The organism is Acidovorax sp. BLS4 (genome assembly GCF_032929295.1).
Classification (GTDB): domain Bacteria; phylum Pseudomonadota; class Gammaproteobacteria; order Burkholderiales; family Burkholderiaceae_C; genus Paracidovorax.
In genome coordinates, this window is sequence record NZ_CP136797.1 from 5,218,561 (window position 1) to 5,272,500 (window position 53,940).

41 protein-coding genes, 2 rRNA genes and 4 pseudogenes (2 of these 47 cut by a window edge) are annotated in these 53,940 nt (G+C 68.2%); 32 read left to right on the forward strand and 15 right to left on the reverse strand.

The window, feature by feature from the left end:
* The 6 genes from R1Z03_RS23905 to R1Z03_RS23930 form a co-directional block, all read right to left on the reverse strand.
* On the reverse strand, positions 1 to 110 hold the 5' portion of the coding sequence (locus R1Z03_RS23905) for a hypothetical protein (protein WP_317355935.1). It extends 844 nt beyond the left edge of the window; 110 of the gene's 954 nt are visible here — the first part of the coding sequence; it begins with the start codon at positions 108 to 110; the stop codon falls past the left edge of the window.
* Positions 111 to 441: 331 nt separating this feature from the next.
* The gene (gene urtD, locus R1Z03_RS23910; protein ID WP_284395290.1) at positions 442 to 1,317 is read right to left on the reverse strand and encodes an urea ABC transporter ATP-binding protein UrtD; all 876 of its coding nucleotides are present in this window, start codon (positions 1,315 to 1,317) and stop codon (positions 442 to 444) included.
* Entirely contained in the window at positions 1,314 to 2,474 is a 1,161-nt protein-coding gene (gene urtC / locus R1Z03_RS23915) for an urea ABC transporter permease subunit UrtC (RefSeq protein ID WP_317355936.1), read from the reverse strand. Before urtC ends, urtD begins: the two co-directional genes overlap by 4 nt.
* A 68-nt stretch (positions 2,475 to 2,542) precedes the next feature.
* Positions 2,543 to 4,120 carry an urea ABC transporter permease subunit UrtB gene (gene urtB, locus R1Z03_RS23920; RefSeq protein WP_317355937.1) on the reverse strand — a complete coding sequence of 526 codons (1,578 nt, stop codon included), beginning with the start codon at positions 4,118 to 4,120 and terminating at the stop codon, positions 2,543 to 2,545.
* 195 nt (positions 4,121 to 4,315) lie between these two features.
* A complete protein-coding gene (urtA, locus tag R1Z03_RS23925) occupies positions 4,316 to 5,584 on the reverse strand; it encodes an urea ABC transporter substrate-binding protein (protein ID WP_284395293.1) in 1,269 nt (422 codons plus the stop codon).
* A 162-nt stretch (positions 5,585 to 5,746) separates the two neighbouring features.
* Positions 5,747 to 6,205: an Lrp/AsnC family transcriptional regulator gene (locus R1Z03_RS23930; RefSeq protein WP_284395294.1), complete on the reverse strand. Its 459-nt coding sequence runs from the start codon at positions 6,203 to 6,205 to the stop codon at positions 5,747 to 5,749.
* A gap of 189 nt (positions 6,206 to 6,394) precedes the next feature.
* Between R1Z03_RS23930 and R1Z03_RS23935 the strand changes: the two genes are divergently transcribed.
* Positions 6,395 to 7,003 (forward strand): glutathione S-transferase, encoded by a 609-nt coding sequence (locus R1Z03_RS23935; RefSeq protein WP_317355938.1) that lies wholly within the window; start codon positions 6,395 to 6,397, stop codon positions 7,001 to 7,003.
* A gap of 286 nt (positions 7,004 to 7,289) precedes the next feature.
* Positions 7,290 to 8,642, forward strand: coding sequence for a dicarboxylate/amino acid:cation symporter (locus tag R1Z03_RS23940; RefSeq protein ID WP_272564701.1), 1,353 nt, complete (start codon positions 7,290 to 7,292; stop codon positions 8,640 to 8,642).
* Between the two features lie 113 nt (positions 8,643 to 8,755).
* Here the strand turns inward: R1Z03_RS23940 and R1Z03_RS23945 are convergent, their stop codons facing one another.
* A complete protein-coding gene (locus R1Z03_RS23945) occupies positions 8,756 to 9,574 on the reverse strand; it encodes an HDOD domain-containing protein (protein WP_284395298.1) in 819 nt (272 codons plus the stop codon).
* Between the two features lie 178 nt (positions 9,575 to 9,752).
* A complete protein-coding gene (locus tag R1Z03_RS23950; protein WP_284408345.1) occupies positions 9,753 to 10,409 on the reverse strand; it encodes an SGNH/GDSL hydrolase family protein in 657 nt (218 codons plus the stop codon).
* A 223-nt stretch (positions 10,410 to 10,632) separates the two neighbouring features.
* Between R1Z03_RS23950 and R1Z03_RS23955 the strand changes: the two genes are divergently transcribed.
* The 13 genes and pseudogenes from R1Z03_RS23955 to R1Z03_RS24015 all read left to right on the forward strand — a co-directional run bounded on the left by R1Z03_RS23955 (position 10,633) and on the right by R1Z03_RS24015 (position 26,899).
* Entirely contained in the window at positions 10,633 to 12,960 is a 2,328-nt protein-coding gene (locus R1Z03_RS23955) for a type VI secretion system tip protein TssI/VgrG (protein WP_317355939.1), read from the forward strand.
* Positions 12,950 to 13,462, forward strand: a complete 513-nt coding sequence (locus R1Z03_RS23960; RefSeq protein ID WP_284408343.1) for a hypothetical protein — start codon at positions 12,950 to 12,952, stop codon at positions 13,460 to 13,462. The genes R1Z03_RS23955 and R1Z03_RS23960 overlap by 11 nt, the downstream gene beginning before the upstream one ends.
* A gap of 118 nt (positions 13,463 to 13,580) precedes the next feature.
* The gene (locus R1Z03_RS23965) at positions 13,581 to 14,936 is read left to right on the forward strand and encodes a hypothetical protein (RefSeq protein WP_317355940.1); all 1,356 of its coding nucleotides are present in this window, start codon (positions 13,581 to 13,583) and stop codon (positions 14,934 to 14,936) included.
* Positions 14,933 to 16,075: a DUF2169 domain-containing protein gene (locus R1Z03_RS23970; RefSeq protein ID WP_317355941.1), complete on the forward strand. Its 1,143-nt coding sequence runs from the start codon at positions 14,933 to 14,935 to the stop codon at positions 16,073 to 16,075. The genes R1Z03_RS23965 and R1Z03_RS23970 overlap by 4 nt, the downstream gene beginning before the upstream one ends.
* Before the next feature lie 11 nt (positions 16,076 to 16,086).
* Positions 16,087 to 17,313: a hypothetical protein gene (locus R1Z03_RS23975; RefSeq protein WP_317355942.1), complete on the forward strand. Its 1,227-nt coding sequence runs from the start codon at positions 16,087 to 16,089 to the stop codon at positions 17,311 to 17,313.
* Between the two features lie 675 nt (positions 17,314 to 17,988).
* The gene (locus tag R1Z03_RS23980; RefSeq protein ID WP_317360474.1) at positions 17,989 to 19,803 is read left to right on the forward strand and encodes a DUF6531 domain-containing protein; all 1,815 of its coding nucleotides are present in this window, start codon (positions 17,989 to 17,991) and stop codon (positions 19,801 to 19,803) included.
* Positions 19,740 to 19,991, forward strand: a pseudogene (locus R1Z03_RS23985) (isocitrate/isopropylmalate family dehydrogenase); the annotation flags it as partial. The gene R1Z03_RS23980 and the pseudogene R1Z03_RS23985, both read left to right, overlap by 64 nt.
* A 696-nt stretch (positions 19,992 to 20,687) precedes the next feature.
* Positions 20,688 to 21,806: a non-hydrolyzing UDP-N-acetylglucosamine 2-epimerase gene (gene wecB / locus R1Z03_RS23990; RefSeq protein WP_317355943.1), complete on the forward strand. Its 1,119-nt coding sequence runs from the start codon at positions 20,688 to 20,690 to the stop codon at positions 21,804 to 21,806.
* A gap of 4 nt (positions 21,807 to 21,810) precedes the next feature.
* Entirely contained in the window at positions 21,811 to 23,115 is a 1,305-nt protein-coding gene (locus R1Z03_RS23995) for a glycosyltransferase (RefSeq protein WP_284431536.1), read from the forward strand.
* On the forward strand, positions 23,108 to 24,163 hold the full coding sequence (locus R1Z03_RS24000) for a polymer-forming cytoskeletal protein (protein ID WP_317355944.1): 1,056 nt from the start codon (positions 23,108 to 23,110) through the stop codon (positions 24,161 to 24,163). Before R1Z03_RS23995 ends, R1Z03_RS24000 begins: the two co-directional genes overlap by 8 nt.
* Positions 24,160 to 25,185, forward strand: coding sequence for a hypothetical protein (locus R1Z03_RS24005; protein ID WP_317355945.1), 1,026 nt, complete (start codon positions 24,160 to 24,162; stop codon positions 25,183 to 25,185). Before R1Z03_RS24000 ends, R1Z03_RS24005 begins: the two co-directional genes overlap by 4 nt.
* 32 nt (positions 25,186 to 25,217) lie before the next feature.
* A complete protein-coding gene (locus R1Z03_RS24010) occupies positions 25,218 to 26,051 on the forward strand; it encodes a YaiO family outer membrane beta-barrel protein (RefSeq protein ID WP_317355946.1) in 834 nt (277 codons plus the stop codon).
* An 11-nt stretch (positions 26,052 to 26,062) separates the two neighbouring features.
* A complete protein-coding gene (locus tag R1Z03_RS24015; protein ID WP_317355947.1) occupies positions 26,063 to 26,899 on the forward strand; it encodes a hypothetical protein in 837 nt (278 codons plus the stop codon).
* Between the two features lie 79 nt (positions 26,900 to 26,978).
* Here the strand turns inward: R1Z03_RS24015 and R1Z03_RS24020 are convergent, their stop codons facing one another.
* Positions 26,979 to 27,716 (reverse strand): Crp/Fnr family transcriptional regulator, encoded by a 738-nt coding sequence (locus R1Z03_RS24020; protein ID WP_372588201.1) that lies wholly within the window; start codon positions 27,714 to 27,716, stop codon positions 26,979 to 26,981.
* Positions 27,717 to 28,137: 421 nt separating this feature from the next.
* Between R1Z03_RS24020 and R1Z03_RS24025 the strand changes: the two genes are divergently transcribed.
* On the forward strand, positions 28,138 to 28,746 hold the full coding sequence (locus R1Z03_RS24025; protein ID WP_317355948.1) for a hypothetical protein: 609 nt from the start codon (positions 28,138 to 28,140) through the stop codon (positions 28,744 to 28,746).
* A gap of 108 nt (positions 28,747 to 28,854) precedes the next feature.
* Here the strand turns inward: R1Z03_RS24025 and R1Z03_RS24030 are convergent, their stop codons facing one another.
* Together R1Z03_RS24030 and R1Z03_RS24035 are read right to left on the reverse strand one after the other, a co-directional pair.
* The gene (locus R1Z03_RS24030) at positions 28,855 to 29,787 is read right to left on the reverse strand and encodes a LysR substrate-binding domain-containing protein (protein ID WP_317355949.1); all 933 of its coding nucleotides are present in this window, start codon (positions 29,785 to 29,787) and stop codon (positions 28,855 to 28,857) included.
* Positions 29,788 to 29,903: 116 nt separating this feature from the next.
* On the reverse strand, positions 29,904 to 30,362 hold the full coding sequence (locus R1Z03_RS24035; protein ID WP_317355950.1) for a thioesterase domain-containing protein: 459 nt from the start codon (positions 30,360 to 30,362) through the stop codon (positions 29,904 to 29,906).
* A gap of 150 nt (positions 30,363 to 30,512) precedes the next feature.
* On the opposite strand from R1Z03_RS24035, the gene R1Z03_RS24040 reads away from it, so the two are divergent.
* The 4 genes and pseudogenes from R1Z03_RS24040 to R1Z03_RS24055 all read left to right on the forward strand — a co-directional run.
* Positions 30,513 to 31,517 carry a tripartite tricarboxylate transporter substrate binding protein gene (locus tag R1Z03_RS24040; protein WP_284431531.1) on the forward strand — a complete coding sequence of 335 codons (1,005 nt, stop codon included), beginning with the start codon at positions 30,513 to 30,515 and terminating at the stop codon, positions 31,515 to 31,517.
* A gap of 107 nt (positions 31,518 to 31,624) precedes the next feature.
* A complete protein-coding gene (locus R1Z03_RS24045) occupies positions 31,625 to 33,175 on the forward strand; it encodes a UxaA family hydrolase (protein WP_284411691.1) in 1,551 nt (516 codons plus the stop codon).
* Between the two features lie 126 nt (positions 33,176 to 33,301).
* Positions 33,302 to 33,952, forward strand: a pseudogene (locus R1Z03_RS24050) (aldehyde dehydrogenase family protein); the annotation flags it as partial.
* 52 nt (positions 33,953 to 34,004) lie between these two features.
* A pseudogene (locus R1Z03_RS24055) lies at positions 34,005 to 34,511 on the forward strand (YcjF family protein); the annotation flags it as partial.
* Positions 34,512 to 34,645: 134 nt separating this feature from the next.
* Here R1Z03_RS24055 and nth read toward each other — a convergent pair.
* Positions 34,646 to 35,284, reverse strand: a complete 639-nt coding sequence (nth, locus tag R1Z03_RS24060; RefSeq protein ID WP_272564115.1) for an endonuclease III — start codon at positions 35,282 to 35,284, stop codon at positions 34,646 to 34,648.
* 169 nt (positions 35,285 to 35,453) lie between these two features.
* On the opposite strand from nth, the gene R1Z03_RS24065 reads away from it, so the two are divergent.
* From R1Z03_RS24065 to R1Z03_RS24090, 6 genes are all read left to right on the forward strand, one after another.
* The gene (locus R1Z03_RS24065) at positions 35,454 to 35,834 is read left to right on the forward strand and encodes a hypothetical protein (protein ID WP_317355951.1); all 381 of its coding nucleotides are present in this window, start codon (positions 35,454 to 35,456) and stop codon (positions 35,832 to 35,834) included.
* 11 nt (positions 35,835 to 35,845) lie between these two features.
* On the forward strand, positions 35,846 to 35,977 hold the full coding sequence (locus R1Z03_RS24070) for a hypothetical protein (RefSeq protein ID WP_284428843.1): 132 nt from the start codon (positions 35,846 to 35,848) through the stop codon (positions 35,975 to 35,977).
* Positions 35,970 to 37,115: a GNAT family N-acetyltransferase/peptidase C39 family protein gene (locus R1Z03_RS24075; protein WP_284428842.1), complete on the forward strand. Its 1,146-nt coding sequence runs from the start codon at positions 35,970 to 35,972 to the stop codon at positions 37,113 to 37,115. The genes R1Z03_RS24070 and R1Z03_RS24075 overlap by 8 nt, the downstream gene beginning before the upstream one ends.
* Position 37,116: 1 nt before the next feature.
* Positions 37,117 to 38,703, forward strand: a complete 1,587-nt coding sequence (locus R1Z03_RS24080) for a RimK family protein (protein ID WP_317355952.1) — start codon at positions 37,117 to 37,119, stop codon at positions 38,701 to 38,703.
* Between the two features lie 127 nt (positions 38,704 to 38,830).
* Positions 38,831 to 40,969, forward strand: a complete 2,139-nt coding sequence (locus R1Z03_RS24085; protein ID WP_317355953.1) for a prolyl oligopeptidase family serine peptidase — start codon at positions 38,831 to 38,833, stop codon at positions 40,967 to 40,969.
* A gap of 160 nt (positions 40,970 to 41,129) precedes the next feature.
* The gene (locus tag R1Z03_RS24090; protein ID WP_284429566.1) at positions 41,130 to 42,326 is read left to right on the forward strand and encodes a PLP-dependent aminotransferase family protein; all 1,197 of its coding nucleotides are present in this window, start codon (positions 41,130 to 41,132) and stop codon (positions 42,324 to 42,326) included.
* A 91-nt stretch (positions 42,327 to 42,417) separates the two neighbouring features.
* On the opposite strand, the gene R1Z03_RS24095 is transcribed toward R1Z03_RS24090, so the two are convergent.
* Entirely contained in the window at positions 42,418 to 43,182 is a 765-nt protein-coding gene (locus R1Z03_RS24095; protein WP_317355954.1) for a sulfite exporter TauE/SafE family protein, read from the reverse strand.
* A 98-nt stretch (positions 43,183 to 43,280) separates the two neighbouring features.
* On the opposite strand from R1Z03_RS24095, the gene R1Z03_RS24100 reads away from it, so the two are divergent.
* The 6 genes and pseudogenes from R1Z03_RS24100 to R1Z03_RS24125 all read left to right on the forward strand — a co-directional run.
* Positions 43,281 to 44,186: a LysR substrate-binding domain-containing protein gene (locus R1Z03_RS24100; RefSeq protein ID WP_317355955.1), complete on the forward strand. Its 906-nt coding sequence runs from the start codon at positions 43,281 to 43,283 to the stop codon at positions 44,184 to 44,186.
* Between the two features lie 26 nt (positions 44,187 to 44,212).
* Positions 44,213 to 44,431, forward strand: coding sequence for a SlyX family protein (locus R1Z03_RS24105; RefSeq protein ID WP_272564107.1), 219 nt, complete (start codon positions 44,213 to 44,215; stop codon positions 44,429 to 44,431).
* A gap of 67 nt (positions 44,432 to 44,498) precedes the next feature.
* On the forward strand, positions 44,499 to 45,503 hold the full coding sequence (locus R1Z03_RS24110) for an aldo/keto reductase (protein WP_317355956.1): 1,005 nt from the start codon (positions 44,499 to 44,501) through the stop codon (positions 45,501 to 45,503).
* 144 nt (positions 45,504 to 45,647) lie between these two features.
* On the forward strand, positions 45,648 to 45,914 hold the full coding sequence (locus tag R1Z03_RS24115) for a phosphopantetheine-binding protein (RefSeq protein WP_317360476.1): 267 nt from the start codon (positions 45,648 to 45,650) through the stop codon (positions 45,912 to 45,914).
* On the forward strand, positions 45,914 to 50,497 hold the full coding sequence (locus tag R1Z03_RS24120) for an SDR family NAD(P)-dependent oxidoreductase (protein ID WP_317355957.1): 4,584 nt from the start codon (positions 45,914 to 45,916) through the stop codon (positions 50,495 to 50,497). The genes R1Z03_RS24115 and R1Z03_RS24120 overlap by 1 nt, the downstream gene beginning before the upstream one ends.
* Positions 50,498 to 50,611: 114 nt before the next feature.
* Positions 50,612 to 51,940: pseudogene (locus R1Z03_RS24125) on the forward strand (condensation domain-containing protein); the annotation flags it as partial.
* Between the two features lie 73 nt (positions 51,941 to 52,013).
* On the opposite strand, the gene rrf reads toward R1Z03_RS24125, so the two are convergent.
* Together rrf and R1Z03_RS24135 are read right to left on the reverse strand one after the other, a co-directional pair.
* A 5S ribosomal RNA gene (gene rrf / locus R1Z03_RS24130) occupies positions 52,014 to 52,126 on the reverse strand.
* A gap of 118 nt (positions 52,127 to 52,244) precedes the next feature.
* Positions 52,245 to 53,940: ribosomal RNA gene (locus R1Z03_RS24135) — 23S ribosomal RNA — on the reverse strand; it runs 1,182 nt beyond the window's last position.

Consider the following 53,940-nt stretch of genomic DNA (forward strand, 5'->3'; position numbering starts at 1 on the left):
GACGCTGATCGCCAGCGCTCCTGGACCGCCGCCTCTTCTCTGAAGTGGTCAAACTCATAGGCGGACATAGCCGGGTAGGTCATTAGAAATCGAGTTTCGATGCTGCTCATGCTGGGTACATTCTGTCGAGGCCGACTATGGCCCACGTCGGCTGCCAGTGGTCAGGGATAGATGATGCAGCTTTGCTGCAGGTGGACCGCTTCGAGCTCTGCGGCTTCCGCGAACGTTAGAAAGGGGTGATATCGGTTTTTGTGCAGAAACAGAAATCTCTGGAAAAAACACTCTTTAAATCAACTACTTAGGCTTGCTTGCAGCCAGCAGGGTCGCCTTTTCTTTGCTTACTTTCTTTTGGCGAAGCAAAAGAAAGTGAGTGCGCCGCCGGGCGCAACTCCCGGCCCCGGAACGTAACTGAACAGCAAACGCAAAAAACAACCCAACCCATCACCGCCCCAGATAAACCTCAATCACCCTCTCATCCCCCTGCACCTGATCCAGCGTCCCCTCCGCCAGCACCGCCCCCTCGCACAACACCGTCACCTTCTCCGAAATCGTCCGGATGAACGACATGTCATGCTCCACCACCATCAGCGAGTGCCGCCCCTTCAAGGTCAGGAACAGCTCCGCCGTGCGAGCCGTCTCCTCGTCCGTCATCCCCGCCACCGGCTCGTCCAGCAGAAGCAGCTTCGGGTCCTGCATCAGCAGCATCCCGATCTCCAGCCACTGCTTTTGCCCATGGCTCAGATTGCCCGCCATGCGCGCCACGCTGCCGGCCAGGTGGATGGTGTGCAGCACCTCGGCCAGCCGGTCCGCCTGCGCGGAATCCAGGCGGAAGAACAGGCTCGAGGCCACGCCCTTGTGCGTCTTCAAGGCCAGCTCCAGATTCTCGAACACGGTGAGCTGCTCGAACACCGTGGGCTTCTGGAACTTGCGGCCGATTCCCAAGCCAGCGATCTCCGGCTCGTTGTGCCGCAGCAGGTCGATGGTGCTGCCGAAGAACACGGTGCCGCGGTCCGGGCGGGTCTTGCCGGTGATGATGTCCATCATCGTGGTCTTGCCTGCGCCGTTGGGGCCGATCACGCAGCGCAGCTCGCCCGGCGCGATGTCCAGGTTCAGGCCGTTGATGGCCTTGAAGCCGTCGAAGCTCACGTGCACGTCTTCCAGGTACAGGATGCGGCCGTGGGCCACGTCCACCTCGCCGGGCACGGCCACGCGCGAGAAGCCGGCCGCGCGGCCCCCGGACTCGGTCTGCCCCGTGCGTGCCGCCGGGGCATCGCCCGCGATGCGGCGCGCGCCTTCTTCCATCAGATCGGGGGTCATTGCGCGCCCTCCTTTGGCTTCGCGCTGCCGCGCAGGGGCTGGCGCGCATCCTCCACCGCCTTGCGCGGGCGCCGCAGCAGGCCCACGATGCCGTGGGGCAGGAACAGGGTGACGGCGATGAACAGCGCCCCCAGGAAGTACAGCCAGAACTCCGGTGCGGTCACGGTGAGCCAGCTCTTGGCGCCGTTCACCAGGAAGGCGCCCACGATGGGGCCGATGAGCGTGGCGCGCCCGCCCACGGCCGCCCACACGGCGATCTCGATGGAGTTGGCAGCGCTCATCTCGCCCGGGTTGATGATGCCGACCTGCGGCACGTACAGCGCGCCGGCCACGCCGCACATCATGGCGCTGATGGTCCAGATGGTGAGCTTGTAGGGCAGCGGCGAGTAGCCCGAGAACATGACGCGTGTCTCCGCATCGCGCACCGCCTGGAGCACGCGGCCGAATTTGCTGCGCACCAGCCAGCGCCCGAGCAGGAACGAGCCCAGCAGCGCCAGCCCCGTGAGCACGAAGAGCAGCATGCGCATGTTCTGCGTGGCGATCGGCTGCCCCAGGATGCGCTTGAAATCGGTGAAGCCGTTGTTGCCGCCAAAGCCCGTCTCGTTGCGAAAGAACAGCAGCATGGCGGCATACGTCATGGCCTGCGTGATGATCGAGAAATACACGCCCTTGATGCGCGAGCGGAAGGCGAAGTACCCGAACACGAAGGCGACCAGCCCCGGCACGGCCACGACGAGGACCAAGGTGGCGGCGAAGCTGTCCGACAGCGCCCAGTGCCAGGGCAGCTCCTTCCAGTCCAGGAACACCATGAAGTCCGGCAGGTCGCTCTGGTAGTTGCCGTCGCGGCCGATCTGGCGCATGAGGTACATGCCCATCACGTAGCCGCCCAGGGCGAAGAACAGGCCGTGGCCCAGGCTCAGGATGCCGGTGTAGCCCCAGATGAGGTCCATGGCCAGCGCGCAGATGGCGTAGCACATGATCTTGCCCAGCAGCGCCACCGCGTAGTCGGACAGGTGCAGCGGGCTGCCGGCGGGCAGCCACAGGTTGAGCACGGGCGCCACCGCGCACACGGCGATGAGCGCGACGATGAACGCCGACCAGCCGGACCGCGTGAGCAGCGGCGCTGGCGCAGGAAGGGAAATGTCTCGATGGGGCATGGGCTTCTTCTTCTAGGCAGGCAGAGGCAGGTGGCGCGGCGGGCGGCGATGAAGACGACGACGGGCGCTCATGCCTCCCTCCCCTTCATCGCGAAGATGCCCTGCGGCCGCTTCTGGATGAACACGATGATGAAGACCAGCACGGCGATCTTGGCCAGCACGGCGCCCGTCCAGCCTTCGAGGAACTTGTTGAGCACGCCCAGGCCCAGCGCCGCGTACACGGTGCCCGCCAGCTGGCCCACGCCGCCCAGCACCACGACCATGAACGAATCGACGATGTAGCCCTGCCCCAGGTCGGGCCCCACGTTGCCGACCTGGCTTAAAGCGCAGCCGGCCAGGCCGGCGATGCCGGAGCCGAGGGCGAAGGCATAGGTGTCCACGCGGGCGGTGTTGACGCCCATGCACGAGGCGATGGGCCGGTTCTGCGTGACGCCGCGCACGAACAGGCCCAGCCGCGTGCGGCCGATGAGGTAGGCCACGCCGGCCAGCACCGCGAACGCGAAGGCCACGATGATCACGCGGTTCCAGGGCAGTTGCAGGTTGTCCATGAGCTGCACGCCGCCGCTCATCCAGGCGGGGTTTTCCACGCCCACGTTCTGCGCGCCGAACACGGTGCGCACGAGCTGCTGCAGCATCAGGCTGATGCCCCAGGTGGCCAGCAGCGTCTCCAGCGGTCGGCCGTAGAGAAAGCGGATCACGCTGCGCTCCAGCGCCGCGCCCATGAGGGCGGAGGCGCAGAACGCGGCCGGCACGGCGGCCACCAGGTACCAGTCGAAGGCGCCGGGCAGGTATTTCTGGAACAGGCCCTGCACCACGTAGGTGGCGTAGGCGCCGATCATCATCAGCTCGCCGTGCGCCATGTTGATGACGCCCATCAGCCCGTAGGTGATGGCCAGCCCCAGCGCCACCAGCAGCAGGATGGACCCCAGGCTCACGCCCGAGAACAGCGCGGCGAGCTTCTCGCCCCACTGCAGCCGGCCTTCCACCGAGGCCAGCGCGGACTGGATGGCCGCCTTCACCCGGGGGTCGCTCTCCTGGCGCAGTTGCTCCAGCAGCACGGTGCGCGTGGCGGGGGTGCCGCTGGCGGCCAGGTACTGCGCGGCCTCCAGGCGGTGGGCCGCGTCGCTGTCGGCCAGCAGCATGCGCGCGCGGATGGCTTCGAGCCGCCCGCGCAGGCCGGCGTCCTGCTCGGCGGCGAGGGCCTTTTCGATCAGGGGCAGGCGCGCGGCGTCGGTCTCTTCCTTGAGCGACTCGATGGCGGCGCGGCGTTGGGCCGCGTCGGGCGACAGCAGTTGCAGCGAGGCCAGCGCAGCGTCGAACTCGCCGCGCATGCGGTTGTTGTTGACGATGTCCTCCGCATCGTCGGGCACCGGCACCTCGGCACCGGTGGCGGGGTCCAGCCCCTTGCCGTCCTTGATGGTGATGGCGCGGTCGCCCGCGATCTTGACCGCATCGTCGGCCATCGCGCGGATGAAGGCCAGCGTCGCATCGTCGGGCGTGGCGATGGCCTGCTGCAGCGCGGCGATGCGCTCGTCGGTCTCGCCCGCCGCCATGGCACGCGCGGCCTGCGGCGTGAGCGCGTGCGCCTGCACGGCCGCACACAGCAGCAGGCAGGCGATCAGGCGATGAAAGAAGGTGGGAAGCATGGTGAGGGGAAGGTCGTCACGAACAAGAAAGGATTGCGATCACGGACTGCTTCGTCATGCCACGTGCACCAGCGCGGCCCAAGCCAGCAGACGCCGCGGAACCGGCTCTGCCGGGCCGCTGGCGTCATCCCCCCTCCCGCGCAGCGAGAGAGGGGGTGAAGGCGCGCAGCGCCTCAGGGGGGTGTCACTTCGATTTCACTTCGACTTTCCGTCGGGTTCGTCCTTCTTCTTGTCGTTGCCTTCGATGTACGGGCTCCAGGGCTTGGCCTTGACCGGGCCGGGCGTCTTCCACACCACGTTGAACTGGCCGTCGGCCTTGATCTCGCCGATGAACACGCTCTTGTGCAGGTGGTGGTTCTTCTCGTCCATCTTGCTCACGATGCCGCTGGGCGCCTGGAAGGTCTGGCCGGCCATGGCGGCGATGACCTTGTCCACATCGGTGCTCTTGGCCTTCTCGACGGCCTGCTTCCACATGTGGATGCCGATGTAGGTCGCCTCCATCGGGTCGTTGGTGAGCGGCTTGTCCATGTGGCCGGGGATCTTCTTGGCGCGGGCGTAGTCGCTCCACTGCTTGATGAAGGCGGTGTTGGTGGGGTTCTTGATGGACATGAAGTAGTTCCATGCCGCCAGGTGGCCCACGAGCGGCTTGGTGTCCACGCCGCGCAGTTCTTCCTCACCCACCGAGAAGGCCACCACCGGCACGTCCTTGGCCTTGAGGCCCGCGTTGCCCAGTTCCTTGTAGAAGGGCACGTTGGAGTCGCCGTTGATGGTGGAGACCACTGCCGTCTTGCCGCCCTGGCTGAACTTCTTGATGTCGGCCACGATGGTCTGGTAGTCGGCATGGCCGAAGGGCGTGTACTTTTCGTCGATGTCGCTGTCCTTCACGCCCTTGGACTTCAGGTAGGCGCGCAGGATCTTGTTGGTGGTGCGGGGGTACACGTAGTCGGTGCCCAGCAGCACCCAGCGCTTGGCGCCGCCGCCGTCCTTGCTCATCAGGTAGTCCACCGCGGGAATGGCCTGCTGGTTGGGCGCGGCGCCGGTATAGAACACGTTTTTGGACAGCTCTTCGCCTTCGTACTGCACGGGGTAGAACAGCAGGCCGTTCATTTCCTCGACCACGGGAAGCACGGACTTGCGGCTCACCGAGGTCCAGCAGCCGAAGATGACCGAGACCTTGTCCTGCCCCAGCAGCTGCTTGGTCTTCTCGGCGAACAGGGGCCAGTTGGAGGCCGGGTCCACCACCACGGGCTCAAGCTTCTTGCCGAGCACGCCGCCCTTGGCGTTGATCTCGTCGATGGCCATGAGCACGGTGTCCTTCAGCACCGTCTCCGAGATGGCCATGGTGCCCGACAGGCTGTGCAGCACGCCCACCTTGATGGTGTCGGCGGCATGGGCCGGCAGCGCCGACAGGCCGGCCAGCGTGGCGATGGCCGCGAGGGCCTTGAGAGAGTAACGACGTTGCATGGTGCAGCTCCGATGAATGGGGTTCAAACCGCTCGCCCGGGGCCCCCGCAGGGCGCCTTTGTCCGGTCGATGGAATGGATTCTGGAGACTGCCCCCCGGGCCGCCAATACGCCAAGTGGCGTACACGGCCCCGATGCCGCGGGGCCGGCCCGGCTGGCCCGCTCAGCGCCGCGGGGACCGCAGGGCGTGCACCGTGGTGGTCTTGCGCACGGGGCTCGACAGCACCAGCGACGTGGTCACCGCGCCGTGCTGGGCCAGTGCATCGACCACGGACTGCAGGTCTTCGGGCTCTGCGATGGCGCAGCGCACGATGAAGCAATCCTCGCCCGTCACGCGATCGGCCTCGAGGACCTCGGGCATGGACTCGAAGAGCTTCACGTAGGGCGCGATGCCGGCATGGTCGGTCTGCACGCGGATGATGGCCTGCAGCCGCACGCCGATGGCGCGCAGGTTGACCCGCGCCCCATAGCCCTCGATCACGCCCGCGTCCTCGAGCTTGCGCACCCGCTCGCTCATGGCGGGCTGGGACAGGCCGATGCGCTTGCCCAGCGCGGCCAGGCTCTGGCGGGCATCGGTCTGCAGGGCTTCCAGGATCAGCCAGTCTTTCTTGTCGAGGGTCATGCCAGCGCTCCGGGGGTTGCGGGTTCGGGAAGGGAGGTTCCGATCATCCATCGGTTTGGAGCCGGCATTTCCGATGCCCCGCCCTTCATCGGCGGGGGCCGCGCGCCTATCGTGCAAGGCCGTGCCACCGGCGTCCTCGCGGACCGCGCCCTGGCTTTCTTCGGCCCCTTTTCTCAAGGAACCCTTCCCATGCAGCTGGTTGGAATGCTGGACTCTCCCTATGTGCGCCGTGTCGCCGTGTCGCTGCGGCTGCTGGAACTGCCCTTCGAGCACCTGCCCCTCTCGGTGTTCAGCACCTTCGAGGCCTTCGGCCGCATCAATCCGGTGGTGAAGGCCCCGACGCTGGTGGCCGACGACGGCACGGTGCTGATGGATTCGGGGCTGATCCTGCAGTGGGCCGGCACCCTGTCGCGCCACCGCCTGCAGCCGCTCGGCGGGCCCGCGCTGCTGCGCGATCTGCGCCTCACCGGCCTGGCGCTGGCCGCCTGCGAGAAGGCCGTGCAGCGGGTGTACGAACAGAACCTGCGTCCTGCGGAAAAGCAGCATGCGCCCTGGATCGACCGCGTGAGCGGCCAGTTGCTGGCGGCCTGCGGGCAGCTCGAGGCCGAACTGGCCCAGGCCCCCCTGCCGGTTCCCGAGCAGGCCATCACCGATGCCGGCGTCACCATCGCCGTGGCGTGGGACTTCATGCAGAGCATGGTCGCCGATACCGTCCTGGCCGCCGACCATCCTGTCCTGGCCGCCTATGCCGGACAGGCGGAGCGGCTGCCGGCGTTTCTCGCCTGTCCGGCCCGTTGAGGGCTGCGGCCGGCGCACGCTCCACCGGCCGCAAAGTCTGTCACCTGGCTGACATCTCGGCGATCCGGCGACCCCGCCCGCGCGGCCGGCATGAACCGGATCGCCCCCCGAAAACCGGCGCATTCCGCCACGGTGGCAGGGTGCGCGCAGCCTCCCACCACCCCGGCGCGCGCGGCGTGTACGTATTTCCCACCATGTGGATTTCCACAATCGCGCAGGCCATGGCACGGGCATACATTCACGCACCTCCAAAATGAGCGCTGCTGGCGACGGTACGCGCAGACCTATGCAAGAGACACGCACGCTCCCCCCCAAGAGACCCCTTTACCGCTCGCTGTACATCCAGGTGCTCTTCGCCGTCGTCGTCGGCGTGCTGCTGGGGCACTTCTACCCCGCACTGGGCGAGCAGATGAAGCCGCTGGGCGATGGCTTCATCAAGCTGATCAAGATGATCATCGCGCCCATCATCTTCTGCACGGTGGTGATCGGCATCGCGGGCATGGAAGACATGAAGAAGGTCGGCCGCACCGGCGGCCTGGCCCTGCTGTATTTCGAGATCGTGAGCACGGTCGCGCTGATCATCGGCCTGATCGTGGTCAACGTGCTGCAGCCCGGCGCCGGCATGAACGTGGATGCCTCCACCATCGACACCAAGTCGATCGCCGCCTACACCGCGCCCGGCAAGATGGGCACCACCACCGACTTCCTGATGAACATCATCCCCACCACGGTGGTCGATGCGTTCGCCAAGGGCGAGATCCTGCAGGTGCTGCTGATCGCCGTGATGTTCGGCTTCGCCCTGCACCGCTTCGGCGGCCGCGGCACGCTGGTGTTCGACTTCATCGAGAAGACCTCGCACGTGCTGTTCACCATCGTCGGCTACATCATGAAGGTGGCCCCCATCGGTGCCTTCGGTGCGATGTCGTTCACCATCGGCAAGTACGGCGTGGGCTCGCTGCTGTCGCTGGGCAAGCTGATGGGCTCGTTCTACCTGACCTGCCTGCTGTTCATCTTCATCGTGCTGGGCGCCATCGCGCGCTTCCACGGCTTCTCGATCTGGAAGTTCATCAAGTACATCAAGGAAGAGCTGCTGATCGTGCTGGGCACGTCCTCCAGCGAATCCGTGCTGCCGCGCATGATGGAAAAGATGGAGAACCTGGGCGCCAAGAAGACCACCGTGGGCCTGGTGATTCCCACCGGCTACTCGTTCAACCTGGACGGCACCTCCATCTACCTGACCATGGCCGCCGTGTTCATTGCGCAGGCCACCAACACGCCGCTGGACATCACGCACCAGATCACGCTGCTGCTGGTGCTGCTGCTCACCTCCAAGGGCGCGGCCGGGATCACGGGCAGCGGCTTCATCGTGCTGGCGGCCTCGCTGTCAGCGGTGGGCCACGTGCCGGTGGCGGGCCTGGCGCTCATCCTGGGCATCGACCGCTTCATGTCCGAGGCGCGCGCGCTCACCAACCTGGTGGGCAACGGCGTGGCCACCATCGTGGTCGCCAAGTGGACCGGTGACCTCGACGAGAACAAGCTCAAGCAGCGCCTGAACGACCCGAACTGGGTGGACGCGCAGGAGCCCGAGGTGCTGCTGGACGCGAAGACCGAACGCATGGACACGAGCGGCCACCGCTGAGGCGGCAGGCTCCATGGGGCCTTGCGCCCCACCCTGTCAGGCCGGCTTTCGCCGGCCTTTTCATTGGCGTCTCCGTGGGCGCCGCTGGTGGGCGGATGGATGGATGGATCGGTTTACAGCGCCGACGTGTCGGTGAACACGGCCGGATCCGGAAGGTGGTCGGCGAGCCAGCCGGGATCGAGCTGCAGCGCCTGCAGCAGTTCGTCCGGCAACGCGCCGATCGTCTCCGCCACGCTCGCCTTGGGGCCGACGGCGATCTCCGCCAGCAGCGTGGCCACGTGCACGATGGCGCCCAGGCGGCAGAACGAGGGGCTGGCCAGCGGGTCGGAGGCCGTCTCCAGCGCACGCACCACCTCGTCGGGGAATTTCCACTGCCGCGCCAGTTCGGCCGTGATCTGCCCTTCGGTGAAGCCCAGCAGGCTTTGCTCGCGCTGCCAGCGGCCGCCGGGCAGGTGCGGCAGGCGTTCGATCTCCACGATCTCGCTCGGCGCCTTCTGGGCGATGATCAGCTCACCCAGCCGCACCATGAAGCCCGTGAGCCACGATTGCTGCACATCGGTGCCCAGCGCCCTTGCCAGCCACTGCGCGTAGCCGGCGCAGGCCATGCTTTCCTTCCAGAACTCCTGCCGGTCCACGCCCGGCGCGTCGGCGAACGAGCCCGTCATGCACGCCGCCAGGGCCAGCGTGCGCACCTGGTTGAGTCCCACCATGTTGATGGCGTCGTCGAGCGAGGAGACCTGGCGCGGCAGCCCGAACCGCGCGCTGTTGGCCATGCGGACCAGCTTGGCGGTGAGCGAAGGGTCCTTGGAGATGGCGGTGCGCACCTTCTCGAAGGGGATGTCGTCGTCGTGCAGGGTCTGGATCAGGCTGTGGGCCACCTCGGGCATGGTGGGCAGCTTGACCTCCTGGAGGAAAGCGGCGAGTGCGGGCATGCGGACGACCTTTTCTTGAAGGGGGTGTGCAGGCCGGCCTTCCAGCCCGCTGGTGTTTTTGTATCACCGTCTCGGCGCCCGCCGGGCAGGGAATTCACCAGCCCGCGGGTTTGTGCTGCCCTGGCAACGGCGGACCCCGCAGCCCTGCCCACGCCCTTGCAGGCCATGGCCGCTTGCGCTATGCGCCCAGCCGGAAGGTGCGCTCCAGCGCCACCGTCAGGCGGTCGGCCAGGCGGTTCGAGGCGGCCTGCGTGGGGTGGATGCCGTCGGTCGTGTCCCTGTCCACCGAAAACGGCATCGAATCCCAGTGCGCATGCACCGTGCGGGTGTCGGCCGCCACCCGGCGGATGGCCGCATTGATCGCCTGCATGGTGGCGAGCGCCGCGGGGCCGAATATCTTGTCGGAGACCGGGGTGATCCCGGTGACCACGGCGGCATGCCCCAGCGAATGCACGAAGCCGATGAGGCCGCGGTAATCGTCCTCGAACGCCTCGATGTCGAAGCCGGGGCGTGCGTGGTCGTTCACCCCCACCTGCAGGACCACGATGCGTGACGGGTGCGGCTCGGTATCGAACGGGCCCTGCGGCCCGCGGGGGAAAAGCTCGGGCGGCGCACTGTCGAAAGGCGCCTCGTAGCCCCGCACCAGGTCGTACGCCTGGAGGCCGGCCGCCGTGCGGTCGTCGATCACCCAGTGCGGGCGCCTGGCCAAAATGCGCTGCGCCGGCGTTTGCGCGTGCCGCCAGGTCGTGGACGCGGGATCGAAGCCGAACAAAATGCTGTCGCCGTCAAGCTCCACCGAGCATGGCCGCTGCGGGCCGAAAACTGCATCTCCCATGGATTCCCTTTTTTATCTGGTTGCATAGCGTCCGGCCACGGTTGCCGGATCACTTCGCAGTCCACCACAACCCCGCTGAAACCACAACGGACGCAGTGGCAGATAACCCCACGAACATCTGGATGCAATTTAGGCTGTTGCGCCGCACAAACGCGCGGTGCCGATGGGCCGGCCTCGCCAGCATAATGCGGACCCGATTCAAAGCTAAGAAACAATTTCTCGCATGACTAATCGCCGCGTAACAATTCAAACGCCTTTGGGAGAGGCGTTGCAATTCAGGCAATTGAAAGGAAGCGAGGCGCTGTCCGGGTTGTTTGAATTCGAGATCGACCTGATCTCCAAGAACAAGGGCATCGACCCCAAAGCCTTGCTGGGCCTCGCTGCCACGGTCGTGGTGGAAACAGAAGGCCTGGGCCGGCGTTACCTGGACGGTATTGCCACGGGCTTTGGCATGCAGGGCCAGGACACCTCGGCCAATTACGCCTACCGCATGGTGCTGCGCCCCTGGCTGTGGCTGGCCACGCGGCGCAGCGATTTCAGGATCTTCCAGGAAATGACCGTCCCGGATATCGTGGAGAGCGTGCTGCAGAAATACGGCCAGCCGATGCAGAAAAAGCTCTCCCGGGCTTATCGCGTGCGGCCCTATACCGTGCAATACCACGAGACCGATTTCGCCTTCATCGCGCGGCTGTGCGAATCCGAAGGCATTTACTGGTATTTCGAACACCAGCCCGGCAGCCACACGCTGGTGTTCGCCGACGACGTGATGGGCTCGCACAGCCCGCTGCCGGGCGGCCACGTGATTCCCTTCCACCCACCGGGCAAGACCGCCCTGGCCGACCGGGAACACATCTTTTCCTGGCACATGGGCCAGCAGGTGCAGCCCGGCCGGGCCTACCTGGACGACTACGACTTCAAGAAGCCGCGCGCCGATCTGTCCGACATGCGCCAGTCCCCGCCAGGGCATGCCCACGACAGCTACGAGAGGTACGAGTGGCCCGGGGGCTACACCGAGTTTTCCGATGGAGAAACCTACACCCGGCTGCAGATGGAAACCGGCCTGGCCGGCCACCACCGCGCCCACGCGAAGTTGAACAAGCGCAGCATCGCCCCCGGCTACACCATCGTGCTGGACAACTACCCGCGCGAAGACCAGAACCAGCAGTACCTGGTAGTGTCGGTGGAGTACTACCTGGAGGAAAACGCCCAGGCCAGCCAGGGCCTGAACGGCGTGGGCCAGACCCAGGGCGGCTCGATCCAGCGCTTTTCGATGGAGGTGCACCCCACCGCCATGCCCTACCGCCCCGTCGTCGCCACGCCCCGCCCTCGCACCACGGGCCCGCAGACGGCCGTGGTGGTAGGCCCGCCGGGCGAGGAGATCTGGACCGACCAGTACGGCCGGGTGAAGGTGCAGTTCCACTGGGACCGCATCGGGGCGATGGATGAGAACTCCAGCTGCTGGGTGCGCGTGTCCTCCACCTGGGCGGGGCCGCAGTTCGGCAACGTGTTCATTCCGCGCATCGGCATGGAGGTGATCGTCGACTTCCTGAACGGCGACCCGGACTACCCCATCATCCTGGGCTGCGTCTACAACGCCGACAACATGCCCCCCTGGGGCCTGCCCGGCAACGCGACGCAGTCGGGCATCAAGACCAAATCGAGCAAGGGCGGCGCCTTCGGCCCGGGCCTGAAGAACGGCGCCGGCGACGCGAATGCGCTGCGCTTCGAAGACAAGGCCGGCGCCGAGCAGCTGTGGCTGCATGCGCAGAAGGACCAGCTCACCGAAGTGGAGAACGACGAGGACAAGTGGGTCGGAAACGACCGACGCAAGACCATCGACCGGGACGAGACCAACGTCATCCACCGCGACCGCACCGAGACCGTGGACCGCGATGAAAAGATCACCGTGCACAACAACCGCACGGAGCGCGTGGATCACGACGAGAAGATCAGCATCGGCGACAACCGTCGCGAGGACGTGGGCATCGACGAGACGGTGAGCATCGGCAAGAACCGCACCAAGACCATCGGCAGGAACGAGAAGGACAAGATCGGCAGCAACTGGTCGATCAAGGTCGGCAAGTTCAAGACCGAGACCATCGGCATCGCCTCGATGCAGAACGTGGGCGTCGGCCGCATGGAAAACGTGGGCGTGGTCTACAACCTCAACGTGGGCGCCATCATGGCCACCATCGTGGGCAAGAACCAGAGCACCACCGTGGGCAGCGACCAGGACGTCAAGGTCGGCACCAACCAGAGCACGGTGGTGGGCACCAAGTACAGCCTCAACGTGGGAGGCGGCGGCGGGGGCGGCGGAGATGCCGGCGGCGGCGGCATGGCCAAGAACGTGACCGCGCCCTCGGGCGGTGGCGAAGGCGGCGGGGCAGCCGGCTCCAGCATCACCATGGATGCCGAAACGATCACCCTGAAGGTGGGCTCCAGCTCGCTCATCCTCCAGGCCGACGGCACCATCACCGTGAATGGCAACAGCATCCGCCTCATCGGCGCAAGCGACGTCACCACGCTTTCCGGAGGCATCCATGAAAACTGATTCCCGCATGCTCCGAAGCACCCCGCCTTCGGAAGGCCCCGCCGCCGACCCCGCCACCGCGTGGTCGCTCCAGCCCGCCCAGGTCCTGCGCCAGGATGCGGATGGAACCGTGGTCCTTCGCTGCCAGGGCCGCGAATACCGCGCGGAACTGGCCTCTCAAGTGCCCGGCGTGATCGAAGGCCAGTTCGTGCTGGCAGCGCTGGGTTCCGGGCAGGAAGCACCGGCATCGGGCGGCGGGCCCCTGCCCTCGCTGATCGTTGCCGCCTGGCCCTGCCCCGGCGCGCCGGCCACACCGCCCTGGCAGTTCGACCGGGCCACCGGCGCGCTGTCGCTCGAAGTGACCCACCTGGACGTGAGTGCGGTGAGCCGCGTGCTGCTGCGCTGCGCCGATGCGCGCATGCAGTTTTCCCAGGACGGATCGGTCGAGACCCGGGGTCACCAGATCACCTCGGCCGCCGTCGAAACCCATCGCATCGAAGGCGGCTCCATCGAGTTGAACTGACCCGTTTCGCCGCGATGCATCGCGCCTGCGTCCGCTGCGCGATGCCCTGGCCGCCCTTTCCGGTTCCGATGGAGTTTCCGACGGTGCCGCTGCCTGCTTGCTTTTCTTCGCCTGGCCCATGATCACTCGCCTTCGCCCTTCCGCGCCCCCTCCACTGCCCGGCATGCTGGCCCGGCAGATGGGCATCGCCGTGCGCGCCTATGGGCGCCGGGCGGGGCTTCTGCGCCCGGCCCACACCGTCCGGGCCCTCAAGGCCGTCGATCAGCGGCTGGACGCGTTGATGGACGCCTGCCGCTACTACGGGCCGGCGTGTCTGGACGAAGTGGCCTGCGTGGAGGCGCAGGCGCAGACCCGCCCCGAAGAAATCGCGGGGGCGGCCTTCGTGCGCATCGCGCTCGCGGAGCGGTACGAACCCGATGCGTCCGTGCGTCTGGAGGGGATCGCCCGCCTGCTAGCGACCCAACCCGTGTCCGTTCGGGACGCGCTGTGGTTCTATGCCGCTCCGACGACCTGCGGCGACCTGCTGGCATCGGAGGACGCGCACCTGCTGGCCTGCGGCGTGGAGCTGGCGGGGCGGCTCGCCCTGCCGGAGCACATCGCCGGAGTGCACGCGGCAGCGGTGCGCGGCGCGGACCCGGATGCGTGCCTGCTGGCCTGCGCGCGCATGGGGCAGGTGCCCCCACGGGCCGAAGAACAATGGAAGGCCGTGCTGCAGGGTCAGGACCTCGCCCGGCAGATCACCGCGCTGCAGGCGCTGGGCACCATGGGCGGCCACCGGCTGCAGCCAGAGCTGCGGCACTATATCGACCGCCTCACCGCCGCAGACGGCCCCACCGAGCGATCGCACCCCGTGGGCTGGGCCGCCGCGGCCGACGCAGCGTTGGCGCTGTGGGCCGCGCGCGAACCCGAAACGGCCCTGGGCGCCGTCCTGCAAGGGCTTCGGGTGCCCAACGACACCGCGCTGCGGGTCGCCGCCCTCGCGGGGCGCATCGAGGGGCTGCTGCCGGTGCTCGATTTCATCGAGCGGCAAGACCGGCCCGTGGAGCCCGGCGAACGCGACCTGTTGCGGCTGGTCTTCGGGCAGGTGCCGGGCGAGCTGACGAACACCCAAGGCACGGCCGGCGAGCGCCAGCGCGCCTTGCGCGCCCTCGCCTGCCAGGTGTTCGCGGCCAACGGCTGCACGGGGCTGGAGCCGGCCCACATCACCCGCTGGACGGATGCCGCGCTCAAGGACCGACTCTGGGCGCTCGATGCCATCCGCATTCGTTCGGGCGGGCCGATCACGCAGACCCATCGCCTCGCACCAGCCTTCGACGTCGGCCATGCGCTGCGAAGCTGGCTCTACGTGGAGCATGCGGCGGTGACCCACCGCCCGTTTCCGCTGTCCCACGAGGACCTTGCCGCACGGCAGATGGCCGCTGTGGAAACCGTGCAGCTCATGGACAGCCTGCAAGCCGATCCGCCCGCGCCATGACGTGCCCGGTCCTCAACCACACGCCGTTCCGCGCTCAGGTCTTTCCGCACCGGGATGCGGAGCGGCGCAGCGCGGCCCTGGTGATCGTCAAGGGCACATGGCAGCTGGCGGCCGCCCCGGGCCTGCCGCCCCGGCTCGCGGCGGCGCAGGACCAGGCCGCCATCTTTCGCGAGGGTGTGCGCCAGACACTCGGCAGCCTGCCCCTGGACGCCGCCCAGGCCGCCGCCATCGCACCCCGCGCGCATGAACTCTGGACCTGCCTGGAATCCGAGTACGTGCCGCCCAAGCCCCGCTTCGATTGCATCGTGAACGGTTGGGCGGTCGCATCGCAAGGCCGGCCCTTGCCAAGCATCGACGCCGCGGTGGACTACCTGACCGATGGCGGATCGCGGCGCCTGATCGAACTGCGCGCGTTCGCGCCACGCACCTGGCTGCCGGAACTGGGGGCCATCGGCAGGCTGCGCGCCTCTGGCGAGGCCACCGCGTCGCGCATTCCGCTGCTGCGCCCCTTCGCCTTCGGCGGGCAGGAGAAGGACCTGCAGACGGACCAGGTGCATGCCTTCGAGCCCAACCCGGAAGGCATGGGCTGGTACCGCAGCGCGGCCGCTGCCCGGGGCGCGCCGCTGCCGTGGATCGAACCGCTGGACCGGGCCATCACCGCCTGGGACGACCCCCTCGAACCCATCGCCCTCGGCCACGTGCCCCCCCACCACGTTCCACGCCGCGACCTGCAGGGCACCTTCGGCGACACCTGGCAATCGACCCGCGCGCCCGAACTGCCCGAGGACTTCGACCCGCGCCACCACAACGCCGCGCCCGATGCGCTGCAGCTGCGCGAGAGCCCCCGCCCGGGCCATGCCCTGGTCCTGCACGGCATGTCGGAAGGGGGCCGGTTGTATTTCACGTGGCCCCCGCTCGCGCTGACCGTGCAGGCGGAGACCGCCGGCGGCACCCTGCTCCCACCCCAGGAACTGCGTTGGGACACGCTGCTGGTGGACACCGCAACGCAGCGCGCCTCGCTGCTGTGGCGCGCCGTGATCGTGCCGCCCGCGCTGGAGCGGCTCGGCCTGGTCCACGTCACGGCCCACGCCCGCGCGCCACGAGCGGCCTCATCGTCTCCGGCCCTCTCCCTGAATTGAATCGTTTCGACATGTCCACCCCTTCCATGGCCCCCGCCACTTCCGTCGCGCCAGGCCTTTGGCACATCGCGCACGCCGGCGCCATCACCTCGGCCGGCACCAGCGCCTGGCAATCCGCTGCCTCGTGGGTCGGTCAGCAAAAGCGGTTCCAGAAAAAGATCCACCCCAGCGTCGGCCCCCAGGCGATCACCACCGCACCGTGCCCGGAGATCACGGCCGGCCAGACGGATCTCCCCCGCCTGGCCCGGCTGCTCGGCGCGGCGCTGGCCGACATGGTGTCTTCGATGACACCGCAGAACACCAATCCCGCAGAGGCCGCACCCAGCCGCATCGCGCTGGCCCTGCCCGAGCGGCTGAGCGACCGCGATGGCGCCGAGCTTTGGCTGCAGGCCCTGGCCGAACTCGGGCGCTGGGCGGGCCCCGGGGCCAGCGCAGCGCTCGGTGCCGTGCCGTGCCACATCGCCCGCGGCGGTTCCACGGCGGGCTTTGCTGCACTGCAGGCCCTCGGAACATGCCCCCGTCCGGTCGAGCATGCACCTGGCGCAGCCGCCCTGCTGATGGCCGTGGACAGCCTTCTCGACACCACCACACTGCAGGACGCCTACGGCCGTGGTGCGTTGCTCACGGACCGGCATGGCGATGGATGCATCGCCAGCGAAGCCGCCGCCGCGCTCTGGCTGCAAGCCGCCCCGGACACGCGGGATGCCACCGGGCGCGGGCTGGTGCTGCGCCCGCCTGCGCTGGCGGCCCAGGCCACCGCGCATCGCCGCCCCCAGCAGGACCCGGAACCCGGCGCGCTGCAGGAGGTGCTGCGCTCGGCACTGGCCCACGCGGGCTGGCAAGCGGACAACGTGGGCTATACCGTCTCGGACTTCGACGGGTCCACCTGGCGCGCCATGGCAAAGATCAGCGCCCGGGCGCGGGTGGCACCAGCGTGGGACCCCATCGACTGGGAGCCCGCGACCGCGATCGGACAGGTCGGTGCGGCCACCGGCCCGGTGCACTGGGCCCTGGCCGCGCAGCGCGTGCGCCACGATGCGCGCGCGCCCAACTCCATCCTGTCGTGGGCGCTGGACGAAGGCACCGCCGCTGCCGCCGTGGCACTGGAGCGCACCCTTCCCACCGAGGCAGCTGCGCAGCGCAGCCCCAGCGCCCCTTCGGCCGACACCGGCCCGGCGGCCCCGACCTACTCGGCCCGCTTTCTCCAGAACAAGAACCAACGATTGCAAGGGAAGTAAAAACGCATGGGCACGCACATCTTCAGCGGCGGCGAGGGCGCGATCACGCAGGTGGCCAACGGCTGGACATTCGATCCGGCCACGCCCGTCAAGCTCAAGACCAGCGGCAAGCAGGGCACGGCCTGGCACAGCAACAACAGCAAGGCCATCCTCATCCCGCTGGGCACCATCAAGGAACACGGCACCGACATGTCCAACCGCTACGGCGCGATGGACCAGGGCAAGCACGATCCTTCCAGCACCATCGTGGGCTGGTTCACCAACGTCCGTGACCATGTGAACCAGCATGTCACCTACGTCAAATCCGTGGTGCACGAGGCCGGCGAGATGGTCGTCAATGGCGTGACCACCCTCACCAATGCCATCCTGGTCCGGCTCTCGCCCGAGACCCAGAAGATGATCGACAACGCCGGCAAGGTAATGGGTGGCATGGAGGCCCGGCACTTCGGCCAGGCAGCACAGGAGGAGGTGGACGCCATCCTCGAGATGCTCAAGGACCCATCCACCTACGTGGGCCTGGGCGTGTCGATCGCGGCCACGGCCGTGCAGGGCGTTCCCATCGTCGGCCAGATCGCCGGCGGCGCCGTGATGGCCGACCGTGTGGTCGGCACGGGCCAGGCGGCCGTGCAGGCGGCCGAGGAGATCCGTTCCATCACCGAGACCTGGGGCTCGGAGATGACCCCCGAGCAACTGGAGGCCGCCCGCGTGCGCCTGGCCAAGTGGCTGCTGGGCAGCGGTGCGGCCCTGCTGGCCGCGATCGCGGGCAAGCGCTTCAAGCGCAAGACGCAGACCGAGGGCAAGAACGACACGCACCCCACCAAGGAGCACAGCGACAGCCAGCACCCCAATGGCAAGGGCCCATGCGAGTCGTGCACCATCGGCGGGCCGGTCATCCTGTCCAGCGGCCAGAAGCTCATGGACGAGACCGACTTCACCCTGCCCGGCCCCATTCCCCTGGTCTGGCGCCGCCGCTACCGATCAGGCCTGGCCGAGGACGGCCCCTGGGGCCGCGGCTGGAGCCACCCGATGGCACAGGAACTGCGGCTCTCCGCCGACGGCATGGTGCTGCTCGACGAAGCGGGCCGCCATGTGCCGTTGCCCCACGTCGCCCTGGGCGGCGAGTGGTTCGACCCGTATGAGAAGTTCACCGTGCGCCACCCGGAAGAGGGCCTGTGGGTCATCGCGCACAAGGGCGGACTGGAGCACCACTACCGCCAGCACGCCCCCGAGCAGTGGCGCCTGCCCCTGGCACGCTTGCAGGATGCGAACGGCAATGCCGTGGCGCTGCACTGGGCGGCGGGCGACACCGATACCGCCACGGGCGAGGTGCTGACCTGGAGCGCGCGGCAGGCCCGCGAGCAGGCCATGGCCGATGGCGGCGTGAGTGCGGCCAGTGCAGGGGCGTTCGCCGCCCCCTTCGCGCTGCCGCGCCTCGTCGGCCTGTCCGATTCGGCGGGGCGGCAGTTGCGGATGGCCTGGACGCCGCCCACCCCCGATGCCCTGCCCACCGACCCGCTGGGTGGCGCACGCCTGGCCGCCGTCGAGCTGCTGGCGCCCGGCCAATCCGCGCCCCAGGTGTTGGCCCGCTATGCCTACGACGCGCAAGGCCAGCTCGTCGCCACGCACCACGGCGACCTGCCCTACCGCCAGTACGCCTGGCGCTCGGGCGTGCTGGTCGGCTACCGCAAGGCCAGCGGCCACCGCTACTTCGCCCAGTACGACGCGGAAGGCCCGCAAGGCCGCGTGCTGCGCTCATGGTGCGCCGATGCGCCCATCCCCGGCCAGGACGATGACCGCTTCACCTACCTGCCGCACGAACGCATCACCCGCCACACCGATGGCCTGGGGCGCGTGACCGCCTACCACTGGGACGCGCGCTTCAACATAGTGGCCACCGTCACTGCCGAGGGCACGCCCGAGGAATTGAGGGAAGAGACGCCGTTCGATGCCACCGGCACGGCCAAAGGGAGCACCGATCCGCTGGGCCGACGCACCACGCTGCGCCACGACGCGCGTGGCAACCTCACGCAGATCACCAACGCCCTGGGGCAGTCCACTGCGCTGCAGTACAACGCGATGGACTTGGTGACGACGCTGCGCGATGCGATGGGCTTCGAGTGGCGGCGTGCCTACGACCGCCACGGCAATCTGGTGCAGATGACCGATCCGCTCGGGCAGATCACGGCCTACCAGTACGACGGCCTGGGGCGGCCGGTGGAGGTGATCGATGCCAAGGGCGGCAAGAAGGTGCTGCGCTGGGACGAGGCGGGCAACCTGATTGCCTACACCGACTGCTCGGGCCGCACCACGCGCTTTGCCTACGACGCGTTGGGGCAGCTGGTGCAGCGTACCGATGCGCTGGGGCAGGCAACGCGCTACACCTACGACAGCGCGGGCCGGCTCGTCCATGTGGCCGAGCCCGGCACGAGCCCGTGCACGGCTCGGCGCCGGACATCTACGGCCAAAACATCGCCAACCCCATCGCCATGATCTGGTCGGGCGCACTGATGCTGGACTTTCTGACGCAAGGCCAGGGCGCAGGACGGCAGGCGCACGATGCCATCGTGGCGGCGATCGAGGAGGTCATCAAGACCGGGCCGAAGACGCCCGACTTAGGGGGCACGGCCAACACCACGCAGGTGGGTGAGGCCATCGCGGCACACATCGCACGGGCCTGATCCACGCGCGGCACGCCTTCAACGAGGGCGCTGCCAGCGCCTCTTTCCAACGCAGGTCCTGTCCTCCCTGCCAGCCGGGCAGGCGCTTGCCGCGGCAGCGGCAGAGGCGGATGCCGGGGCGCGCATGGACGAGCGCACGCATGGCCGCTCGGGTCACGCCTTCGCGCCGCATGCCAGGCACGTCAGCGATCCGCTCCCTCGCCATGACCTGCCAGCAGCCCTGGCTTCGGCCCGTGCTCAGCCAAGGGCCATCGGCCCCATCTCCGATCCAGCACATGCGGCCGATGGCACCCGGCCGTGTGCAACCTTGCACAGCCGTACGTCCTGGCGCGTCCAGGCCGCCGGCGCGGGCACGGCTTCGCACGCAACGCAACCCCGCATTCATTCCCTGAGCCCTCCCTGAAACGGTGCCGGGCAGGCGCTCCACCGCCACGCGCCTTCGGCATCCGCCCCTTCTCTTGCACCCAGGCGGCGATGGCGGCCCACGCCTACAACGCTATGTGGGTCAGCGAACAGACCGCGTTCCAACCCGCACGCACCATCGCCCGTGCCGTGCAAAAAGGAGAGCGGGCCGATGGAGCATGGGCTCTGGCCACCCCACTGCAGCGCGCGCGCCGGCACTGCGACGTCCCTCCGGGATCCCTGGCTTTTTCCTCTTTCCTCTCTCCCACCCCCGACACCGCAAAGGATCGAGCCATGCAGGACATTCTCATCGTCTCGGGCACGCGCCCCGAGATCATCAAGCTGGCGCCCCTGTACCACGCGCTGCGGGCCCTCAGCTGGGCCCGCGTGCATTGGCTGCACACGGGCCAGCACGACGAAATGGCCATCCAGATGCTGGATTGCTTCACCATCCGGCCGGACATCGTGCTCCACCGCGAAGGCAGCACCCTGCAGGAATTCAGCGCCGGCTGCCGCCGCCAGATCGACGCGGTGCTGCAGGCGAAAGACTACGCGCTGGTCATCGTGCAGGGCGATACCGAATCCGCGTTCACAGGGGCCTTGGCGGGCTTTTACCGTGGCCTGCCGGTGGCCCACGTGGAGGCGGGGCTGCGCACCTACAACCTGGCGCGGCCCTTTCCCGAAGAAGGGCTGCGCCAGATGATCAGCCGGCTCGCGCAGTTCCACTTTCCGCCCACCTCGCGCTCACGCACCGCACTGCGGTCGGAGGGCATTCCCGACGAACGCATCCACGTGACGGGCAACACCGTGGTGGATGCGCAGCACTGGACCTGCACCCACCACGGGGTGCGCCGCCGCGCCGCAGGGCGGGGGCACCTGCTGGTCACCTTCCACCGGCGCGAGAGCTGGGGCGAAGGCGTGCGCGGCATCTGCCGCGCCATCGCCGATCTGGCGCAGCAGAACCCCGGGCTGCAGGTGCTGTTTCCGGTGCACAAGAACCCCGTGGTGCGCGAGCCGGTGCAGGCGCTGCTGGGCGGCATCGCCAACATCCGGCTGAGCGATCCGCTCGATTACATGGACATGCAGCAGGCGCTCGCCGACGCCTGGCTGCTGCTCACGGACTCGGGCGGGCTGCAGGAAGAGGCCCCGACCTTCGGCGTGCCCGTGCTGGTGCTGCGTGACGAAACCGAGCGGCCCGAGGCCGTGCAGGCCGGTTGTGCGCTGCTCATCGGACCGTCCTACGACGCCATCGTCTCGCACGTCACGCGGCTGCTGGGCGACCCCCAGGCGCACCGGCGAATGGCGCAGGTGCACAGCCCCTTCGGCGACGGCCAGGCCTGCCAGCGCATCGTCTCCGTGCTGGCGAGCCACCTGGCGCCCGCTGCACCCATGCCCTTGCCCCTGGCGGCCTGACACCATGCATCCGCTCGGACTTCTTCCCGCCTATTCGGCGCAGCCGGTCGCCGCCGTGATGGCCTACCTGCTCATGTTCGTGGTGCTGTTCATGGTGCTGTACGGCATCCGGCACTTCGCGTTCACCATGAGCCGGCTCGTCGGCACACAGCGCCATCCCTATCTGGACATCGCGGTGGCCCAGTGGCCCATGATCACCGTGTTCATTGCCGCGCACAACGAAGAGAAGGTCATCGCCGGCTGCATCGAGGCGCTGCTCAAGACCGACTACCCCGCCGACCGCATGATGATCATTCCGGTGAACGATCGCTCCAGCGATGCGACGGCGCAGATCATCAACGGCTACGACGAACGGTTCCCGTCCCGGCTGGCCCCCTTTCACCGAACCAGCGGCAAGCCGGGCAAGTCGGCGGCGCTCAAGGACGCACTGCGCTTTGCCGAAGGCGACATCGCCATCATCTTCGATGCCGACTACGTACCCGGGCGCGGGCTCCTCAAGCAGCTGGTGGCGCCCTTCTTCGATCCGGAAGTGGGTGCGGTGATGGGCCGCGTGGTGCCCGTCAACAGCGGTGCGAACCTGCTGACCCGCTTGCTGGACCTGGAGCGCTCGGCCGGCTACCAGGTCGACCAGCAGGCGCGCATGAACATGAACCTGATGCCGCAGTACGGCGGCACCGTGGGTGGCGTGCGCATGTCGGCGGTGGAGGCCGTGGGCGGCTGGCACGACGACACGCTGGCCGAAGACACCGACATCACCTTCCGGCTCATGTTCAACGGCTGGAAGACGGTCTACACCAACCGCTCGGAGTGCTACGAGGAAGTGCCCGAGGAATGGCCCGTGCGCATCAAGCAGGTCAAGCGCTGGGCCAAGGGACACAACCAGGTGCTGGCGCGGCACTGGTGGAAGTTCGTCACCAGCCCCTACCTCACGCTGGGCCAGCGCGTGGACGGAATGCTGCTGCTGTTCGTTTTCGTGATCCCGCTCATCATGCTGGCCGGCTGGTGCCTGGCGCTGGGGCTGTACTTCCTCAACGCGGGGTCGCTGCTGTCGCAACTGATCCCCGTGTTCGCGCTGATGGTCTACGGCACGCTGGGCAACTTCGCCGCGTTCTTCGAAATCGTCATCGCGGTGCTGATCGATGGCAACCGCAGGCGCCTGCGGCTGCTGCCATTGAACATGCTGGGCTTCATGGTGAGCCTGTTCGCCATCTCCGGCGCCGTGTGGAGCCTGCTTCTGGACGCTCTCTTCAAGCGCGAGATGGTGTGGGACAAGACGGCGCGTTACCGCAACGAGGTCAAAAATGCCTGAATACCCTTCCATGCTGCTGGCCTTCGCGACGGCCTGCGCCGCGCTGTTCTTGCTGCCTTTCGTGCCGGCCATCCGCGAATGGCGCCGCCCGACCGACAGCGCCGCCCTGCTGGTTCCACCCGACCATGCGGCCGACATCGACCACTTTGCCCGGCGGCTGCGCGCCGATGCGCAGGCCCGGCTCGGCCACGGCGAGTCCACGGGGTACGAGTCCTTCGACCTGATCCCGCCTGACGCCGCGCCTGCGGCATGGGCCAGCGCCCGGGCCCGCCTGCTGGCGTGCGGCGATGTGACGACGCCCGCGGCCATCGTCGCGCTGCAGCCCGTGTTCGTGGAAGGCAGCATGCACGTGGGTGCCGGCAGCGCGTTCTCCAGCCTCTATGCCACGCGCGACCTGGAGTTGGGTAACGGCAGCAAGATCGCCGATTGGGCGCATGCCGACGGAGAGCTGCGCCTGGGCCCCGGCAGCACGGCCCTGCGGCGCGTGTCCGCGGGCGCGGCGGTGAAGCTGGCCGCCCCCTGCTGGTTCGAGCGGCTCCATGCGCCCGTGGTGCGGCTGGGAGGCCCGGTCACGGGTCAGCCCTCCACGGCCGCGCCCACCCCCACGCCGCCGGCCCAGCAGACGGCCAGCTATGCCACGCTGGCGCATGCCATCCAGCGCACCCCGCAGCTGTACATGGTGAGGGGTGACTGCACGCTGGCGGAGCACTCCATCTACCGTGGCTCCCTGGTGGTGACGGGGTTCCTCACCATCAGCCCCTTCACCACCGTGGTCGGCGACATCAAGGCGCGCGGCGGCATCACGCTGGGCGAAGGGGCCGTCGTGCACGGCGCCATCACCTGCGAGCAGTCCGTGTACCTGCTGCCCGGCGCGCTCGCGCTCGGGCCGGTGGTGTGCGAAGGCGATGTGATGCTCGGCGCGCGCACCGTGGTCGGGTTGCCCGATGCGCTGACGACGGTGAGCGGGCGTTGCATCGTGGCGGAGGAAGGCGCGGTCGTGCACGGCACGCTCTGGGCCCACGAGATCGGCATGGTGAAGCAGGCATGAACACCCGCCTCTCCCGCGCCCTGCATGCCCTGGCCGCCATCGCGGCCATGGCGTTGTTGCCCCTGCCCTTCGCCCACGCCGCGGGCACCTCCAGCAGGGCGGGCGCTGCCACGCCACTGGACCTGCAGGCGTACGGCGGCGACAGCGGCGCCATCACCATCCTGCATGGCGGCGCGGCCAGCGACCCCTACTTCACGCTGCAGGCGCTGCTGCTCGCACACGACAACGGCCTGGACATCCAGGGCCCGGCCGTCCGGTTCGCGGACTGGCTGGTGCCGCAGCAAAAACCCGACGGCACGTTCGACCGCTTCTGCCGCGATGACGGCGGCGGGTGGAAGGCCTGCAAGACCGCCGATGCCGACGACTCGCTGCTGGCGATGTGGCTCAGGCTGCTGCAGGCCATGCCGGCGCACGTGAAAGCCTCGCCCGCCCTGCGCAAGAGCCAGGCCACCAGCCGGGCGGCGCTGGCCCACCTCTACCAGCCCTCGCGCGGGATCTACATGGTGTCGCCGGTGTACCTGCACGGCCTGTTCATGGACAACCTGGAGGTCTGGTCGCTGCGCGTGCGCGAGCCCCTGAGCGCGCCGGGCGCCGAGCCGTCCGAGCGGCTGGCGCAGGCCATCCACGACACGTTCTGGGACCCGGTGAACCGCCGTTTCCTGGTGTCCACGCAGATGGAGCAGCGCGCGCAGCCGGCGGCCTTCTACCCGGACCACGTGGCCCAGCTGTTTCCGCTGATGGTGGGCTTTCCCCTGCTGCCGGACTCGGCCGACGCCCATTACCGGGACTGGATGCGCCGGCACCGAAGCGAGTGGCTGGCCCAGGGCCAGACCGACTACCCGTGGGGAATCATCGCCGTGCTGGCGCTGCGCCGCAACGACCCGGACACCGCCCGCTGCTGGGTGCGCCACAGCGCCCCGCTGCGGCATTCGGCCCGCTGGGCGGTCACCGACGAAGTGTCCTTCCAGATCCTGGCCAGCAAGGGAGTGGACGCCGCCCCTCCCGCGGCCGCCTGCCGCTAGCCGACCCGACCGCCCCATTGGAGCCCCCCCGCATGCAACGCCACCCGGCCCTTCCCTTTCTCTGGCTGCTTGCCCTGTGCGCGCCCGCGCCCGGCCTGGCCCAGGCACCCACCACAGGCCAGGACGTAATCATCCCCGCGCCGCCCGCACCCGTCGAAGAGCGCACCCGCAGCCTGCAGCTCAGCGCGGGGACGCAGCACCTGAGCGGCCCCTACGGCAACTGGCGCGACATGACGCTCACCGGCGGATGGGGCCTGCCCGGCCACGTGCTGCAGGGCGAGCTGTCTTCGCACCGGCGCTTCGGCGTGGGCGGCACCTACCTGGGCGTGGGCGATACATACCGATTCGACGAAGACTGGTACGGCTCGGCGACCCTCGGCGCTGGCGACGGTGCGTTCTACCTGCCCAAGTACCGCATGGACGCCACGCTGAACCGCAAATTCCTGACCGACCGCCGGCTGGTGGGCACCCTGGGCGCGGGCTACTACAGGGCGCCGGACGGGCACTCCGACCGCAGCGTGCTGCTGGGGGCCACCTACTACTTCGAGGCACCGTGGATCGTCGAGGGCGGCGTGCGCTTCAACGAAAGCGCCCCGGGCAGCGTGAACACGCGCCAGCACTTCGTGGCCCTGACCTGGGGCCGCGCCAAGGCCGACCTGGTGACCGCGCGGGTCGGCTGGGGGGGCGAAGGCTATCTGGCCACGGGCCCGGCCACTCAGCTGGTCAACTTCGACAGCCGCGAGGCCAACATCGCCTGGCGGCACTGGATCGACCGGAACACCGGCCTGTTGCTGGCCATGAACCGCTACAGCAACCCGCTGTACCGGCGGGTGGGCGCCACCGTCGGCCTGTTCCACGATTTCTGAGCGGAGGCGCCATGACACCAACCACCCCCATCCCGGTAGATGCCGCGCATCCGCACGGCCGTGCCTTCGCCGCCACCTTCGAGGCGTTGCGCGAAACCGGCAGGCAGGTGCACAGCCGCCCGCACCGCTCCATGACCCCCCTGAAGGTGACGCCCTTCCTGCTGATCCAGGCCATCGTGCTGCCCGCGGCGCTGTGCGCGCTGCTGTTGTGGGGGCGGCGCGAGCTGTTCGACTTCTGGCGGGACGTCATCGTGTTCTGGTCGCAGGCCCTGGACATTCCTTTGCAGCGATTGCTGATCGATGGCCGCGTGGGCTCGGACGGCATGGCGCTCACCGCGGGCGCGAGCGACCGCCCCCTGCCCGGCATGGCCGGCATGGCGGCCGCGGCGGCCATGGTGGTGGCGCTGCTCGGGGCCTCGCTGCGGATGCGCAAAGCCAGCCTGCCCCTCAAGTACCCGATGCGCATCATCGGCGTGGTGCAGGCGTTCGCGCTGGCCTACTTCTGGTTCATCCCGCAGCATTTTCCGTACACGATTTCCCGGCACAGCGAAGAGCTGATGTTCATCGGCTACGTGATGATGGTCGCCACGCCGGTGATGCTGGGCGCGGGCTACTACATCCTGAACGAAAGCCTGCTGTCGAAGGTGGGCAACACCCTGGCGATCCTGGCGTTCTTCGCGTTGCTCATCCCCCACCAGGTCATGGCGCAGGCCTTCCTCATGCACCACCTGTCGGTGCTCTACATGCCGGTGCTGTACATCTGCTTCGGCGCCGTGTTCGATGCGCTCGTGTTCGTGGCCCTGTACTCCTGGGCCATGAGCGACGTATCGCCCAACGCCATGCGCTGAGACAAATAAAGATCAAGGCCAGCGCGCCGCCCGGCCCGGGCAGCGCGCGGCCCGCACGAGTGGCCCCGCAACGAACCGCTCAGAGGCTGTGCGAGGGCGGCAACAGCCGGTCGTACTCGCGCTTGACCACGGCGTAGCACTCGCACGAGCGCTGCTCCAGCGCGGGTCGGTCCAGCACCTCGATGCGCCCGCGCGAGTAGCGGATCAGCCCGGCCTTCTGCAGCTTCATGGCCGCTTCCGTCACGCCTTCGCGCCGCACGCCCAGCATGCCCGCGATCAGCTCCTGCGTCATGACGAGCGTGCTGCCCTCCAGCCGGTCCAGGCTGAGCAGCAGCCAGCGGCACAGTTGCTGGTCCAGCATGTGGTGGCGATTGCAGACCGCGGTCTGCGACATCTGCGTGATGAGTGCCTGGATGTAGCGCAGCAGCAGCGGCAGGATGGCCGGATTGGCCACGTCGCCGCGGATGCGATCGGCCCGGATGCGAAACGCCCGGCCGGCACTCTGCACCACGGCCCGGCTCAGGATCGACCCGCCCCCCATGAAGAGGGAAATGCCCACCACCCCTTCTCGCCCCACGACGGCGATCTCCGCGGAGGAGCCGTCCTCCATCACATACAGCAGCGACACGATGGCGGTGGCCGGAAAGTAGATGTGCCGCACCGCCGCGCCGGACTCGTACAGCACCTGCCCCAGCGGAAGCTCCAGCACATCGATGAGGGGCAACCAGCGCTGCAGGTCGTCTGCGGCCATCGCGTGCAGTATTCCGTTGCTGGAGACGTCGTCAGGTTGCAGTGGCTGCAGTGGCACGCGGGACATATTTTTGACTTGTTCGCTGGGATGTGTTTCAAAAAGTATATGGACAACGCGGTACACGTTATGTGCGGTGGCGCACATAAGGGGCTTTGTTGCGGAAAGGCCCTCGTCTGGAATTGGGCATCCACCACGGTTCGATGCTGGACGAGGGATACGGTTTGGCGTGCACGATTCCATCGCTGCGGCGATCAAGGAAGTGACCCGACCTGAGCCGGCGATGTCGCATTCTGGATGGCCACCATGCAGTCGGCGATGCGATCAGGTGGCTCGAGTTGATTGCAAAATATTGGTCTTGCCGGATGGGTCAGATCGCTCTGGCTCATCTTCATTCTGGGACCACGTTTCGCCAACTTTTTCGGGACATCGGTGAGCGATAAAAATCCAGATTCAACGCAAGTAACTGCACCACTATTAAAAAATTCATATGAAAATCAGCCGCCGCGCACTTATCGCTTCTGGAGCCATCACCCTGACAGGCTGCGCAAACCGCATCGACCGCCAACTCTACTACAAAGAAATTTTCAAATCACTTGCAATATCTCCCAACGGAGACACCCTGGCAATCATTGGGCGCGAATTTGATTATATCTTCAAGCCTCCCGCAAACCTCATTGCAGCGATTAAATCAAATCTACATTCACAACTCTCCGCCAGCTTCAACACTTTCGAATTGGATTCAGAAACAGAAATTAAGGGCGAGTGGACACTTCAATTCAACAAAGAAAAAAATCAATCCAAAGAAATTGCCGACACGGCACGCGCTCTTGGTTTCGCCGACACTGGCAATCGTTACGTCTTAAGTGGCAGCATCGAAGGTACGCGTTTTTTAAAAAACCATGGCACACGTACTGGAGAATTACAAGCAACCAACCAGACCTACGTCGTACAAGTCTCGCCTTCATCCAAATTTCAATCGAGCAGAAATCTAACATCGTCGCCCATCTCACAAGGCGGGGATGGGGCCTTGATTATCGGCCTCATCATACTATTACCACTCATTTTAATAATCAATCCATGCATCACCTGCAGGTAAAAATTCCATTACACCCCTTATCTTAAAAATAGATATTTTTAAATATTTCCTCTACCAATTTTCAACCAGGTTAATAGCCATCGTCGCCTCTGGGTCACAAAGAGCGATTTACTCTCTCCTCCCCACCTCCCTCAAACACCCCACCAACGCCTGCGTCACCGGCGTCCCTTCCACCCCCCGCATCCGGATCAGCCCCACCGGCGGCAACTCGATCTCCACCGGCACCTTCACCACCGCCAGCATTCCCTGCTCCGCGAAATGCCGCGCCACCGTGCGCGCCATGAAGGCCACGGCGCCGCGCTGGTGCAAGAAGGTGATCTGCGACAGGAACGACGCCGACTCCACGATGTCGGCCGGCGGGTGCAGGTCGTGCGCGAAGAACTGCTGCTCCAGCTTCACGCGCAGCGAGGCCCAGGGCGGGGGCAGCACGCAGGGCTGCCCGGCGATGTCGGCCCAGCGGGGCTTGCGCTTCGTGGCCAGGGGATGGCCCGGCCGCACGACGGCGACCATGGGGTCGTCGTAGAGGGCCTCGGTTTCCAGGTCGGGCGAGGCGTAGCCCGGCTCCAGGCGACCGACGAACAGGTCCAGCTCGCCCAGGCGCAGCTTCGGCAGCAGGCGCGTCAGGTCGCCCTCTTCGATCAGCACGGTGGTGTGGCGGGACCGGGCCTTGAGCTTGTCCACCGCCTGCGCCAGCAGCACGGGCGTGGCGGCCACCATGGCGCCCACGCTGGTGCGGCCGCGCGCGCCGCTGGCCTCGGCGGCGATCTCGTCACGGGTGCGGTCGTAGCCGGCCAGCACGGACCGCGCGAAGCGCACCACGCTCGCACCGGCCGCGGTGGGCTCGGTGCCGCGGGTGGAGCGGTCGAACAGCGGCAGGCCGAACATGCGCTCGACCTCGGCCAGGGTCTTGGAGACGGCGGGCTGGGTGACGGAGAGGAAATCCGCCGCGCGGCCGACGTGGCGAAACTGGTCCAGCGCCACGAGCATCTGCAGGTGCCGCAGCTTGAGGTTGGAGCGTAAAACGCGGTCGATCTGGCTCATGGGGCGTGGGCGTGGAAGGTGGTTGAAGGAAAGGACAGGACAGAAAAGGAAGCCGCAGGTGGGCGATGCAGCACGTGCAATGGGGCAGAGGCCGGCACGGGCCGGCCGCGCCCCGGTCAGCGGTGCAGCACGAACTGCCCGGTGAACTGCACGGCGTCGTCCTCGCTGCCCTCGGCCCGGACGCAGGTGTGCAGCGCCAGCCGCGCGCGGCCGCGGCGCTGGTACGTGGTGATGAAGGTGCGCCACAAGGCCGGGTCGGGCGCTTCGCAGATCGCCACCGCGGCCCCGCGCACGGGCAGCGGGTAGCGGATGTGGCTCTCCTGGATCACGATGTGGCCGCCCTCGATGCCCGCCTCCCGCAGGCGCAGGTGCAGCCAGCCCCAGCCGGCCAGCACGGCGCCGCAATACAGGCTGCCGCCGAACATGGTGCTTTTGTGGTTGACGTTGGGCTCCAACGGCAGATGCAGGTGCAGCGCGTGGCCCTCCCAGCGCAGCACGGTCAGGCCCATGTCGCGGGTGAGCGGGATGTCGTGGTGCAGCACCTGCTGCAAGGCCTCGGTCGGCTCGGTGGTCATCGGTGCGTCCTTTCAACGAAGGGGAAGGTGCCGTTCGGCTTCATAACCTAAAGGCTATGAAGCGAGTCTGCTAATTCATTGGAAAGCAATGATTGTCTGCCCAAGAATCCGGCCTGTGCTTTCCCGATAAAAAACAGACCGGAGACATCGATGAATTCTTCCCGCCCCTTGCAGCGGCGCCAGTTCGTGCTGGGCGCCGCCGGCGCGGCCGCGCTGGCCGCCACGTCCACCCTCCTTCCCTCCCGCGCCCTGGCCAACGGCTACCCCGAGCGCCCGATCACCTTCATCTGCCCCTGGCCGGCCGGCGGCACGGCCGACCAGTCGATGCGCACGCTGTGCACGGTGGCCGGCCGCATCCTGGGCCAGGCGGTGGCGGTGGAAAACCGCGCCGGGGCCTCCGGCATGATCGGCTCGAAGGCCCTGGCCTCCGCCCGGCCGGACGGCTACACGATCGGGCAGATCCCGATCTCGGTCACGCGGTTTTCGCAACTGGGCACCCTGCAGGCCGATCCGCGCAAGGACTTCACCTACCTCGCTCGCACCTCGGGCCAGACCTTCGGCATCGCGGTGCCGGCCGATTCGCGGTTCAAGACGCTGCAAGACTTCGTGCAGCACGCCAAGGCGAACCCTGGCCAGGTGACCTATGCGCACGCGGGGGTGGGCGGTGCCACGCACGTGGGCATGGAAGAATTCGCCAGCGTGGCGGGCATCCGCCTGAACCACGTGCCGTTCAAGGGCGGCGCCGAGGCGCTGCAGGGCGTGCTGGGCGGCCATGTGGATGCGCTCGCCGATTCCAGCTCATGGGCGCCGCATGTCGAGGCCGGCAAGCTGCGCCTGCTGGCCACCTGGGGCGAGCAGCGCACCGCGCGCTTCAAGGACACGCCCACGCTGCGCGAGCTGGGCTACGACGTGGTGGTGGATGCGCCCAACGGCATCGGTGCGCCCAAGGGACTGGACCCGGCCATTGCGGCGAAGCTGCGCGAGGCCTTCCGCCAGGCCGTGGCGAGCCCCGAGTTCAAGGCCGTGGCCGACCGGCTCGATGCGCCGCTGCTGTACCTGGACGGCCCCGACTACGAAAAATACGTGAACACGGTCTACGCCAAGGAGACCGTGCTGATCGACAAGCTCAAGCTGCGCGAGCTGATGAAGAGCTGATGAAGAGCTGATGCCGAGCGAACGGGCGGCGGCATCGCAGCCGCCGCGCCGCCCCACCCTGCGAGAGAGCGCCCCTCCCGAAGCGCCCCCACCCGAAAGCCCCACCGATGAACGCCATTGCGCCGCTCCCCGCCCCCACCGACAGCCCGCTGCTGCACCTGCACCCCAACGACAACGTGCTGGTGGCCAAGTCGGCGCTGGCGATCGGGCAGGCCATCGCCGAACTGGGCGTTCGCACGCGCGCCCAGGTGCCGGCGGGCCACAAGATCGCCGCGCGGCGCATCGCGCAGGGCGAACAGGTGAAGAAGTACGACACAGTGATCGGCGTGGCCACGCGCGACCTGGAGCCGGGCGACTACGTGCACAGCCACAACATCGAGCTGGTCGATTACTACCGCGACCCGGCCTTCGGTGCGGACGTGCGGCCGGTGGACTATGTGCCGCAAGCCGAGCGCGCCACGTTCCAGGGCTTCGTGCGCGAGGACGGCAGCGTGGGCACGCGCAACTTCATCGGCATCCTGTCGTCGGTGAACTGCTCGGCCACGGTCATCAAGCAGATCGCCGCGCACTTCACGCCCGAGCGGATGAAGGCGTTCCCGCACGTCGATGGCGTGGTGGCGTTCGCGCAGACGAGCGGCTGCGGCATGTCGTCGCCCAGCGAGCATTTCGACGTGCTGCGCCGCACGATCGCCGGCTATGCGCGCCACCCCAATCTGGCGGGCGTGCTGATCGTGGGCCTGGGCTGCGAGCGCAACCAGGTCGATGGGCTGGTGGATTCGCAAGGATTGCAGCGCGGGCGCCTGATGCGCACGCTGGTGATGCAGGAGGTGGGCGGCACGCGCGCCACCATCGCCGCGGGCGTGGAGGCGATCGAGGCGATGCTGCCCGCCGCCAACGCCGCGCGGCGCAGCACGGTGAGCGCGAGCCACCTCAAGATCGGGCTGGAGTGCGGCGGCTCGGACGGGTTCTCGGGCATCACCGCCAATCCGGCGCTGGGCGCGGCGATGGACGTGCTGGTGCGCCACGGCGGCACGGCCATCCTGTCGGAAACGCCGGAGATCCATGGCGTGGAGTTCATGCTCACGCGCCGCGCGATCACGCCCGAGGTGGGGCAAAAATTGCTGGACCGTCTGGCCTGGTGGGAGCGCTACGCGGCCGGGCAGAACGCGCAGTTCAACGGCGTGGTGGGCCACGGCAACCAGGCCGGGGGGCTGGCGAACATCTTCGAAAAGTCGCTCGGCTCGGCGATGAAGGGCGGCACCACGCCGCTGCGCGCGGTGTACGAATACGCCGAGCGCATCGACGAGAGCGGCTTCGTCTTCATGGATTCGCCGGGCTACGACCCGGTGGCGGCCACGGGGCAGATCGCCAGCGGCGCGCAGCTGATCTGCTTTACCACCGGGCGCGGCTCGATGTTCGGCAGCAAGCCGGCGCCGACGATCAAGCTGGCCAGCAACACGGCCATGTACCAGCGGCTGGAGGAAGACATGGACATCAACTGCGGCGTCATCCTGGACGGCGAACTGACGGTGCCGGAGATGGGCCAGCGCATCTTCGAGCAGATCCTGCGGCACGCGAGCGGCGGCGCCACCAAGAGCGAGCTGCTGGGCCTGGGCGACCACGAGTTCGTGCCGTGGCACCTGGGCATCGTGAGCTGATCCTGGCTGAACCGGGCCAGGCACCATCACTACAAAATTGATAGCAATATGCCCTAGTGTCATTTGCACTGGAGCCCGATTCCATTCCAACCCCATTCCGTCCCTCCCATGCCCCTGCCCCTGCCCCTGCCCCTGACCCTCACCCGCCCCGACCTGATCCGCAGCGCCAACTTCATCGCGGGGCACTGGCACCCCGGCCCCGGCGCACTGCTGCCCGTGACCGACCCCGCCACCGGCACCGTGATCACCGAGGTGCCCGACTCCGGCGCCCCCGAGGCCCGGGCCGCGCTGGAGGCCGCCCATGCCGCCTTTCCTTCCTGGCGCCAGGTGCCGGCCAAGCAGCGCGCGGCCATCATCAAGCGCTGGAACGATCTGGTGCTGGCCCACCAGGACGACCTGGGCGCCCTGATCTCCCTGGAGCAGGGCAAGCCCCTGGCCGAGGGCAAGGGCGAGGTGGCCTACGCCGCCAGCTACATCGAATGGTTCGGCGAACAGGCCACGCGCATGAACGGCGAGGTCATCCCCGCGCCCGTGCCCGGCCGGCGCATGTTCGCCCTGAAGGAGCCCGTGGGCGTGGTGGCCGCCATCACCCCGTGGAACTTCCCCGCCGCGATGATCGCCCGCAAGATCGCCCCGGCCCTGGCGGCCGGCTGCACGGTGGTCTGCAAGCCCGCCGAGGACACGCCCCTCACGTCGCTCGCCCTGGTGCTGCTGGCCCACGAGGCCGGGGTGCCGCCGGGCGTGCTGAACATCGTCACCGCCTCGCGCGAGAAGACCGCCGGCGCTGGCACCGGTGCCAGCGCCGGCGCCGGCCGTCGATCCCCATGCGGCCGAGATCGACTCCATGGTGCTGAATGCCTCCATCCTGAACGGGGCGCTGGAGCTGCTGCCGCAGTCGCTGGCCTCCATGGCGATCATTCCGCTGCAGACGCGACTGGTCTACCGCATCGGCAAGCTGTACGGCTACGAGCTGGACAAGGGTCACATCACCGACTTTCTCGCCACGGTGGGCGTGGGCCTCACCTCGCAGTACGTGGAGCAGTTCGGCCGCAAGCTGGTGGGCGGGCTGCTGGGCAAGGTGATGGGCGGCATGGGCCGCGCGGTGGGCAGCGCCGCCACGGGCTCGGCGTTCTCGTTCGCCACCACGTACGCGCTGGGCAAGGTGGCGCAGCGCTACTACGCCGGGGGCCGCACGCTGGGCAAGGACGCGCTCAAATCCTCCTTCTCGCGCACGGTGGACGAGGCGCGCAACCTGCAGCAGCGCTACGCGCCGCAGATCCAGCAACGTGCGCAGGGCCTCGATGTGGGCAAGCTGCTGCGCGAACTGCGCGCCTGATCCGGCGGTGCGCGGTGCCGGCCGTGGGGGGGAATCCGCCACCCGGGGCGCCAAGGGCGGTGTGCTATGAAAAATATAGCTATACGCCCTAGTATCAATTGTGCTGGAGGCACTTTGGGTGTCCAGCCTTTCTGTCACGGCGGCGGGGTCTTGGGCTGGTAGTCGCAGTACGGCGCCACCACGCATTCCCAGCAGCGCGGCTTGCGCGCCTGGCACACGTAGCGGCCCAGCAGGATCAGCCAGTGGTGCGAGTCCACCGCGTAGGCCGCAGGAACACGCTTCATCAGCTGCAGCTCCACCGCCAGCGGGTTCTTGCCGGGCGCGAGGCCCGTGCGGTTGCTGACGCGGAAGATGTGCGTGTCCACCGCCATGGTGGGCTGGCCGAACGCCACGTTCAGCACCACGTTGGCCGTCTTGCGGCCCACGCCGGGCAGGGCCTCCAGCGCCTCGCGGGTGCGGGGCACCACGCCGCCGTGCTGCTCCACCAGGATGCGGCAGGTGGCCATCAGGTGACGGGCCTTGCTGCGGTACAGCCCGATGGTCTTGATGTAGCCCTCCAGCCCTTCCAGCCCGAGGTCGAGGATGGCCTGCGGCGTGCCCGCCACCGGAAAGAGCTTGCGCGTTGCCTTGTTCACGCCCACGTCGGTGGCCTGGGCCGAGAGCAGCACCGCGGCCAGCAGCTCGAACACCGTGGTGTATTCCAGCTCCGTGTTGGGCATGGGGTTGGCGGCCTTCAGGGCGGCGAAGAAGGGTTCGATCTGCGCGGTCTTCATGGTGGGAATGTCGTTGTGGGCACGCGGGGAGCCGCATTGTCCCGCAGCCGGCCGCCCGGGCGCCTGCCGGCCCGGCGGCGGGCCGCCGCCCGGGCGGGTTGACGGGGAATTGACAGGCGCCGGCGCATTTTTTACGGCGTTTTTATGCCGGCGTTCCTAGACTGGGGCCATGTTCCACCCGCAGCCCGCCACCGCCCGCCGGCGCCCCTCCGGCCCCGTGGCGGCGACTCGCCCCATGCCGCATTCCTGCGCTTTTCCGACCCTTCACCGCGTGGCCCTGGAGGCCCGGCCGCCGGCCGACAGCGACATCGTCGTGCTGCCGCTGCGCCTCTTTCATACCGACGTGCTGGAAGGGCGCCGCTCGCTGCACCGCATCCTGGGCCCGCGCGTGCAGGGCTACCGCATCGACGTGGATGCGGCCCGGCACTGCATCCGCATCGAGATGAACGTGCGCCGCAGCGAACTGGCCGCGTGCCTGCGGCTGCTGACGGCCGGCATGCCCTGCGCGGAATTCGGCCGCATCGCCCGGCCCACCCACTGGATGCACTGAGAACCTGTTCGATGCACGACGTTGCCCTGCACCTCTTTCTGGCCCTGCTCGTGGTCTTCCTGCCGCTCGGCGGCGCCTGGTGCCTGCTGTACTGGATGGAGCGCCCGGCCCCGCGCGCGGACAGCGGGCGCGATCATGAATAAGGCCCGGCCCCGTGCCACGCCCGGGCGGGCGATCGATGCCGGCGTGCCTGCCGATGCCCGCGCGCTGGAGGCGATCGAGCGCGCCTCGTTCCTGGGAGACCGCATCTCGCTGCCGAGCTGGCGGCGCCTGTTGCGCAGCCGTTCGGCCCGCGTGATGGTGGCGCGGCCGGCGGCGGGCGCGGCCCCGGGCGGCGGCGCGCTGCTGGGCGCCTGCGTGGTCCTGCGCCGCCGGGGCACCTCGGTGGCGCGGCTGTATTCCATCGCCGTTGCGCCCCAGGCGCGCCACGGCGGCATCGCCAGTGCGTTCCTGGCCGAGGCGCTGGACTGCGCGCGCCATTGGGGCTGCGCCCTGCTGCGTCTGGAGAGCCGGGCCGAGAACGTGGCCGCCCACCGGCTGTTCCAGCGCTTCGGGTTCGTGGCGGTGGGCCGCGCGCCCGGCTACTACGCGGACGGCGCGGATGCGATCCGCTTCGAGAAGGACGTGTTCGACGGCCACCGCCGGGACCGGCTGATGCTGCCGGGTGCCCGGCACTACGGACAGACACTGGACTTCACCTGCGGCCCTTGCGCGCTGCTGATCGCCATGTCGGCCCTGGCGCCGGACACCGTGCTGGACCAGGCCGCCGAGATCCGCCTGTGGCGCGAGGCGACCACGGTGTTCATGGCCGCGGGCCATGGCGGCTGCGGCCCGTTCGGCCTGGCCTGCGCCGCCCTGCGCCGTGGCTTCGGTGTGGCGGTGTACGCCGCCGCGGGCTCGTCGCTCTTCATGGACAGCGTGCGCGAGCCCCACAAGAAGCGCGTGATCCAGCGCGTGGAGGACGATTTCCGCGCCGAACTGGTCGCGCATGGCGCGCCGGTGTTCGCGCTGCCGGTCTCGCCCGAGGGCGTGATCGAGCAGTTGCGCCACGGGCATGTGCCCATCGTGCTCATCAGCCTGTGGCGCCTGCACCGCGAAAAGGCACCGCACTGGGTCGTCATCACCGGGTTCGACGGCACGGTCTTTCGGGTGCTGGACCCGATGGCCCGTTCGGGCGAGGGCGATGGCGGCGTGTCGGTGAGCCTGTCCGAATTCAAGAAGATGGCCCGCTACGGGCGCCGCCGCCGGACAGCGGCCGTCATCCTGTCCAGAAAGCCTTGAAGTGACTTCAGAACATGTGATCGTGGTGGAAAGACGCTCGGATTTCCGCTGGAGCGACCCCGGGGTGCGCATCGTCACCGCGGAGGCGTTCATCGCCGAGGAGCCGCGCCCGCGAGCGCGTGCGCGCAAGGTCACCAACCTGTGCCGCAACTACAGCTACCTGGGCATGGGCTACTACTGCTCGCTGCTGGCCGAAGCGCGGGGCGACCGGGTCACGCCCAGCGTCGAGACCATCGTGGCCCTGCAGCGCGGCAAGCAGCAGGCCGCCTCGCTGGCCGTGCTGGACCGCCTGATCGGTCCGCTGGACAGCGTGCCGCAGTCCGTCAGCTCGCTCACCCTGCACGTGTTCTTCGGGCTGGCGGAGGACGCGGAACTGACCGCCCTTGCGCGCAAGAGCTTCGAGCTGTTCCGCTGCCCGCTGCTGCGGCTGCACCTGCAGCGGCGCGAGCCATCGCCCGGCTGGCACGTCGCCGCGCTGCAATCGCTGGATCCGCGCGATGTGGATGCCCACCGCGACGGCCTGTTCGACGAGGCCCTGGCGCATTTCACGCGCCGCCACTGGCGCCCCGCCGCGCCGGTGGCCGCGCCGCGCATGGACCTGGCCATCCTGCACGACCCCAACGACCCGCTGCCGCCGTCCAGCCGCCGCACGCTGCAGAAGATCGTGGACGTGGGCCAGGACATGGGCATCGCGGTCGAACTGATCGAGAAGAAGGATTTCTCGCGCCTGACCCAGTTCGATGCGCTCTTCATCCGCGAGACCACGGCGGTCAACCACCACACCTTCCAATTCGCCAAGAAAGCCGCGGCCGAGGGCATGCCGGTGATCGACGATCCGGTGTCCATCCTGCGATGCACCAACAAGGCGTATCTGGCCGAGCTGCTCAAGGGCCACGGCATCGCCACGCCGCGCACGCACCTCGTGAGCCGCCGCACGCTGGGCGATCTGCCGCGGGGCCTGGCCTACCCGGTGGTGGTGAAGGTGCCGGACGGCTCGTTCAGCCGCAGCGTGAAGAAGGCCGAGAACGCCGAGGCGCTGCACGCCATTGCGCGCGAAATGCTCCGCGAGTCCGGGATCATCCTGCTGCAGGAGTTCATGTACACCGACTTCGACTGGCGCATCGGCCTGGTGGGCGGGGAGCCCCTGTTCGCAGCGAAGTACTACATGTGCGAAGGCCACTGGCAGATCCTGCGGCACGGCGAAGACGGCGGGTACGTGGAGGGCCGCACCCAGGCCGTGTCCCTGGATGCCGTGCCGCCGCCGGTGCTGCAGGCCGCCACGCGCGCGGCGCGGCTGGTCGGCAACGGTTTTTACGGCGTGGACCTCAAGTGCAATGCGGCCGGCGCCCATGTGATCGAGATCAACGACAACCCCAACCTGGACGCCGGCGTGGAGGATGCGCTGGTGGGCGATGCGCTGTACCGCACGCTGCTGGGCCATCTGCTCGCGCGCATGGACTGGCGGCTGAACCGGGAGGGCGCTGCGCCCCCCTGCAGCGGGCCGGCGCCGCGGCATCCGGCCGCCTGCCAGGGGACGGCGCGGTGGTCCGAGCCCGTCGGCACCGGTGCGGCCGTGCCCGCGCGGTAGCAAGCGGCAGGGCCCGCTGCCCCGCAAAACTCCGGCCAAGCCCCGGCCCGGCACAGGGCAAGCCGGGGCGGCGAAAATCCCCGAAGACCGGCCGTGCCGGCCCGGAACGCCATCCCTCAAGGAACCCATGCCCGAATCCACGCCGCCCATCGCAACGCCCGCCCACGATCCCGCGCAGGATGAAGACCCCCACCAGTGGCTCGAAGCGGTGGACAGCGAAAGCGCCCTGGCCTGGGTGCGCGAGCGCAATGCGCATTCCGAGGCGGTGCTGACGGCCCGGCCCGAATATGCCCCCACGCGCGAGCAGTTGCTGGACATCATGGACGCCAAGGACCGCATTCCCAGCGTGGTGCGGCGTGGCGACTGGCTCTACAACCTGTGGCAGGACGGGCACCACCGCCGCGGGCTGTGGCGGCGCACCACGCTGGCCGGGTACCGCGCGCCCGAACCCGCGTGGGAAACGGTGCTCGACCTGGATGCCCTCGCCCTGGCCGAGGACGAGAACTGGGTCTGGGGCGGGGCCGAGGTGCTGGGCCCGGAGTACCGCCACGCCCTGGTGTCGCTTTCGCGCGGCGGGGCCGATGCCACGGTGATCCGCGAGTTCGACCTGGTGTCGCGGCAGTTCGTCGAAGCGGGTTTCGCCCTGCCTGAGGCCAAGTCGGACGTGACCTGGATCGACGCCGAAACGGTCTACGTGAGCACCGATTTCGGCGAGGGCTCCCTGACCGAATCGGGCTACCCCCGCATCGTCAAGCGCTGGCGGCGCGGCACGCCGCTGGCCAGCGCGGTCACGGTGTTCGAGGGCGAGGCGTCGGACGTGGGCGTGGGGGTGGGCGTGGACCGCACGCCGGGCTTCGAGCGCACCGTGTTCACCCGCATGATCGACTTCTACCGCCACGAGGTCTGGCTGACCGAGGGGCCTGCCGAAGCGCCGGATGCGGCCCCCGTGCGGCTGGACGTGCCGGACGACGCCATTCCCGACTTCGTGCGCGGCACGCTGCTGCTGGAGCTGCGCAGCGACCTGGTGCTGGGGCAGGCGCACTTCGCCGCCGGCTCGCTGCTGCATGCCGACGCGGCGGCCTGGCTGCGCGGCGAGCGCCGGGCTGCGGCGCTGTTCACTCCCACGGCCACGCGCTCGCTGGCCGGCTACGACACCACGCGCGACCACGTGCTGCTGCAGGTGATGGACAACGTGGCCGAGCGGCTGGAGCTGTGGCACCGGCCCGGGGGCGAGGGCGGTCCCTTCGTCGGCCGCGCGGTGGACACGCCGTTCCCCGGCCAACTGGGCGTGACGGCCCTGCACGACCCGCTGCTGGCTGACGACCCGCTGGCCGAGCATTACCTGCTGTCATACACCGACTTCACCACGCCCGCCTCGCTGTTCCTGGCCAGCACCGCCCACGACGAGCGCGAGTTGCTCAAGGCCGGGCCGGCGCGCTTCGATGCCGAAGGCATGCGCACCGAGCAGTGCTTCGCCACCTCGGCCGACGGCACGCGCGTGCCGTATTTCGTGCTGTGGCCGCGCGGCGCGCAGGCCGATGGCGGCAACCCCACGCTGATCTACGGCTACGGCGGCTTCGAGCATGCGCTCACGCCCTGGTACGCCGCCGACTACGGCCGGGCCTGGTGCGAGCAGGGCGGCGTGCTGGTGGTGGCCAACCTGCGCGGCGGCGGCGAGTACGGGCCGGCGTGGCACCAGGCGGCGGTGCGCGAACACAAGCAGCGCAGCTACGACGACCTGATCGCCATCGCACAGGACCTGATCGCGCGCGGCGTGACCCGGCCCGCGCACCTGGGCATCCAGGGCGGCAGCAATGGCGGGCTGCTGGTGGGCGCGGTGATGGTGCAGCGGCCCGACCTGTTCAACGCGGTGGTCTGCCAGGTGCCGCTGCTGGACATGCGGCGCTATCACACGCTGCTGGCGGGCGCGTCGTGGATGGCCGAGTACGGCGATCCGGACGATCCGGCCGACTGGGCCTTCATCGCGCGCTACAGCCCCTACCACCAGGTGCGGGCCGATGCGCGCTATCCCCGGGTGCTGTTCACCACCTCGACACGCGACGACCGGGTGCACCCCGGCCACGCGCGCAAGATGGCCGCGCGCATGCTGGCGCAGGGGCACGACCTGCTGTACTACGAGAACACCGAGGGCGGCCACGGCGGCGCGGCCGACAACGCGCAGCGCGCCCACCTGCTGGCGCTGGAGTTCGCCTACCTGTGGCAGCAGCTGGGCCCGCGGCCCGCGGTGGCCAACGCCGCCGGCTGAATGCCGTGTCGGCCGCAGCGGCGCAGCATTTCGCCACCGGGGCCGGGGCGGCACGCCGCGGCCCCAGCGCGCCAGCCGCGTGCACTGGCACCACACGCAGGAAAACGCCACGCCGATTTGGCGACAATCGCATCCAGAAAGTGAGACCCCGACCATGCCCCTGCAATTCGCCGACCGACTGAACAACGTAGAGACCTCCGCCATCCGCGAGCTTTTCAAGCTGCTGGGCAAGCCCGGCATCATCAGCTTTGCCGGGGGATTTCCGGACAGCGCGATGTTCGATGTGGACGGCATCCGCGAGGCCTCCAATAAGGCCCTGGCCGAGGAGCCGGGCGCGGCCCTGCAGTACGGCGCCACCGAGGGCTACAACCCCCTGCGCGAGCAACTGGCCGCCTTCATGGTCAGCAAGGGCGCCAGGGACGTGGCGACCGACAACCTCATCGTCACCACCGGCAGCCAGCAGGCGCTGGACCTGCTGGGCAAGACGCTCATCAGCCCCGGCGACAAGGTGATCGTGGAAGGCCCGACCTTCCTGGCCACCATCCAGTGCTTTCGCCTCTATGGCGCCGAGCTGATCAGCGCGCCGGTCGATGGCGAAGGCGTGGACACCGACGCGCTGGAAAAGCTCATCGCCGAGCACCGCCCCAAGTTCGTCTACCTCATCCCCACCTTCGGAAACCCGAGCGGCGCGCTGCTGAGCCTGGAGCGCCGCCGAAAGGTGCTGGAGATGGCCGCCCGCCACCAGACGCTGATCGTCGAGGACGACCCCTACGGCGACCTGTACTTCGGCGAGGCGCCGCCGCCCAGCCTGCTGGCGCTGTCGGCCGACGTGCCCGGCAGCCGCGACCTGCTGGTGCACTGCGGCAGCCTGAGCAAGGTGCTGAGCCCCGGCCTGCGCGTGGGCTGGCTCATCGCGCCGGCCGAGCTGCTGGCCAAGGCCACCATGTGCAAGCAGTTCAGCGATGCGCACACCAGCACCTTCGCGCAGGCCACAGCCGCGCAGTACCTCAAGGCCGGCCGCATGCCCGCCACGCTGGCCAAGGTGCGCGCGGTGTATGCCGAGCGCGCCCAGGCCATGGGCGATGCGCTGCGCAAGGAACTGGGCGACGCCATCGCGTTCGTGCAGCCGCAGGGGGGGCTGTTCGTCTGGGCGCGCCTCACCGGCGCGCGCGGCCAGGTGGCCGACGGCAACGTGCTGGCCAAGAAGGCCATCGAGCAGGGTGTGGCCTTCGTGCCCGGCACGCCGTTCTTCTGCGCGCAGCCCGACCACGCCACGCTGCGCCTGTCGTTCGCCACGGCCGATGTGGACAAGATCCGCGAGGGCGTGGCGCGGCTGGGCCAGGCAGTGCGCGCCTGACCGGCCGGCTGCGGACCGGCGCGGCGCCCGCTGGCGCTGCCCTGACCACCCCCGAGGGCGCCATGGCGCCCTTTTTTCATGGCCGCACCGGTCAGGCCTGCAAGGACACCAGCCCGCGCACGGCCATGTAGAGACCCAACAGCCCCAGGCCGATGAAAAAGCAGGCCTTGAACCGTGCCGGCGACAGGCGCCCCCGCAGCCACTGGCCGGCCGCCATGCCGATGACGGCGGGCACCAGCAGCACCATGGACGACAGGGCCGCCGCGCCCGGGTAGGCCCCGTTGGCCGCCAGCCCGGCGCCCAGCACCAGGGTGGAGACGGTGAACGACAGGCCCATGGCCTGCACGAGCTCGTCCCGCGCCAGGCCCAGTGACTGCAGGTAGGGCACCGCCGGCACCACGAACACGCCGGTGGCGGCCGTGACCAGGCCCGTTGCCACGCCCACGGCCGGCCCCAGCCAACGTTCGGCGCGCGCCGGTACCTGCGGCGGGGCGCCGCGCAGGCCCCAGGCGGCGTACAGGACCAGCACGGTGCCCAGCGCCACCGCCGCCCCCTGGCCGGCGGGCGCGCCGATCCACGCCGCCCCCGCGAGCGTGCCCGCGCACACGCCCAGCTGCATGCCGCCCAGCCGGCGCACCATCGGCCCCAGACCGGACAGGGGCCGCAGCTGCAGCAGATTGGTCACGAGCGAAGGCACCACCAGCAAGGCCGCCGCCTGGGCGGGGGGCATGACCAGGGCCAGCAGCGCCATCGCGACGGTCGGCAGTCCCAGGCCCACCACGCCCTTGACGCACCCGGCGAGCAGGAAGACGGCCGTGGCCGCGAGGAAGGCGGCGGGGGTGAGCGGTGCGGTCATGCCGTGGATTGTTGGAGGCGCCCGTCGGCGCGGCAATCGGGATTCGGCGCAGCCTGTCTCAGGCGAGGCCATAGGCAGGGCGTGCTACCTTGGCGCCCATGGCTTTCGATCTGACCGATCTGCGACTGTTCGCCAACGTGCTGGAGGCGGGCACCATCACCGCCGGCGCGGCGGCCAGCTGCATCACGCTGGCGTCGGCCAGCGAGCGCATCCGCGGCATGGAATCCGCGCTGGGCGTGCCGCTGCTGCTGCGAACGCGGCGCGGTGTGTCGCCCACCCCCGCCGGGCGGACCTTGCTGCAGCACGCGTTGATCGTGCTGCAGCAGATCGAGCGCATGCAGGGGGACTTGGGCGACCATGCCTCGGGCCTGCGCGGCCACGTGCGCCTGATGTGCAACAGCGCCGCGCTGAGCGACTGGCTGCCCGACCGGCTGGCGGGTTTCCTGCACGACCATCCCGGCATGTCGGTGGACCTGCTGGAGCGCCCCAGCCACGAGATCGTGGACGCCTTGCGCCACGGCGTGTGCGAGATCGGCGTGCTGGCCGATTCGGTCGATGCCGCGGGCTTGCAGGCCTTCGTGCTGGGGGCGGACCCGCTGGTGCTGGTGGTGCCGCGCGGCCATGCGCTGGCGGTGCGCCGCCGCATCGCATTCGCCGAGGTGCTGGACTGGGAACTGGTGGGCCTGTCGGCCGGCAGCGCGCTGGACGACCACCTCGCAGGCCATGCCCGCCGGCTGGGCACCCGCCCGCGCTACCGCATCCGCCTTGGCAGCTTCGAGGCGGTCTGCCGCATGGTGGGGCAGGGCGTGGGCCTGGCCGTGGTGCCGCGCGCCGTGGTGCAGCGCTGCGGCCGTTCGGCCGGCGTGCGGGCCGTGGCCCTGGACGATGCGTGGGCCGTGCGCTCGCTGGTGCTGTGCGTGCGGGAACTGGACGCGCTGCCGACCCCCGCCCGACAGCTGGTGGCACGGGTGCTGGGGGCGTCGCCAGGCACCGGCGGCGGGTGAAGCGTGGTTTGGGTTCCAATAGCGGCATGCCCGACACCCATCCCAACGAACAGCGCCTGAACGAGCTGGAGATCAAGGCCAGCTTCGCCGAAGACCTGCTCGACCAGCTCAACCTCACCATCTACCGGCAACAGCAGCAGATCGACCGGCTCATCGCCGAGGTGTCCCAGCTGCGCCAGCAGATCCCCGAGGGCGGCGGTGCGGCCGTGCGCAGCCTGCGCGACGAACTGCCGCCGCACTACTGACCTGCCGCGCGCGCCCGCCGGGTTCGCTTCCTCTCCCTCTTTTTCTTTTCACCGAAAGGTCCTTGCCATGCAATACCGCCGCCTTGGCCGCAGCAACCTGCAAGTCTCCGCCCTGTGCCTGGGCACCATGATGTTCGGCGACCAGACGGGGCGCGACGAGGCCGCGGCCATCGTGGCCGACGCGCGCGAGCGCGGCGTGAACTTCATCGACACGGCCGACGTGTACACCCGGGGTGCGTCGGAAACGATGCTGGGCGGGTTGCTCAAGGGCCAGCGCCACGACTGGGTGCTGGCGACCAAGCTGGGCAACAAGATGTCCGACCGGGTGAACGAATCGCAGTATTCCCGCACCTGGATGCTGCGCGAGGTGGATGCCAGCCTGGCCCGGCTGCAGACCGACCACGTGGACATCCTGTACCTGCACCGCGACATCAACGACATGGACCTGCAGGAGCCGTTGTTCGCCATCGATGCGCTGCTGCGCGCCGGCAAGATCCGCTACTGGGGCGTGTCCAACTTCCGCGCCTGGCGCATCACGGAGCTGGTGCACCTGGCGGCGCGCATGGGCCTGCCCGGGCCCGTGGTCTGCCAGCCGTACTACAACCTGCTCAACCGCATGCCCGAGGTCGAGATCCTGCCGGCCTGCGCGCACCACGGCGTGGGCGTGGTGCCCTACAGCCCGATCGCGCGCGGCGTGCTCACCGGCAAGTACCTGCCGGGCCAGCCGCCCGCCGAGGGCACGCGCGCGGCACGCGGCGACAAGCGCATGGCCGAGACCGAGTTCCGCGAGGAATCGCTGCAGATCGCGCAGCAGTTGAAACAACATGCCGAGGAACGCGGCGTGACGCTGGCCCAGTTCGCCACGGCCTGGGTGCTGGCGCACCGCGCGGTGAGCGCCGTGATCGCCGGCCCGCGCACCCTGGCGCAGTGGCAGGACTACGCGCCCGCGCTGGGCGTGGAGATCACCGCGCAGGACGAAGCGCTGGTGAACGAGCTGGTGGCCCCGGGCCACCCGTCCACCCCGGGCTACACCGACCCGGCCTACCCCCTGTACCCGCGCACCCGGGGCTGATCGAGCGACGACGGCTGGCGCGGCTTGTATGTTTCAGACCAGACCAGCGCGGTAGAGTTTGACTGCCGATGAGGCGGCCAGACCGGTCCGTGCAGCGTGGAGATCGAAGGGGCGCTGGCGCAGATCTGGGCCGAGGTGCTGGGGGTGGAGCGCGTAGGGCGCAATGACCATTTCTTTGACATCGGCGGCCATTCCTTGTTGCTGGTGCGTGTGCACCGGCTGCTCCAGTCGCGCTGCCAGATCAGTTTGCCCCTGGTCCAGCTTTTCCAGTACCCCACGGTCGAGGCCCTGGCCCGACGAATCCATCAAGGCGCAGAGGCCGCCGCCGGAGCCGAGCAGGCCGATCAACGCGCCTTGCGCCAGCGTGCGGCACTGCTTCAGCGCCGTCAATCCGCAGAAAGAGTGAACTGATGCCGCATACCAACACCCCGCCGGAATGGACCGGCATCGAGATCGCCATTGTCGGCATGGCCGGACGTTTTCCCGGCGCCGACGACGTGGAAGCCTTCTGGCACCAGATCCGGACGGGAACCGAAGCGGTGACGCACTTCAGCGACGAAGCGCTGCGCCAGCGCGGCGTGCCGCAGTCGCTGCTGGACGACCCCGACTACGTCAAGGCCGGCGTGCCTTTCAGGGGCGCCGACCAGTTCGATGCCGGACTCTTCGGCTACACGCCGCGCGAGGCCGAACAACTCGACCCCCAGCAACGCGTCTTCCTGGAGTGCGCATGGACCGCGCTGGAGCACGCGGGTTGCGATGTCCAGCGTTGGCCGGGCAAAGTGGGCGTGTATGCCGGTGAGGGGCCGCACCTGTACCTGATCCGGCACCTGCTGCCTGCCTTCGGCCTTGGCAAGGACACCGGCATTGCCGAATTGCTGGGGCTGCTCAGCGCCAATGCGGGCAGTTCGCTGTGCACGCGCGTGGCCTACAAACTCGATCTTCGCGGGCCCGCCGTGACGGTGCAGACCGCGTGCTCCACCTCGCTCGTGGCCGTGCACACCGCGTGCCAGGCGCTGCTCGGCCATGACTGCGACATGGCCCTGGCGGGCGGGGTGTGGCTCAACCTGCTGCAGGAAGACGGCTACCGCTACCAGGCCGGCGCGATTCTCTCGCCCGACGGGCACTGCCGCGCTTTCGATGCGCGCGCCGCCGGCACGGTGATCGGCAGCGGCTGCGGCATCGTGGCGCTCAAGCGGCTGGAGGATGCACTGCGCGATGGCGACACCGTGCACGCGGTTATCAAGGGCTCCGCCATGAACAACGACGGTTCGGACAAGGTCGGATTCACCGCACCCAGTGTTCACGGGCAGGCCGAGGTGATCCGCGCTGCACAACTGATCGCGGGGGTGGCGGCCGATACCGTGGGCTATGTGGAGGCCCACGGCACCGGTACGGTGCTCGGCGACCCGATCGAGGTGGCCGCGCTGACCCAGGCCTTCCGTGCCGATACCGAGCGCAAAGGCTTTTGCGCCCTGGGGTCGGCCAAGAGCCACATCGGCCACCTGGACGCCGCCGCAGGCGTGGCGGGCTTGATCCGTGCGGTGCTGGCGCTCAAGCACCAGACCCTTCCCCCCAGCCTGCATTTCGAGCAGCCCAACCCTTCGATCGATTTCTCCAGCAGCCCTTTCTATGTCAATGCAACTGCACGGCCCTGGCCTCGGGCGGGTGTGCCCCGCCGCGCTGGCGTGAGCTCATTTGGCATCGGCGGTACCAACGTGCACGTCGTGCTGGAAGAGGCACCTGCGCTGCCGGTCCGTTCCGGCGCACCATCGGGGTGGCAGGTCCTGCCGCTGTCGGCGCAAAGCCCCGCAGCGCTGCGGCAGGCCGCGCAGGCCCTGGGCGAGCACCTCGATGCGCACGCTGATACATCCCTGGCCGACGTGGCTTTCACCCTGCAGACAGGGCGCCGCACATTGCCCCTTCGGGCCGCCATCGCCAGCGACGGCGCCACTTCGGCAGCGCGGGAACTTCGGGCGGCCGAAGGGGTGTTGGGGCATCCGGCCCGCGCGCCCGAAGTGCCGCCCGAGGTGGCTTTTCTGCTGCCAGGTGGCGGCACGCAGCATGCCAACATGGGATTGGCCCTGTACCGCAGCGAGCCCGTGTTCCGCGAAACGGTCGATCGGTGCTGCGAGACCCTGAGACAGGCCGAAGGGCTGGACCTGCTGGCCTTGCTTTACCCCCCACCAGGCCAGGAGGCACGGGCCGACGCCCAGCTCGCACGCATCGAGTTCACGCAGCCCGCCCTGTTTGTCGTCGAATACGCGCTTGCCCGCCTCTGGATGTCGCGCGGCGTGCAGCCCACCCTGCTGCTGGGCCACAGCTTGGGCGAGTACGTGGCCGCGTGCCTGGCCGGCGTGTTTTCCCTGGACGATGCGCTGCGCCTCGTCGCGCTGCGCGGCCGGCTCATGCAATCGATGCCGGCCGGGGCCATGACAGCCATCGCGCTGCCCGAGTCGGAACTCGCGTCTTTCGTGGCGGCGGGCTGCGACATCGCGGCAGTCAATGGCACCCAGCTGTGCGTTCTCGCCGGGCCTGTGAAGGCCGTGGAGGCGGCTGAGCAGGCCCTGCTCGCCCGCCAGCTCATGCCGCGCCGCCTTCACGTCGAGGTGGCATCGCATTCCGCGATGACTGAAGGCATTGCCCTGGCCTTGCAAAAGGCGGTGGGCGCCGTGCCACGCCATGCCCCGAAAATCGCCTTTCTATCCAATGTCACCGGCCGGCCGATCACGGCGGAGCAGGCGACCGACCCGACCTACTGGGCCCGGCACCTGCGTGGCACCGTGCGCTTCGCCGACGGACTGGAGGTCATTCTCCGTACCCCGGGCCGTGTGCTGCTGGAGGTCGGCCCCGGCGAAACACTGTCCGGCCTGGCACGCCAGCACCCGCTGGCGCATACGGCGGCCGGGATCTGGCCCAGCCAGGCCCACCCGCAGCAGCAGGTGCACAACGAACGGCAGATGGCGCAAGCCCTGGCCAGCCTCTGGAGCGCGGGCGTGGCGATCGACTGGGCAGCCTGCCATCCCATGGGCCAGCGGCGGCGCCTGCCACTGCCGGGCTATGCGTTCCAGCGCCGCCGCTACTGGGTGGATGCTCCGGTGGCAGGGCTGTCTTCGCCTTCGGCGATCGCTCCATCTCTGGCTGGCGAGGCGTTCTATGTGCCTGACTGGAAGTCCATTCCCCCTGCCGAGGCCGTAGTGGCCGAAGCCCGCGCTGGCGCATGCACGCTGGTGTTCGGTGACCGCAGTGATTTCTGTGAAAGCCTGCTGCAGGCGCTGCAGCAGCGCTCCGCACCAGGGCACGCCGTGGTGTGGGTGCAGGCCGGTGCGGCCAGCCACCCCATCGGTCCGCTGCACCATGTCGTGCGGCCCGGCCACCGGGCCGATCTCGCGCAGCTGCTGGCGCGCGTGCAGGCGGCACATGGACCAGTGGTGGAAGTTCACCATCTTTGGGCACTGGACACCGCCGTTCCTGCAACCGATGCGGCCCTGGAGCGGGGCTATTTCAGCCTGCTCGCCTTCGTCCAGGCGCTGCAGGATTCGGCACTGGGGCGCGAGCAGCCGCTGGCCCTGCGGGTGGTCGCCAACCAGATGGCCGATGTCTCGGGCCTCGATCCCCTGTGCCCTGAAAAAGCCATGCTGGTCGCGCTGTGCAAGGTGATCGGGCAGGAATATCCCCACATCGATTGCCGTGCGACGGACGTGATTCTTCCCTCCAGCATCGACGGCACGGCCTGGCTGATCCGGCAACTGGCAGCCGATGCGCAGCACCGCCGGGAAGACCCCCTGCGGGTCTATCGCGGGCGCAAGGTCTGGCGCCTCGCGTACGAGCCACTACCGCGTCCGGAGATGCCCCCGGGCGCACGCGGCACCGCTCGCCTTCGCCCGCAAGGGGTCTATCTCATCACCGGGGGACTGGGCGGTGTGGGCCTGGCGGTGGCAAGGCATCTGGCCGAGCATTGGCAAGCCCGCCTGGTCCTGCTGGGGCGGACTGCGATGCCCGCGCCCGACCGGTGGGACGCCCTGGCGGCGGACCCTGCCCAGCCACCGGCGCTGCGCCAAAAAATGGTGCAGCTGATGGAGCTGAAAACTTTGGGTGGCGACGTGCTGACCCTGTCCGCCGACGTGTCCGACCCCTTGCAGATGCAGGCGGCCGTGGCGCAGGCGCGCCAGCGATTCGGCGCCCTGAACGGTGTCATCCATGCGGCCGGCCATGCCAACAGCGGCATGATCGGCCAGCGCAGCGCGGCGGAGGCCCGCGAGGTGTTTGCACCCAAGCTGCGTGGCACCCAGGCCCTGCTGGCCGCCGTGCGTGGTGAGCCGCTGGATTTCGTGCTGCTGTGCTCTTCCATCTCCAGCATGGCGGGCGGATTGGGCATGAGCGACTATGCCGCAGCCAACGCCTACCTGGACGCGGTGGCCGCGCTGGAGCAGCGCACGTCACGCTGTCCGGTGGTCTCGGTCAACTGGGATGCCTGGCGAGACTTGGGTATGGCTGCCGGCCTGGTCCTGCCCCCCGGGGTGGGCATGGACGGCCCGGAAGGCGCGCAAGCCCTGGAGCGCATCGTCAACGGCCCGGCACACGCCCAGGTGGTGATCTCCACCACCAATCTGGCGCAGCGCCTCGGCGACATCGACAACGGCATGCTGGAACTGCTGGAGACAACGCCCGTTCCTGCCGCCGGTCGCAGCCGGCATCCGCGTCCAGTGCTGCCAACGCCCTACGTGGCGCCGGATGGAGACCTGGAGTTGGCCCTGGCCGAGGTCTGGCAGGACATGCTGGGCATGAGCAGCGTCGGCGTGCACGACAACCTGTTCGAGCTGGGGGGCGATTCCCTCCTGGCCATCCAGCTCCTCGCCAGGGTCCGCAAGGCCTACGCCGTGGAACTGCACCCTGCCGCATTCTTCAAGGCGCCCACGCTGGGCGCCCTGGCCCAGCTCGTGGAAGCACGCCTGATCGATGAGATCGAACGCAGTGCGGCTGCCGCCGCTGCCTGACCTCTGTTGCCAAGACCTCCCATGCTCGAAACCCAAGACCTTTCCGCCCGCCGCGCGGGCCTCACGCCTGCGCAGCGCGCGCAACTGCAGCAACGGCTGCGTGGTGCCGCCCAGATGGACGCGGCTGCGTTGGCATCCCCGCATGCCATCGGTGTGCGCAGTGAACCGGGGAAAGCCGTCCTGTCGGCGGCGCAGCAGCGGATGTGGTTTCTTTGGCGGCTCGATCCCGCCAGCACCGCCTATCACGTGAGCGGTGGCCTTCGCCTGAGCGGCGCCCTGGATCGCCAAGCCCTCGCCGCCAGCCTGCAGGCCTTGGTGGCACGCCACGAATCGCTGCGCACGGTGTTCCTGGAAAAGGCCGATGGCAACGCCGAGCCCTGCGTGCGGGCCCCTGAGTCCATCGAACTGCCCTGCCTGGACCTGCGTGGCCTGTCGCCCGAGGCACTGGAGGCGCAGCGCAGCCCGGCCGTGCAGGCACTGCGCTGCGCGCCATTCGATCTTGGGAAGGGACCGCTGATGCGGGTGCTGCTCCTTCAAACGGATGCGCAGGCATATGAACTGGTGGTGGTGATGCACCACATCATTTCGGACGGCTGGTCGGTGCAGGTCATCCTCGACGAGCTGGCCCTGCAGTACGCCGCGCGCGTGCAGGGCCACGAGCCTGAATGGGCTGCATTGCCCATCCAGTACGCGGACTATGCCGCCTGGCAGGCGCAGTGGCTGGCCGGTGGCGAGAGCGAGCGCCAGTTGGCCTGGTGGCGCGCGCAGCTGGGGGAAGAGCAACCGGCGCTTTCCCTGCACACCGACCGCCCCCGACGCAGCGATGGCCGCTACCGCGCAGCCCAGCACCGTATGGCGTTGCCTGAGGCACTCGTGCTGGCGTTGCGCCGGGCTGCGCAAGCCCGGGGTGCCACCTTGTTCATGGCGCTGCTCAGTGGGTTCTTCGCGCTGCTGCAGCGGCATACGGGGCAGACAGACATCCGGGTGGGTGTTCCGGTGGCCAGTCGCAACCGGGCGGAAACGGCGGGGCTGGTGGGATTTTTCGTCAACACCCAGGTCCTGAGGGCCCGGCTGGACGGCCGCACGGAGGGGGCGGCGCTGCTGGAGCAGACGCGCGATGCCGCCATCGGCGCCCAAGCTCACCAGGATCTGCCTTTCGAGCATCTGGTGGCGGCCCTGCGGCCTGAACGCAGCCTCAGCACCAGCCCGCTGTTCCAGGTCATGTTCAACCACCTCCGACGGGACCATCGCTCGTTGGCCGGATGGCCGGGTGTCGCCGTCGAGCGGCTGGATTTCGACGAGGAAGCAGCCCAGTTCGAACTGACGCTGCAGACCTGCGAGACCGGTGCGGGCCAGGTCGAGGCCTCGTTCCTCTACGCCTCGGAGCTGTTCGATTCTGGGACGATGGAGCGGATGGGGGAGCACTACATGGCGCTCTTGCAGGCGCTGGCGGAGCGCTTCCCCAAAGCAAAACGCCCCGACATCGTTGGATGTCGGGGCGGTTTGGGCTGTAAGAGCCTGACGATGACCTACTTTCACACGGGAACCCGCACTATCATCGGCGCAAAGTCGTTTCACTGTCCTGTTCGGGATGGGAAGGAGTGGTACCAACTTGCTATGGTCATCAGGCATAACTTGGAGCCACCTTGATGTGATCAAGGCGGCGAATTCATAGAGTTTGGAATCAGCTTGTATTTTGACTGCGTCACTTGGCATAACAACTTGATCAAATGGTGATCAAAGTTATAGGGTCAAGCCGCACGAGCAATTAGTATCAGTTAGCTTAACGCATTACTGCGCTTCCACACCTGACCTATCAACGTCCTGGTCTTGAACGACTCTTTAGGGGGCTCAAGGCCCCGGCAGATCTCATCTTGAAACGAGTTTCCCGCTTAGATGCTTTCAGCGGTTATCTCTTCCACACTTAGCTACTCGGCAATGCCACTGGCGTGACAACCGATACACCAGAGGTGTGTCCACTCCGGTCCTCTCGTACTAGGAGCAGGCTTCCTCAAATCTGCAGCGCCCACGGAAGATAGGGACCAAACTGTCTCACGACGTTTTAAACCCAGCTCACGTACCTCTTTAAATGGCGAACAGCCATACCCTTGGGACCGGCTACAGCCCCAGGATGAGATGAGCCGACATCGAGGTGCCAAACACCGCCGTCGATATGAACTCTTGGGCGGTATCAGCCTGTTATCCCCAGAGTACCTTTTATCCGTTGAGCGATGGCCCTTCCATACAGAACCACCGGATCACTATGTCCTGCTTTCGCATCTGCTCGACTTGTCAGTCTCGCAGTTAAGCACGCTTATGCCATTGCACTATTAGCACGATGTCCGACCGTACCTAGCGTACCTTCGAACTCCTCCGTTACGCTTTGGGAGGAGACCGCCCCAGTCAAACTGCCTACCATGCACTGTCCCCGATCCCGATAAGGGACCTAGGTTAGAACCTCAAACACACCAGGGTGGTATTTCAACGTTGGCTCCATGAGAACTAGCGTCCTCACTTCAAAGCCTCCCACCTATCCTACACAGATCTGTTCAAAGTCCAATACAAAGCTACAGTAAAGGTTCATGGGGTCTTTCCGTCTTTCCGCGGGGAGATTGCATCATCACAAACATTTCAACTTCGCTGAGTCTCAGGAGGAGACAGTGTGGCCATCGTTACGCCATTCGTGCAGGTCGGAACTTACCCGACAAGGAATTTCGCTACCTTAGGACCGTTATAGTTACGGCCGCCGTTTACTGGGACTTCAATCAAGAGCTTGCACCCCATCATTTAATCTTCCAGCACCGGGCAGGCGTCACACCCTATACGTCCACTTTCGTGTTTGCAGAGTGCTGTGTTTTTATTAAACAGTCGCAGCCACCGATTTTTTGCAACCCCTTTGGGCTCGCCTTGTACAGGTTCACCTACTTGGGGCATACCTTCTCCCGAAGTTACGGTATCAATTTGCCGAGTTCCTTCTCCTGAGTTCTCTCAAGCGCCTTAGAATACTCATCTCGCGCACCAGTGTCGGTTTGCGGTACGGTCGTGTGTAGCTGAAGCTTAGTGGCTTTTCCTGGAAGCAGGGTATCACTCACTTCGTCTGCAAGCAGACTCGTTATCACCCCTCATCTAAGCCTGGCGGATTTGCCTACCAGGCACGACTACAGGCTTGAACCAACATATCCAACAGTTGGCTGAGCTAACCTTCTCCGTCCCCACATCGCACTACACATCGGTACAGGAATATTGACCTGTTTCCCATCAGCTACGCATCTCTGCCTCGCCTTAGGGGCCGACTCACTCTACGCCGATGAACGTTGCGTAGAAAACCTTGCGCTTACGGCGAGGGGGCTTTTCACCCCCTTTAACGCTACTCATGTCAGCATTCGCACTTCTGATACCTCCAGCATCCGTTACCAGACACCTTCACAGGCTTACAGAACGCT

Excerpts from the sequence above, each read along its gene's own strand:
- urtD (WP_284395290.1), bottom strand. The coding sequence starts at position 1,317 with ATGACCCCCGATCTGATGGAAGAAGGCGCGCGCCGCATCGCGGGCGAT.
- urtC (WP_317355936.1), bottom strand. The coding sequence starts at position 2,474 with ATGCCCCATCGAGACATTTCCCTTCCTGCGCCAGCGCCGCTGCTCACG.
- urtB (WP_317355937.1), bottom strand. The coding sequence starts at position 4,120 with ATGCTTCCCACCTTCTTTCATCGCCTGATCGCCTGCCTGCTGCTGTGT.
- urtA (WP_284395293.1), bottom strand. The coding sequence starts at position 5,584 with ATGCAACGTCGTTACTCTCTCAAGGCCCTCGCGGCCATCGCCACGCTG.
- R1Z03_RS23930 (WP_284395294.1), bottom strand. The coding sequence starts at position 6,205 with ATGACCCTCGACAAGAAAGACTGGCTGATCCTGGAAGCCCTGCAGACC.
- R1Z03_RS23935 (WP_317355938.1), top strand. The coding sequence starts at position 6,395 with ATGCAGCTGGTTGGAATGCTGGACTCTCCCTATGTGCGCCGTGTCGCC.
- R1Z03_RS23940 (WP_272564701.1), top strand. The coding sequence starts at position 7,290 with ATGCAAGAGACACGCACGCTCCCCCCCAAGAGACCCCTTTACCGCTCG.
- R1Z03_RS23945 (WP_284395298.1), bottom strand. The coding sequence starts at position 9,574 with ATGCCCGCACTCGCCGCTTTCCTCCAGGAGGTCAAGCTGCCCACCATG.
- R1Z03_RS23950 (WP_284408345.1), bottom strand. The coding sequence starts at position 10,409 with ATGGGAGATGCAGTTTTCGGCCCGCAGCGGCCATGCTCGGTGGAGCTT.
- R1Z03_RS23955 (WP_317355939.1), top strand. The coding sequence starts at position 10,633 with ATGACTAATCGCCGCGTAACAATTCAAACGCCTTTGGGAGAGGCGTTG.
- R1Z03_RS23960 (WP_284408343.1), top strand. The coding sequence starts at position 12,950 with ATGAAAACTGATTCCCGCATGCTCCGAAGCACCCCGCCTTCGGAAGGC.
- R1Z03_RS23965 (WP_317355940.1), top strand. The coding sequence starts at position 13,581 with ATGATCACTCGCCTTCGCCCTTCCGCGCCCCCTCCACTGCCCGGCATG.
- R1Z03_RS23970 (WP_317355941.1), top strand. The coding sequence starts at position 14,933 with ATGACGTGCCCGGTCCTCAACCACACGCCGTTCCGCGCTCAGGTCTTT.
- R1Z03_RS23975 (WP_317355942.1), top strand. The coding sequence starts at position 16,087 with ATGTCCACCCCTTCCATGGCCCCCGCCACTTCCGTCGCGCCAGGCCTT.
- R1Z03_RS23980 (WP_317360474.1), top strand. The coding sequence starts at position 17,989 with ATGACCCCCGAGCAACTGGAGGCCGCCCGCGTGCGCCTGGCCAAGTGG.
- wecB (WP_317355943.1), top strand. The coding sequence starts at position 20,688 with ATGCAGGACATTCTCATCGTCTCGGGCACGCGCCCCGAGATCATCAAG.
- R1Z03_RS23995 (WP_284431536.1), top strand. The coding sequence starts at position 21,811 with ATGCATCCGCTCGGACTTCTTCCCGCCTATTCGGCGCAGCCGGTCGCC.
- R1Z03_RS24000 (WP_317355944.1), top strand. The coding sequence starts at position 23,108 with ATGCCTGAATACCCTTCCATGCTGCTGGCCTTCGCGACGGCCTGCGCC.
- R1Z03_RS24005 (WP_317355945.1), top strand. The coding sequence starts at position 24,160 with ATGAACACCCGCCTCTCCCGCGCCCTGCATGCCCTGGCCGCCATCGCG.
- R1Z03_RS24010 (WP_317355946.1), top strand. The coding sequence starts at position 25,218 with ATGCAACGCCACCCGGCCCTTCCCTTTCTCTGGCTGCTTGCCCTGTGC.
- R1Z03_RS24015 (WP_317355947.1), top strand. The coding sequence starts at position 26,063 with ATGACACCAACCACCCCCATCCCGGTAGATGCCGCGCATCCGCACGGC.
- R1Z03_RS24020 (WP_372588201.1), bottom strand. The coding sequence starts at position 27,716 with ATGTCCCGCGTGCCACTGCAGCCACTGCAACCTGACGACGTCTCCAGC.
- R1Z03_RS24025 (WP_317355948.1), top strand. The coding sequence starts at position 28,138 with ATGAAAATCAGCCGCCGCGCACTTATCGCTTCTGGAGCCATCACCCTG.
- R1Z03_RS24030 (WP_317355949.1), bottom strand. The coding sequence starts at position 29,787 with ATGAGCCAGATCGACCGCGTTTTACGCTCCAACCTCAAGCTGCGGCAC.
- R1Z03_RS24035 (WP_317355950.1), bottom strand. The coding sequence starts at position 30,362 with ATGACCACCGAGCCGACCGAGGCCTTGCAGCAGGTGCTGCACCACGAC.
- R1Z03_RS24040 (WP_284431531.1), top strand. The coding sequence starts at position 30,513 with ATGAATTCTTCCCGCCCCTTGCAGCGGCGCCAGTTCGTGCTGGGCGCC.
- R1Z03_RS24045 (WP_284411691.1), top strand. The coding sequence starts at position 31,625 with ATGAACGCCATTGCGCCGCTCCCCGCCCCCACCGACAGCCCGCTGCTG.
- nth (WP_272564115.1), bottom strand. The coding sequence starts at position 35,284 with ATGAAGACCGCGCAGATCGAACCCTTCTTCGCCGCCCTGAAGGCCGCC.
- R1Z03_RS24065 (WP_317355951.1), top strand. The coding sequence starts at position 35,454 with ATGTTCCACCCGCAGCCCGCCACCGCCCGCCGGCGCCCCTCCGGCCCC.
- R1Z03_RS24070 (WP_284428843.1), top strand. The coding sequence starts at position 35,846 with ATGCACGACGTTGCCCTGCACCTCTTTCTGGCCCTGCTCGTGGTCTTC.
- R1Z03_RS24075 (WP_284428842.1), top strand. The coding sequence starts at position 35,970 with ATGAATAAGGCCCGGCCCCGTGCCACGCCCGGGCGGGCGATCGATGCC.
- R1Z03_RS24085 (WP_317355953.1), top strand. The coding sequence starts at position 38,831 with ATGCCCGAATCCACGCCGCCCATCGCAACGCCCGCCCACGATCCCGCG.
- R1Z03_RS24095 (WP_317355954.1), bottom strand. The coding sequence starts at position 43,182 with ATGACCGCACCGCTCACCCCCGCCGCCTTCCTCGCGGCCACGGCCGTC.
- R1Z03_RS24100 (WP_317355955.1), top strand. The coding sequence starts at position 43,281 with ATGGCTTTCGATCTGACCGATCTGCGACTGTTCGCCAACGTGCTGGAG.
- R1Z03_RS24105 (WP_272564107.1), top strand. The coding sequence starts at position 44,213 with ATGCCCGACACCCATCCCAACGAACAGCGCCTGAACGAGCTGGAGATC.
- R1Z03_RS24110 (WP_317355956.1), top strand. The coding sequence starts at position 44,499 with ATGCAATACCGCCGCCTTGGCCGCAGCAACCTGCAAGTCTCCGCCCTG.
- R1Z03_RS24120 (WP_317355957.1), top strand. The coding sequence starts at position 45,914 with ATGCCGCATACCAACACCCCGCCGGAATGGACCGGCATCGAGATCGCC.